This window comes from Arthrobacter sp. MDT2-3 (genome assembly GCF_059090465.1).
In genome coordinates this window covers 112,679-169,603 of record NZ_JBNHFS010000008.1, presented here as the reverse complement: position 1 = coordinate 169,603, position 56,925 = coordinate 112,679, and the positions used below count along the sequence as shown (strand labels likewise).

Below are 56,925 nucleotides of genomic sequence, written 5' to 3'. Positions count from 1 at the left end.
AAGCTGCCTTGTCCGTCGCCAATGGTGAGTTGGGCGCCGCGAAGGTGGCCGTCCACGATGCCGAAGCCGAACTGAAGCGCGCCGAGGCGGACGTGGAGCAGGTTGCCTCCCGGATCGAACGGGATGAGGCAAGGCTCAACAGCGGAACCGGGCTGTCCAAGGACCTGGTCGCCTTGCAGAAGGACATCGCTTCCCTGAACAAGCGGCGCTCGGACCTGGAAGACGTGGAACTCGAGGTCATGGAACGGCTCGATACGCTCCGGGCCAGGCAGGCCAAGCAGCAGGGGATCGTGGACGACATCCAGGGATCCTTCGGCAGCATCCGGGCGGAGCTGGACGCAGCCCTCGCCGAAGTTGAGGCAGAAGCCAGTGGGCTCCGGAGCCAGCGTGCAGAGTTTGCCGCCGCCCTCGACGCCGGAATGCTGGCCGTGTACGAAAAGACCCTGGCGAAGCGCGGGGTGGGCGCCGCGAGGCTGTTCCACGGAACGTCCGAGGCGTCGGGAATGAAGTTGAGCCCCGGCGACCTCGCCGAGATCAAGGCTGCGTCCGCGGACGACATCGTGTTTTGCCCGGACTCCGGCGCCATCCTGGTGCGCTCGGAGGAGTGGGCGTGACCTAACTGGGTAGCGTTAAGTGTCGTTTTGACGGGTCTTAGCGACACTTAGCGCTACTTGGTTGGGGGCTGGCGGGAAATCAGCCCGGCAGGATGATGTTCAGCGCGTGTGGCTTCCGTGCCGAACCCTCCACGAGTTCGGCCTCCCACTTTTCGCGGCTGGCCTTCAGCAGCTGCTCGGGCGACTCCGGTGTCTTTCCCCTCCGGGCCAGGAGATGCCGTGCCAGCTCACCGCGGGTGTGCTTTGCAAAGTGGCTGACGACCTTCCGGACGCCGTTGACTTCGGTGAAGACGTTGACGGTAACTGTTTGGGTGGCCGGCGGAGCCCACGCTGCCGCGTAGGTGCTGGACCGGCAGTCCACCAGCAGGTGCCCTGAAACGGCCCCGGCCAGCGCATCGGCGAGTTGCGGTTTCCAGAATGAGGCGAGGCGTCCGACGTCGGGCAGCGCCGTTCCCATGGATAGCCGGTAGGCAGGCACATTGTCGCCGAAGCGGATGGCGCCCCAGAGCGCCGAAATGACGAGTACCGACTCGTCCGCCTTGCGGCGTTGGCCGGCAGTAAGTGTTTTGTAGCCCAGTGCGTCGTACAGCACACCTGAGTAAATCTGGTGCGCCGGAGCCGCCGGTTCAGCATGCAGCCGGGTGTTGCGTTCGACGTCGTCCTTCAGCGATGCCCCGACCCCCAGCAAGGCGAGGGCGTCCTCGTGCGCGCTCACCGTCCCCAGCGCGTCCAGCACCTTGGCACGGTAGGAATTCAGCTGCGGGAAGCTCAGGGCGGGCCAGTCGACGGCGGATCCACGGACCGCGGGTGTCTTGCCTTCAGAGGGGGGAAGCAGAATCAGCACCGTCCGATCCTACCGGCGGCGGGAAAGCGGCACGGCGCCGGTAGACTGGATCCGGATGGGTTGACCAGGCGGCCGCGCGTCACGCAAGTGGCTCGAGGAACGTCCGGGCTCCGCAGAGCAGGGTGGTGGGTAACGCCCACTCGGGGTAACCCGCAGGCCAGTGCCACAGAAAACAGACCGCCTGGGTCGCGCCGGTTTTGAAAGCGGCACGAAACAGGTAAGGGTGAAACGGTGGTGTAAGAGACCACCAGCTTCCCGGGTGACTGGGAAGGCTAGGTAAACCCCACCCGGAGCAAGGCCAGACAGGGCACGTTTGAGGGCTGCTCGCCCGAGTGTCCGGGTAGGCCGCTGGAGGGCGCCGGCAACGGCGTTCGTAGATGGATGGCCGCTACTCCCGCACCGGCAACGGGGCGGGAGCACAGAACCCGGCGTATCGGTCAACCCATCCATTCAACCGGTTTGACCTTGGAAGCTCTGTTGGGGATGCTAAACCGTGCCCTCTAATACTGATGGACAACCCGGGACGGGAACGGCCCAGCCGCCGGTCCGTTCCCCGGGCAGGCAAGTTGTTGCGCTGCTTGGCTTCCTTGCCCTTTCGTATGCCGTCTGCATGCTCGCCTCCATCCCGATCATCCTCAATTCCAACGGCTGGTTTGCGGACTCGGTCAAGGCCCCCTGGATGCCGGCGGGATGGATGTTCCGCGCCGCCTGGCTTTCGCTGTATGCCGGAATCGCCGTGGCCGCCTGGCTGGTCTGGCGGAGGGGAGCCCTGGTCCGGCCGGTCGCACGCTTGTATGGTCTGCAACTGTTGCTCAACCTGGCCTGGCCCATAATCTTCTTTGGCATGTACCCCATGCTCGGCGCAGCGGCTTTATGGATCGCCCTCGCGGTGATCGGCGCATTGGCTGTTGTCCTGGTCCTCCTCATCCTGCGGTTCGGGCCCGTCAGCACGGCGGCCGGGCTGCTGGTTTTGCCCTACTTCTCCTGGGTGGTTTTCTCCGCGAGCCTCAACCTCTACTCCGCCATTCACAACTGAAGCCCTACCAGAGCCGCCGGAATCCTGGTGTGAGTGATTTCACGCGGCTCGAGCCACCCCCGGGCAGTCCGCCAAATTAGAATGGATAGCGGACGCAGGAGTTCTTCCGCCGGAATTGCGTTCGCACCCGGCGGTTTTCTTTTGCACACGATCCAGGCACCTGGGGGACAAACCCCGCAGGTGCCGGCGCCCCTGGACATCATCAGGTGGCCGACATCCGTGTACGAGGACGTACGCGGCTGAACCGAGGAAGGTATTTCTGTGAGCCAGACGTCTGATTCTTGTCTTGATACGTGGATGGGCCGGGAGGCCCTCGCCGAGGCCATGATTCCGGTTATCGGCCGGCTGTACCGCGAAAACAATGTGGTGACCAGCATCCACGGCCGGAGCCTGATCAACAAGTCCACCATGAACATCCTCAAGGCGCACCGCTTCGCGCGCAGGATGAGCAAGGATGAGCTGCTGCTGGAGGAGACCGCGCCGCTCCTGAACACCCTGGCGGGGCTGGAGCTCGGTGCGGCCGCGATCGACATCGCCCGGCTGAACCAGAAGTTCAAGGAAGAGGGCGGCGACGCCACCCTGGAGGAGTTCCTCCGCGAGGAACTCGCCGAGATCGTGGGCAAGCGCGGCGGCGACGACCGCACCAGCACCGACGTCGTGCTGTACGGCTTTGGCCGCATCGGCCGGCTCCTGGCCCGCCTCCTGATCGAAAAGGCAGGTGGCGGCCACGGCCTGCGGCTGCGCGCCATCGTTGTCCGCAGGGGCTCCGATAACGACCTGTCCAAGCGCGCCAGCCTGCTGCGCCGCGACTCGGTGCACGGCTCCTTCGAGGGCACCATCCGCGTTGACGAGGCAGCCAACACCATCACCGCCAACGGTGTCCAGGTGCAGGTTATTTACTCGGACAACCCCGCCACCATCGACTACACCGCCTACGGCATCAACAACGCGCTGGTGGTGGACAACACCGGCCGCTGGCGCGACGCCGAAGGCCTGTCCCAGCACCTGCAGAGCAAGGGTGTGGCACGGGTGCTGCTGACCGCCCCGGGCAAGGGCGAGCTAAAGAACATCGTCCACGGCATCAACCACCGCAGCATCGAGGACACCGACCAGATCGTGTCCGCGGCCTCCTGCACCACCAACGCCATCACACCCGTCCTGAAGGCCATCAACGACAAGTTCGGGGTAGTCCACGGGCATGTCGAGACGGTCCACTCGTTCACGAACGACCAGAACCTGATTGACAACTTCCACAAGGGCGACCGCCGCGGCCGTTCGGCAGCGCTGAACATGGTGATCACCGAAACGGGAGCAGCCAAAGCAGTGGCAAAGGCCCTGCCCGAACTTCTGGGCAAGCTCACCGGCAGCTCCATCCGCGTCCCCACCCCGGACGTCTCCCTGGCCATCCTGAACCTGAGCCTGGAAAACGGGACCACCAAGGATGAGGTCAACGAGTACCTGCGGGAGATGTCCCTGCACTCGGACCTGCGCAAGCAGATCGACTACATCGATTCACCCGAGGTGGTTTCCACGGACTTCGTCGGTTCCCGCCGTGCAGGCATCGTTGACGGACTCGCCACAATCTCGAACGAAAAGAACCTGGTGCTCTACGTCTGGTACGACAACGAGTTCGGTTACAGCTGCCAGGTTGTCCGCGTCATGGAGGAAATGGCCGGTGTGAACCCGCCGTCCTTCCCCGCCAAGGAATCGGCCGCAGCCCTGGCCGCAATTTCCGTCTGATCCAGCCCTCCGGCCAATCTCGATTTCCCGGCTGATTCGCTGGAATCAGCCGGGAAACGGGACCACACTTGTGCCATGGATAAAGATTCGACGCTCCAGCATGAAACTACCCTGGAACACGCACTCGATGTGGCAAAGGCCAACCACAAAGAGGCCGTCCGCCTGCTTGAAGGCGCCCGCGCCGGCCACGCAGCGGGCGACGTCAGCGAGGACCGGGTGCGGCAGCTTGAGGGACTCCTGGCCATCGCCGAGGAGGACCTTCGACGGGTGATGCGGGAGCAGTAGCTCCATCAGTCTGACCCTCACCCGCCCTCCACAGTGTGGATATCGGCAGGGATGATGCTCGGCTGTCCTACGCTCTTCTGGTGCATCAACAAACCGGAAGGGCAGGAACCCCATGACTGTGAGCTGGTCCGCCTACCGCCGTGCCCGGCGCCGTTCCCGGCAGGCGTGGGGAGTGCTCGCAGTTGCTGCCGTCTCGGCGCTGGGGGCTTTGTTCTGGTTCTTCACCGCTGGCCAGTTTGCCGTAACGGAGCCCGCCGCTTCCGGGCCCACAGAAGCTCCCGTCTTTGACCCCGGCTGGATGAAGCCGGTTGTGCCGGTCCATCCGGTGCCCCTGGGAACAGCCCTCTCGGTACTGGACGGACTTGTCGTGAAGGGACGCGCGGGGAAGGACAACTACAGCAGGGAGGCGTTCGGCCAGGCCTGGCAGGATGTTGACCGCAACGGCTGCGATACCCGCAACGACATCCTGCGGCGTGACCTTACGGACGTGGTCTTCATGGAAGGGTCCACGTGCCGCGTGGCCGCCGGGACCATCCATGAACCCTACCTCGGACAGTTTGTGGACTTCCGCCGGGGCTCAGAAAGCAGCCGGGCAGTCCAAATAGACCATGTCGTTGCCCTGGGTGACGCATGGCAGAAGGGCGCGCAACAGCTGACGGCAGGGGAGCGGCAGAGCCTCGCCAACGATCCCCTGAACCTCATCGCAGCGGACGGACCGGCCAACCAGCAGAAGAGTGCCGGCGATGCCGCCACCTGGCTTCCCGGGAACAAATCGATCCGCTGCCACTATGTAGCCCGCCAGATCTCCGTCAAGGCTGCTTACGGACTCTGGGTCACGGAGGCAGAAAAGGACGCCATGAAGCGGGTTCTAGGGTCCTGCCCGGACCAGCAGACCGTTTCAGCCCGCTGATCCCTGAACCCGGGCGATCCTGGCGCGTCGAGGCAGCCGGCCATCGTCCCGCTGTCGGGCCTAATGGCCGAAGGGGTCCGGGTCCACGCCGGGCATCCAGGTCAGTCCGGGAACGCCCCACCCGTTTTTCTTGGCCTGCTTCATGGCCTTGCGGGCGTAGCGGTCCATCAGGCGGTTGACGTAGAGCTTGCCGTCAAGGTGGTCGTACTCATGCTGCATCACTCGGGCGAACCAGCCGGTCGCCTCGAACTTGACCGGCTGCCCAAAGCCATCAAAGCCCTCCACGCGAGCCCACTCGGCGCGCTTCAGCGGGTACTGCCCGCTGGGGAAGGACAGGCAGCCTTCCTCTTCCTCGTCGGGGTCGGGGACAGCCCCGGAAATTTTGGACAGGGTGAGGACCGGGTTTACCAGCACGCCAGTGGGGGGAGCGCCGTCGTCGTTGGCGAATTTGTACACGAAGATCCTCTTGCCCACCCCAACCTGCGGGGCCGCAAGGCCCACGCCGTTGGCTGCATCGTTCGTTTCGAACATGTCCGCGATGAGGGACCGCAGTTCGTCGTCGAAAACTTCCACTTCGGTTGCCCTGCGGTGCAGCACGGGCTCTCCCCAAATGGTGATTGGCAGAACAGTCATCCCTCGGTCCTTCGGCGGTATCTTGTGCAAAAGAAAGGAGGCTGCACCGGATATCCGGTGCAGCCTCCTTTATGGACGGCTGTAATACCATCCCGTGAGGGTGAGCTACGGGGGTTGAACCCGCGACCTCCTGGACCACAACCAGGCGCTCTGCCAACTGAGCTAAGCCCACCATGCGCCCTGCAGATTTACCGGCGAACCGGCTCTCTTGAAAGGCAACTCAAATAGCTTACCTGCTCTTCAAGGGTGCTTTGTCCACTTTTGCCGATTTCACCGAAATTTCCCGCAAACGTGGTGCAGATTACGCTTCCGGCTGCTGGGTGTCGCCGGCGGCGGAGATGCGCTTCGCGATCCGCTGGGCCGTAGCGCTGTCGGGTCCGGGCGGCGGCACAAACACGGCTTCCCGGTAGTAGCGGAGTTCATCGATCGAATCCTTGATGTCCCCCAGTGCGCGGTGGCCGCCCTTCTTTGCCGGCGACTGGAAGTAGGCCCTGGCGAACCAGCGGCGGGAGAGCTCCTTGATGGTGCTGACGTCGATGACGCGGTAATGCAGGTGCTCCACCACGGAGGGCATGTCCCGCGAGAGGAAGACGCGGTCAGTGCCTACCGAGTTGCCGCCCAGGGGTGCCTTGCGCGGGTCCGGTACCCACTTTTCGATGTACTCCATAACGGCGGCTTCGGCTTCGGCCATGGTGGTGCCGTGGGGGAGTTCCTTGAGCAGCCCGGACTTGGTGTGCATGTCCCGGACGAAGTCGTTCATCTGGGCAAGGGCCGCATCATCAGGTTTGATCACTACGTCCACCCCGTCACCGAGGATGTTCAGTTCGGAGTCCGTGACCAGGGCTGCCACCTCGATCAAGGCGTCGTTCTTGATGTCCAGACCGGTCATTTCGCAGTCGATCCAGACGATTCGTTCGTTAGATATAGGCACCGGACCAGCCTACCGTTACACCTCCCGGCTGCCTGCCGGTGCTAGGATTTCGGGTACGCGGCGGGACCACTTGCTGTCGTTGTAACCCGCCTCGGCCGGCCGTGCAGCCCGCCGGGCAGAATCGCGCCAAGCCAAGAGCGCAAACCAAGAGATTGGACGATCCTGAGATGACGGCGCCTTTGCCTGCAGCGGGGGAGCTTGCGGCCGTTGACACTGCCGCAACTGTGGCCGACGTCGATAATCCCCGCTCACCGCTTCTGGCCGGATTCGTGGGCTCGATGTTTATGCTGATCGGTTCCTTGGGAGTGGGCTGGCTGGCTCCCGTCTCGGAACTCCGCCGGATGCCCCTGTTCATCTGGATGCGGGCAGAAGCAGGCGGCGTGGCCTTGTCCATCGTTCTGTTGGCGGTAGGCGGGATGCTTCTGGTGCGCGCCTGGCTTCGGTTGGGCCAGCGCGTTCATGTCTGGGGAGAAGAAGCCCGTAAGGCGACACTGATGGCAGTGGTCGCCTGGGGGCTGCCCATGATGTTCAGCGTGCCGCTGTTCAGCCGCGACGTCTACGCCTACATCGGCCAGGGCCGCCTGATGGTGGAGGGCTTCAACCCGTACGAGAACGGCATCTCGGCGCTCTCCAACTACTTCCAGCTGGGCGCGGACAAGATGTGGACCGAGGCGCCGGTTCCCTACGGGCAGTTGTTCCTGTGGATCGAGCAGTTTGTTGTGTGGGTCACCAACGTCCAGCCGGAGACCAGCGTGATGCTGTTCCGGCTGGTGGCCGTGGCCGGCGTGGTCCTCTGCGTGATCTATGTGCCGAAGCTTGCGGAGCTCCATGGGGTCAATCCCCACCGGGCCCTCTGGCTCACGGCCGCCAACCCACTCTTCCTCACCAACTTCATAGCCAGTGTCCACAATGACGCACTCATGATCGGATTGGCCCTGGCGGGCCTCTACTACTCAGCCACCCGCCGCGTGGTCAGGGGCATCGTCCTGGTGACACTCTCGATCGCCGTCAAACCCATCACCATTGTTTTCCTGCCCTTCATCGGGCTGCTGTGGGCAGGGAAAAACGCAGGCTGGCTCCGGAAGTTCGCCTTCTGGGGGCTGACCGCAGGATTGAGCCTGGGGATCCTGGTGCTAATGAGCCTGGTGAACGGGTTCGGCTTTGGCTGGATCAACGGGCTTTCCGCTCCGGGCAGCATTTACATCTGGTATGCGCCGGTGGGGCTGATCGGCATGGTGGTCGCCTCACTGGGTAACTCATTCGGGATGGACGGATGGCTCCTCGCCGATTGGGTGTTCGACGCCGGGAAGCTGCTGGCGGTGGGCATCGTTGCCTGGCTGATCTTCAGGGGTGAGCACGACCGCCTGATCCGCCGGCTGACTCTTGCGTTTGCGGGAATTGTCCTGCTGGCACCGATGATCCAGTCCTGGTACGTGGTGTGGCTAATTCCGTTGTTTGCCGTGACCGGCATCCGCAACGACTGGCAGGTCAAGGCCCTCTATTTTGTGGTCTCGTTCTTTATGATTTACGCCATTTCGGACCAGCTGGAGGTTTTCCCTTACCTGCAGACCGCGGACCTTGGGTTAGCGCTGGCATTGGCGCGTGTAGCCGCTGCCGTGACCGGCCTGCTGTTCGGCCTCTACCTGATCTTCTGGGATCCGAGCACGCGAAGCCTCTTCCGGAAGACTTCCGATCCTGTGGTGGAACGCCCCGTCATCTAGTCAGGTGCTTGAGCGCTTCCCGGCGTGACAGTGGGCTTATTCTCTCCCCGTGTCCAGCCACGAAATCCGACACCCAGCCCGGCGCGGTCTTGGCGTACTCCCGCAGGGCCCAGCCGATCGCTTTCCTGATGAAGAACTCGGGATCGGAAAGGTTCTCGCCTCGATAACACGGCGCAGGAGTTGGGGATCGGTGTCCCCTTTGGCCTTCAGCTGCGCGGTGATCGATGCACGCCTGATCCAGAGGTCCGGGTCGGTGCTCCACTCCAGAATTACCGCCGACACCTCGGTACGGTGGGCCTGCAGAAGCGAGCAGATCCGGCCTGCCACACCGTCGGCGAAGTCCCACCAGCCACCCTGGCGGATGATCTCCTCGTAGACCGGAAGCATCGTCAGGTCCTCGGCCACCAGCTTGCCGAGGGTCAGGTCGATGGCCGCATACCGCTCCTCGCGGAACTCCGCATCGCGCCATAGTTCCAGCACGGTGGCCCGCTGCACGGCTGCTGACTCGAAGGGATACCGGGCAACGGCAGCCGTGGTCAGCCGGCGTACATCCGGAACCCGCACACCCAGGAACGGCATGGGGGATTTCATGTACGCCTGCGCACCGGCAGCACGCACCGGGTCCGCCGCTTGCTGGAGCCGGATGCGGATGGCATCGAGCACATCCCGATTGACCATACGGGGATCAGGAGGGGTCGGTCCAGCCCGCCCGGCCCAGCCAGCCCGCACACAGCGAACTCCATTGATCAGGCCCGGGCTCGCCGTCGGCAAGGCCCAACCCATGGCGTCCGTGCGGAAAGACGTGCAGCTCAGCGGGCACGCCGGCGCTCAGCAGCGCACCTGCGTAGCCGAGGGTGTGGCTTACCGGTACGGCGGCGTCGTCGGCCGTGTGCCAAAGGAACGCGGGCGGCGTTTCGCCGGTTACCTGCTGTTCTGCTGACAGCTCCGCCAGGACGTCCGACGTCGGCGCCTCGCCAAGGAGGTTGTCCACCGACCCCTGGTGCACTTCCCGGGTGTAGGACACCACCGGGTAGCACAGGACGGTGAGGTCGGGGACAGCACCGGGAACGTCCAGGTCAGCGCTGCCGGTGGCCACCGCTGTGGAAAGCGTCGCCGCAAGGTGTCCGCCGGCGGAAAACCCGAGTACCCCCACGCGTTCCCGGTCAACAGCGAGGCCGTGCGTTCCGCCACGGATGTGGAGCATTGCCTGCTTTGCATCCTCAAGCGGCGCCGGGTGCCGGTCAGGGGCAACACGGTACCGCAGGACAAACGCGTGAATGCCCAGGCCGGCGAGCCAGTCGGCAACAGGCTCCGCTTCATGGTCCGCCTGCCGGGCGTAGCCGCCTCCGGGGAGGACCAGGACTGCGGGCCGGTCACCGGCGGCGCCGGTGCTGGACGGGACGGCTGTCAGGCGGGGCGCCACGTTCAGGCCGCCGTCTCGGTGCTGCGGCGGAGCGTGACTTCGCCGGTGATCGGATACGGCTGCACGACGGCGGCGCCTCCCTTTTCTGCACCGCCGGTTCCTGCGTCCCTGGATTCCCGGTCCGGCCCTGCGCCGGTCGCGAGGGCTCCCGGAGCTGTGGCACGGGTGGCAAGGCGCCCGATCTCTTCGAGCGGGAGGCGGACCGTGGAGAGTGCGGGGCGGAAATCGCGGAGTGTCTCGATGTCGTCGAAGCCGGCGATGATGGCGTCGCGCGGAATGCGGAGCCCCTGTGAACGGAGTGCAGCCGTAGCGCCGATGGCCATGACGTCGTTGACGGCAAAGATGCACAACTTCCTGCCGCCGGCCGCATCCCCGGATCCCGCCTGGCGTTCCTTGATCAGCCCGGCAAGCTTGAGTCCGGCCTCGTAGCCGCCCGCCCGGTTGAATGCGGTGCGCAGGATGTCCGCAGGCTCGCGCCCTGCCGCTGCCAGGCCCTCCTGGAAACCGCGCACCCGGTCGTCGGAGGTGAAGAGTCCCTCCGGGCCGCCGATGATCACAAAGTCACCGTCCCAGCCGGCGGCAAGTTTGAGCGCCAGCGCTGCGGCGAGTTCCTGGTTTGGCACGGCCAGCACGTGGTAGCCCTCCTCCGCCGTCGCACCAACTACCGGGTGGCCCACAACCGCTACCCGGCCGCCGTTGCGGCAATACCTGTCCAGTTCGGCAGCCAGTTCCGCATTGTCCTCCTGGTTCTCCGGCTGGGACGAGCGGGAACCTGCGATCACGATGGAGTCGGCGCGGCGGGCTGCGAAGGCTGCCACCGCTTCCTTCTCTTCTGCCGGAGCTCCGCCGGTGGTGGCCAGCAGGACCATTTTGCGCTGCTCACGTGCTGCTTCCTGGACGCCCCGGGCAATGGCGGCGAAGTAGGGGTCGGCGATGTCGTGGACGATCAGGCCTATCAAGCCGGAGCTGGACTTCGCCAGGCCCTGTGCCTGCGCATTGGGAATGTAGCCGAGGGAATCAGCGGCCTGCCGGACCCTGTCAGCGATGTCCTGGCCGGGCTTGCGCGCGGAACCGTTGAGGACGCGCGAGGCGGTGGCCGGCGACACGCCGGCGAGCCGCGCCACCTCGGTAAGGGTACTTGCAGCCACAGCAACTCCTGGAGGCTTTAGAGGAACAGTAAGCGTGCTCACATTATGGCAGTTTTACGCCCTTTCCGGAAAGCGCTTGCCAATACGTCTGCCCCGGTGCATCATGGATGTAGTGGGAATGCGCTTTCCCAATTAGCTTGAGTACTACTGCTCACTCACCGTGGAGGACACATGGGCTTCGAAACTAAGACGATCCGCATCGCCATGAACGGCATCACCGGCCGGATGGGCTACCGCCAGCACCTGCTGCGCTCCATCCTCCCCATCCGGGACGCCGGTGGCTTCACCCTGGAGGACGGCACCCGCATCCAGGTTGAGCCTATCCTGGTAGGCCGCAACGAAGCCAAGATCCGCGAACTCGCGGAAAAGCACAAGGTCTCCGAATGGAGCACCGACCTCGACGCCGTGATCAACGATCCCACCGTCGATATTGTTTTTGACGCCTCCATGACCAGCCTTCGTGCTGCCACGCTGAAGAAGGCCATGCTCGCCGGAAAGCACATCTTCACGGAGAAGCCCACGGCCGAGACCCTCGAAGAAGCCATCGACCTGGCCCGCATCGGCAAGGCGGCCGGCGTGACCGCGGGTGTTGTCCACGACAAGCTGTACCTGCCCGGCCTGGTCAAGCTCCGCCGCCTGGTGGACGAAGGCTTCTTCGGCCGCATCCTTTCCATCCGCGGCGAATTTGGCTACTGGGTCTTCGAAGGCGACGTCCAGGCTGCGCAGCGCCCGTCCTGGAACTACCGCAAGGAAGACGGCGGTGGAATGACCACGGACATGTTCTGCCACTGGAACTACGTCCTTGAAGGCATCATCGGCAAGGTCAAGAGCGTCAACGCCAAGACCGCCACCCACATCCCCAACCGCTGGGACGAAGCGGGCAAGGAGTACAAGGCCACCGCCGATGACGCCTCCTACGGCATCTTCGAACTCGAGACCCCGGCCGGCGACCCTGTCATCGGCCAGATCAACTCCTCCTGGGCCGTCCGCGTCTACCGGGACGAGCTCGTGGAATTCCAGATCGACGGCACCCATGGTTCCGCCGTGGCAGGCCTGAACAAGTGCGTTGCCCAGCAGCGTGCGCACACTCCGAAGCCGGTCTGGAACCCGGACCTGCCCGTCACGGAATCCTTCCGCGACCAGTGGCAGGAAGTGCCTGCCAACGCTGAGCTGGACAACGGCTTCAAGCTGCAGTGGGAAGAGTTCCTCCGCGACGTCGTTGCCGGCCGCGAACACCGCTTTGGCCTGCTGTCCGCCGCCCGCGGTGTCCAGCTCGCAGAGCTCGGCCTGCAGTCCAACGACGAACGCCGCACCCTCGACATCCCGGAGATCACGCTCTAATGACCTCGCTCATCCTTCCCTCCCACGACGGCGGTACCAGGGAATACCGGCTGCAGGGCGCTACGTCCTGGGCCCGTCCCACAGCCCCGCTGACCACCCGCCGCGCCTACGCCGCAGCACACGTCATCCCCGAGGTCCTGGCAGACAACACCCCCGGCGCCCCGGCCCGGCTCGACTGGGAAGCCACCATGGCCTACCGCCACGAGCTGTGGTCCTACGGCCTGGGCGTTGCCGATGCCATGGATACCGCCCAGCGCGGCATGGGCCTGGACTGGGCCGCCACGCAGCAGCTCATCAAGCGCACCGGCGTCGAGGCTGCCTCTGTGGTCTCGTCCGGCAACGCGGCCACGGCCGGCAAATCGGTCCGGGACCTCGTCTCCTGCGGCGCCGGCACCGACCAGCTGGACATCGACTCCCTGCCTGTTGGCGAAGCGGGACTCAAAGCCGTCCTCGAGGCGTACCGCGAGCAGATCGCCGTCATCACCGAGGCCGGGCCCAAGGTCATCATCATGGCCTCGCGGGCCCTCGCCAAAGTGGCCAGCGGCCCGGAGGACTACCTGAAGGTGTACTCCGCCCTGCTGCAGGAAGTGGACCAGCCGGTCATCCTGCACTGGCTCGGCACCATGTTCGATCCCGCCCTCGCCGGCTACTGGGGTTCGGATGATGTTGCGACAGCCACGGACACGTTCCTCGGGCTCATCAAGGACAACGCGGCGAAGGTGGACGGTGTCAAGGTCTCCCTGCTCGACGCCAGCCACGAGGTGGCCCTCCGCGCTGCGCTCCCCAAAGGCGTCCGCCTCTACACCGGTGACGACTTCAACTACCCCGAGCTGATCGACGGCGACGGCAGCCACCACTCCGACGCCCTCCTGGGCATCTTCGCCGCCATCTACCCGGCAGCTTCAGTAGCCCTGCAGAACTACGATGCCGGCAACGGCGCCAGGGCCCGGGAGATTCTGGATTCCACCCGCGAACTGGGCAAGCACATCTTCAGCGCCCCCACGTTCTACTACAAGACCGGGATCGCGTTTATGTCCTGGCTCAACGGCAAGCAGCAGGGCTTCCAGATGGTGGGCGGACTGCACTCGGGCCGGTCCGTATGCCACCTCGCCAAGACGTTCGAACTGGCAGACCAGGCCGGACTGCTCCGGGATCCGGCGCTCGCCGCTTTCCGGATGTCTGATTACCTGCGGATCAACGGAGTAGGAGTATGAGCGACTTCTCCCGCCTCGCCATCAACAGCGCCACCACCAAGAAGTGGACCCTCGCCCAGGTGGTGGAGGGCTGCGTCAACGCCGGGATCCCGTCCATCGGCCCTTGGCGGGATCGGGTGGAGGAAGCTGGTCTGGACAAAGCAGCGCGCCTGATCAAGGACGCCGGCCTGCGCGTCTCTTCCCTGTGCCGCGGCGGATTCCTGACCGCTGCTGACCCTGAGGGCCAGGCCGCCGCGCTGGCCGACAACCGCGCCGCCATCCTGGAAGCTGTGGCCCTGGGCACCAAGGAACTGTTCCTTGTTGTTGGCGGACTGGCGGCGGGCGAGAAGGATGTGGTGGCCGCACGCCGGCGCGTCGCGGACCGCCTCGCCGACCTCGCTCCCTTTGCGGAGGAAAACGGCGTCCGCCTGGTCCTTGAACCGCTGCACCCCATGTACGCGGCGGACCGTGCCCTGATCTCCACGCTGGGGCAGGCCCTCGACCTTGCGGCGCCCTTCGATGCCTCCACTGTGGGCGTCGCAGTTGATACCTTCCATGTCTGGTGGGATCCCGAGCTCAAAGGCCAGATCGACCGCGCCGGCCGGGAGAACCGCATTGCCTCCTACCAGGTGTGCGATTTCAACATGCCCATCGCCGCCGATCCGCTGCTGTCCCGTGGGTACATGGGCGACGGCGTAGTGGACTTTGCCACCATCGGCACCTGGGTTCGGGATGCCGGCTACACCGGTGACATCGAAGTGGAAATTTTCAATCAGGACATCTGGGACACGGATGGCAATACCGTCCTGGCCACAGTGAAGGAGCGCTACGCGGAGCTCGTCCTCCCGTACGCCTGACACGCTCTGGATGTCCTGTCCAGACCGCGGGCTCCTGCCACGCCTTTTCCCAACATGGCTGCCAGGAGCCTGCGCCCCACCCCAAAAAGACCCGGCCCGCCATCGGCGGTCCGGGTCCTTTTGTTGGTGAGGATACCTAGGCGTACAGCGAGGCGCATCTGCGGTAGCGGGCCAGCACCCCGCCGTCGTCCTGCCCTGCGGGGAGGTCGACGGCGTCGAGCGCCCACTGCGGAAACTGCCCCGTGAGTGCCGCGGCGGCCTGGCGCGCGGCGCCGTCGGCTACGTATTCCCCGGGACGCGGCACGGTGACCTCGATTCCCAGCAGCTGCGCTACGGCCTCCTGCACGGCCGCGGACTGTGCTCCGCCGCCCACCAGGATGATCCGCCTGGCCTCGACTCCCTGCTGCTGAAGGGCCGCCAGCCCGTCAGCCAGCGAACACACCACGCCTTCGACGGCGGCGCGTGCCAGATTGGCCGGGGTGTAATTGCGGCGGGTAATCCCATGCAGGGAACCTGTGGCGTCGGGCAGGTTTGGCGTCCGCTCGCCGTCGAAGTAGGGCACGAGGGTCAAGCCTCCGGCACCGCTTTCGGCGGAGAGCGCCAGCTCGGTGAACTCCGGCAGGCTGACATCCAGCAGGGCTGCGGTGGCATCAAAAACCCGGGTGGCGTTGAGCGTACACACCAGCGGCAGGTAATTCCCGGCGGCGTCCGCAAACCCTGCCACCAGCCCGGACGGATCGGCGGCGGCGGTACCGGACACGGCAAAGACCGTTCCGGACGTGCCCAGCGACATCACCACATCGCCGACGCCGGCACCAACACCCAGCGCTGCTGCGGCGTTGTCCCCGGCGCCGGCGGCCACGAGGGCGCCGGCGGGAGTCTTGCCTGCGACGTCCAGCGGGCCCAGCACTTCGGGCAGCAGCGGAACGTGCCCCAGTGAGGACTCCAGGACGTCCGGAAGGTACCGGCCCGCCGCCGTCGAATAATAGCCCGTACCGGAGGCGTCCGACCGGTCCGTGGTCAAGGCCTTAAGGCTTCCCGGTCCGCTGCCCTCGCCATAGCCCAGAAGCCGCCAGGTCAGCCAGTCGTGCGGCAGGCAGACCGCAGCAACCTTCGCCGCGTTCTCCGGCTCATTCCCGGTCAGCCAGTGCAGCTTCGTGAGCGTCAGCGACGCTACCGGGACGGTGCCCGTGGCGCCGGCCCAGTAGCTGGCGCCGGCGGCAGGGTCGCCGTCACCCGCGGTCCGGATCAGCTCCAGGGCCGCACCGGCACTGCGTGTGTCATTCCACAGGAGCGCAGGCCGGATCACCCGGCCGTCGCTGTCCAGGCAGACCATGCCGTGCTGCTGGCCGCCCACTGAAACCGCCGCTACGTCGTCCAGTCCGCCGGCCTTTGTGATTGCCTCCTGCAGGGCTGCCCACCAGTGGTCCGGGTGGACTTCGGTGCCCTCCGGATGGCTGGCCCTGCCTTCGCGGATCAGTGCTCCAGTGTCCGCATCACGGATCACCACTTTGCAGGACTGCGTGGAGCTGTCGATGCCTGCTACCAGTGCCATGGTCAGCGTGCGTTGAGGAGGTGTTCGATGGCGAGCTGGTTGAGGCGGACGAAGGCGAAGGAGCGTTCGGCTGCTTTGTCGGCGTCGAAGTCTTCGAACGCGGTGGTGTCGTTGAGCAGGTCGGTGGCGGTTTCGCCGGCGGTGAGGGTGGTTTCGCCGAGTTCGAAGACGCCGGAGGCGGCGAGGGCTTCCTGGACCTGGGGGTCGGCGCGGAACGCGGTGGCGCGTTCTTTCAGGAGCAGGTACATGGACATGTTGGCTTTGGCGGATTCCCAGACGCCGTCGTACCCATCGGTGCGGGAGGGCTTGTAGTCGAAGTGCCGCGGGCCCTCGTAGCGGGGGCCGCCGTTGGGGAAGCCGTTTTCGAGCAGGTCCACGGTGAAGAAGGCGCTGGTGAGGTCGCCGTGGCCGAAGACGAGGTCCTGGTCGTACTTGATGCCGCGCTGGCCGTTGAGGTCGATGTGGAACAGCTTGCCGGCCCACAGGGCCTGGGCGATGCCGTGGGTGAAGTTCAGCCCGGCCATCTGCTCGTGCCCGGTTTCGGGGTTCAAACCCACGATGTCGCCGTGTTCGAGCTGGGCGATGAACGCCAGGCCGTGCCCGACGGTGGGCAGGAAGATATCGCCGCGGGGTTCGTTGGGCTTGGGCTCCAGGGCGATCCGCAGGTTGTAGCCCTTGTCCTTGATGTACGCGGCGGCGGTGTCCACGCCCTCGCGCATCCGGTCCAGGGCCGCGGAGAGGTCCTTGGACCCGTCGTATTCGCTGCCCTCACGCCCGCCCCACATCACGAACGTCTCGGCGCCGAACTCCGCGGCGGAATCGATGTTCCGCAGGACCTTGGACAGGGCAAAGCGGCGGATGGAGCGGTCGTTGGAGGTGAACCCGCCGTCCTTAAATACCGGGTGGCTGAACAGGTTGGTGGTCACCATCGGGACCTTCAACCCGGTCTCGGCCAGGGCCGCCTTGAAGTTCTTCAGGATCAGCTCCCGCTCCGAGGCCGTGGCCTCAAACGGGACCAGGTCGTTGTCATGGAAGGTGATGCCGTAGGCGCCCAGCTCCGCGAGCCGGTGCACCGCCTCCACCGGATCCAGCGCCGCACGGGTCGCAACACCGAACGGGTCGGCGCCGGTCCAGCCAACAGTCCAAAGACCAAAAGTGAACTTCTCAGCGGGGGTCGGGGTAAGAGTCATGATGCGTCCTTGCACTAGTTGTTCCGCCGTCGGTCCGGCGGTTAGTTCATCGCTTGAACTATATAAGCGTGATTACGCTAAGGTCAATAGCAAAGGGAACGCAACCCACGGTCCCGCATCGAGTACGAGGAGGCCGGCCATGGCGAACACGGCAACGGCGACAGCGGCCGGCGCCGCCACGCCGGGGAGCATGGGCGACGTGCGCCGGAGTAACCTTGCCCTCGTCCTCGGCACGGTGGCACAGTCCCCGGCCGGATTCCACCTGACCCGGGCGCAGATTGCAGCAGCCACGGGACTGACCAAGGCCTCGGTGTCGAGCATTGTCCTCGACCTTCTCGAAGCGGGCATTCTGCATGAAATTGGCCTGAACCCCCAGGGCGAGCGCGGCCGGCCGGGCGTCGGACTGGAATTAAACCCTGCACGCGGTGTGATGGGTATGGAAATCAACGTCGACTACATCGCTGCCGGCGCTACCAGTCTTTCCGGGGCCGTGGTGGTGCAGGAGATTCGTGAACGGGACAACCGCGATACTGCAAGTGCGCCTGTGATGGCTGCCCTCGCTTCCTTGGCTGCCGAAGTCCGGGCGGCGGCCGCGGCCAAGGGCATGGAGGTGCTGGGCGGAGGACTGGCTGTTCCCGGACTCGTGGATGCCGGCAGTGCAACGGTCATCACTGCCCCCAACCTGGGGTGGGTGGACGTAAAACTGGACGTTGCCCAGCTGCTTCCCGGCTTACCGTTGGGTGTCACGCTGTTCAATGAGGCCAATGCTGCTGCCCTCGCTGAACTGGCCCACGGTCCCCACCGCAAGCAGGACTTCCTCTTCATCTCCGGCGAAGTGGGTGTTGGCGGCGGGCTGGTCATCAGGTCGGAGCTTTTCACCGGCCCGGATGGGCATGCGGGGGAAGTGGGCCATATTGTGGTCGACCCCGAAGGCAGGCCATGCTCGTGTGGTGGAACGGGCTGCCTGGAGACAATAGCCGGGCAGGATGCGATTCTTGCCGCCGCGGGAATTGAAGGAAAACGGCAGGCGAGGTCGGAAAGCATGTCCGCCCTGGTGGAGGCGCTTGCTGCGGAGAAGCCGGACGCAGTGCTGGCCGTGCAGCGTGCCGGGCGGTCCCTGGGCGTCGCGATTGCCTCCACGTCACGGGTTACCAACATCAGGGCCGTTGTGCTCGGCGGGCACTTCGCCGTCCTCGAGCATTGGCTGCGCCCGCCGTTGATCGAAAGCCTCAGCAAGTACGCACCCGGAAAAGTTCTCCCGGAAAACATCACCACGGCCGCTGTGGGGGAGGGCGGAGCCCTGCTGGGTGCCGCGGGAAGCGTGGTCCGTTCCCTCCTGGAGGCGCCGCACCGGCTCCACTCCTAGCGTCCTGCCGCGGCACTGGCGCGTATGGGAGCCGGGCGGACAATGGGAGCACTGTTCCTTCGGCTTCACCGGAGCCGAAGCCGCCCGCGTGGAAGTGATCTACTTCGTCGTCGTTGTTCCCGGGGTTCTGGCCACTGTGGCGATGGACCGCGGGGCCCGGCGCACGGCACCACGCCGTGCCACCGCGGTCGCCGCTTTCTCCCTCAAAAGGCGCCCCATGTAACGACGGAGGCCGCAGGCGCCGGGTAGAGGGCGTGCCCGTTCACAGCCAGCACTCACCGAAGGCCCTGTGCGGGACTGAAGCGGAGTCTTTCCACCGGGCCTGAGCCTGACGCAACAGCACCTGAGGCTGATAAGAAACCAGTAGTGGCCCGCGCCTGCGATACCGCAGGCGCGGGCCACTTCCATAAGTGCCCCAGGAGGGAATCGAACCCCCGACCGGCGGATTAGAAGGCCGCTGCTCTATCCCCTGAGCTACTGAGGCAATGGTTTCGGAGCTAAAATCCTGCGCCTCAAAAAGTTTACATTGCCGGAAGTGCCGGTGCTGTCACAGCTGCGCAACGGCGACCGTTCCTCCACAGGCAGCCGCGGAGGGCCGGTTGTGCACATACGCAAGGCGAAGGCTCCCGGGTGGACCCGCATGGGCGGGATGCTGGTCTTGCCTGCTAGGGCAACACCACATGAAGACAAGGACGTAAAGATGAGCGACACCATAACGATCCGGGGCTTCGTTGCCACCGAGATCAAAAGCTCCACCACGCCAGGGGGAGTGGCCACCGCTTCTTTCCGCATCGGATCCAACTCCCGCCGCTTCGATAAGCAATCCGGCACCTGGGCCGATGGCCACACGAACTGGTTCACGGTCCAGGGCTACCGCCACCTTGCGGGAAGCATGGGTTGCAGCATAAGGAAGGGCCAGCCGGTCATCGTGGTTGGCAAGTTGAAGATCCGCAGTTGGGAAAAGGACGGCCGGGTCTACTACTCACACGTCATAGATGCCGACTCCGTGGGCCATGACCTCACGTGGGGTACGGCCAACTTCATCCGGTCCTCCACCAAGCCAATCCTGTCGCTCGTGGAGCAGGAGGCTCCCATCGAAGCCGAACCCCGTTCCGGCGCGGACGGACCCTTCGACGAGCCGGAGGACAGCGAAGAAGACCTGGACGACGGCGGTGATCCTGCTGCCTTCGTCGAGGACAGCAATGGCGACCTTCTTGCCCTGGACCTGGAAACGGGGGAACTCGCCGAAACCGGAGTCTAATATTCCCTGTCTCAACGTCCCCCTTGGATCCCTTGGCGGGCAGGACCGCGGCACCCCCCGGCTGCGCCCTGCCCGCCCAGGTTATGAGCGGCCGCCGGACCACATGGCAGAATGACAGCATGCGGATCAGCCCTGACCACCGGCAATACAGTAGGGCCGGTGCATCCTCGGCCGCTTTTTCCGCTTCACGGCACGTTGCCGCACACCGAGTGCTGGCGGCCATCACTGGCGCCGCGTTGGTAGCTGTTTTGTCAGGCTGCGTGGGCGGGGTGCCGGGTGCCCAGCCTGGTGCAGCTGAACCGGCAACTGCGGCGTCACGCACTGCGGCCTCGTCCACCGGTCCCGGGTCCTCCGGAGCCCCGGCCGGGCCGCTGGCGGATACATCCGGAGGTCAACTGACTGACGGCCCGGCGGCCGCCACCGAAACGGTCAAGAAAACCGTCACGGACGCCCTGGGCCGGCTGGCGGCGGGATCTCCCAGGCCCGCTACCGCGCAGGTGACCGAGGCCCTGACCGGAGCGGGAGTGGACCCGGCGGCGTTGCAGGTCTCGCAGAGCCGGACCCCCACCGGCCTGGAAGCCGACGCCATTGAAGCCTCCGTGCTCCAAGGCAGCGACTGTGTCATCGGCCAGGTCCGCGACGGGGCCGTCACAGTGACGGTCCTGCCGGTACTCGCCAGCGGCAAGTGCTTCGTAGGCTCCTGATCCTGATTCCCCGAATGTGAGATATGCCCGCCAACCCACTAGATTTGGAACCATGGCGGAATTTATCTACACAATGACCAAGGCCCGCAAAGCCGTTGGCGAAAAACTCATTCTTGATGACGTAAGCATGTCCTTCTTTCCCGGCGCCAAGATCGGTGTTGTGGGCCCGAACGGTGCCGGTAAGTCCACCATCCTCAAGATCATGGCCGGGCTGGACACCCCCTCCAACGGTGAGGCCCGGCTCAGCCCCGGCTACAGCGTTGGCATCCTCCTTCAGGAACCACCCCTGAACGAAGAGAAAACCGTCCTGGGCAACGTCCAGGAAGGCGTCGGGGAGATCTACGGCAAGATCCAGCGCTTCAACGAAATCTCCGAGGAAATGGCCAGCCCCGACGCTGACTACGACACCCTCCTCGAAGAGATGGGACACCTGCAGGAAGCCATCGACGCCGCAGATGCCTGGGACCTGGACTCCCAGCTGGAGCAGGCCATGGACGCGCTCCGCTGCCCGCCTGCGGACGCCGACGTCACCAACCTTTCCGGTGGTGAGCGGCGCCGCGTGGCCCTGTGCAAGCTGCTCCTGCAGAAGCCGGACCTGCTGCTCCTGGACGAGCCCACCAACCACCTGGACGCAGAGAGCGTGCTGTGGCTCGAACAGCATCTGTCCACGTACGCAGGCGCAGTCCTGGCCGTCACCCACGACCGTTACTTCCTGGACCACGTGGCCGAATGGATCGCGGAAGTGGACCGCGGCCACCTGTACCCCTACGAGGGCAACTACTCCACGTACCTGGAGAAGAAGCGGGCCCGCCTGGAAATCCAGGGTAAAAAGGATGCCAAGCAGGCCAAGCGCCTCAGCGAGGAACTGGAATGGGTCCGGTCCAACGCCAAGGGCCGCCAGACCAAGTCCAAGGCCCGCCTCGCCCGCTACGAGGAAATGGCTGCAGAGGCCGACAGGACCCGCAAGCTGGACTTCGAAGAAATCCAGATCCCGCCGGGACCCCGCCTGGGTGGCCTGGTGCTGGAAGCCAAAAACCTGCAGAAGGGCTTCGAAGACCGGACCCTAATCGACGGACTGTCCTTCAGCCTGCCCCGCAACGGCATCGTCGGCGTCATCGGCCCCAACGGCGTCGGCAAAACCACGCTCTTCAAGACCATCGTCGGACTGGAGCCCCTCGACGGCGGCGACCTGAAGATCGGCGACTCCGTCAAGATCTCCTACGCGGACCAGAGCCGCGGTGGCATCGACCCCAACAAGACCCTGTGGGAGGTCGTCTCGGACGGCCTGGACTTCATCCAGGTTGGCCACGTGGAGATGCCGTCCCGCGCGTACGTTGCCGCCTTCGGGTTCAAGGGCCCGGACCAGCAGAAGAAGGCCGGTGTGCTCTCCGGTGGTGAGCGCAACCGCCTGAACCTTGCCTTGACCCTCAAGCAGGGCGGCAACCTGCTGCTCCTCGACGAGCCCACCAACGACCTCGATGTCGAAACCCTCAGCAGCCTCGAAAACGCGCTGCTGGAATTCCCCGGCTGCGCCGTGGTGGTCTCGCACGACCGCTGGTTCCTGGACCGGGTGGCCACCCACATCCTGGCCTACGAAGGCGACGAGGAAAACCCGTCCAAGTGGTACTGGTTCGAGGGCAACTTTGAATCGTATGAGGAGAACAAGGTGGAGCGCCTGGGTCCGGACGCGGCCAAGCCGCACCGGGTCACGCACCGCCGCCTCACCCGCGACTGAGCCAATCGGAGCTGAGCCAACCCACGCGGTATCAGGCGCTGGCGGGACACAACAATAAACAGGCCGGCACCCTCAGGGGTGCCGGCCTGTTTTGCATTGTCCGGGACAAAGCGCCGGAGGTTAGTCCCGGGAAGCCTTGCGGATCTGGTGCTCCATGACCTTGGACTGGAAGGCGCCCACCACCTTGTTCTTCAGGTCGGTGGGCACGCGGACCATCCCTTCCTGGGCTACCGACGCGACGTGCTGGCCGGCCTGGTTGAAGATCTTGCCCGTCGCCAGTCCGCGGGCGCCCTGTGCACTCGGTGATTCCTGGACATACAGCAGCCATTCATCCACCCGGGCCGGGCGGTGCCACCACATTGCGTGGTCCAGGCTCGCAACATTCATCCCGGGAGTGATCCAGCTCAGCCCATGGCGTCGCAGGATCGATTCCAGCAGGGTGTAGTCGCTGGCGTATGCCAGGGCGGCACGGTGCAGGTTGGGGTTGTCCGGCATGGGGCCGAAGGTTTTCATCCACACGGCATTGCGTGCTGCCCGCTCACCGTTCGCTGATACGTACAGCGGAGGATCAACGTGCCGGATGTCGAAAGGCCGTTCATAGGCCCAGTGCCGCGCTACCGGATGGTCGAACTTTCCCAGCAGGTCCGCTGTGCTGGGCAGGGACTCGGGGTCGGGAATTCCGCTGGGCATCACGGACTCGTGCTCGACGCCTTCGTCCTCGCCCTGGAAGGAGGCGATCATTGACAGGATGGGCACGCCTTCCTGGTACGCATGGACCCGGCGTGCCGAGAAGGACCGGCCATCGCGGAGGCGCTGCACACCAAAGGTGATGGGCTTGTTCGCGTCGCCCGGGCGAAGGAAGTAGCCGTGCATGGAATGGACAAAGCGGTTCGGATCCACCGTCCTGAATGAGGCAACAAGTGACTGCGCCAGCACCTGGCCGCCAAAGACCCGGTGATGGGGCTGCTGCTGCGACGGGCCCAGGAAGATGTCCTCGTCCGTCCGGGCCCCCTCCAGCTCACCAAGGTCAAGAAGGGAGATGAGCGATGAGGTGGGGTCTCCGCTGGGGAGCGCCAGGAGTCCGGCGTCGGCTTCAGTCATGGTTCGACTCTAGACGGCACCCCGGGACTGCTCAACAAAGGTACAGCCGGTAGTGTTCTTGGTGTGTCTGATCTACTCACCTCGTCCTTCCGTTTCGCCGATCCCCGGGATCTCGCCGACCTGAAGACCTTCGCCACACGCGCCAAATCCATTGACGACGGCGCCATCCGCCTTCAGGCCGCGGGTTCCGTTCTCGCCGCGTACGTCTGCGTGCTGCGGCCACGGGTGCTCGGCGAATCGACCCCCACGATCCTCGGACTGCGCACCATGGCCCTGGCCGAGCCGTCCGGGACTGACGTCACCGTCCCCCTCGCGGCAGTGCTTGACCGGCTCGCGCGGGCGGGGGAGGACGACGTCGAACTGCCGGTTCCGCCGTCCACCGTCACCGAGTCCTGGACCGGCGTCGGCGCGCCAAGGAGCGGGTGGGAGCTGCTGGGTTCACGCAGCGATGCAGAGTTGCGGCGGGCCGCAGAGGCGGGCATCGCCGAAGTGGCCGGAATCGTGCCGGACAGGCCCGGCGCGCTGATCGTCAACAACGCCCGGGCAGCCGTGTGGGGCAGGGAACTTGATGACTCCGGACTGCCGGCAGGCGCCGCCTTCGCAGCACTCGCCCTGGGCTTCCTCGCCGACGGCGACCAGAAGCTCTACCGCGCCGGCCGCTGGTTCCGGCTCACGGGTCCGCGCGGACACGTCCTCGCCCGGACGGGAAGCGGACTGCTCTAACGGTAGGCCGCGGCGACCGGATTGAGGGCGGCAACCACTGCTGATGCCGCAGGCGATTCGGTCACTGCCCGGCCGGGCTGTTCACCATGGACAAGGCTGCGCGCTCCATATAGTCCCAGAGGGTCCCCTCGTACAGGGGCGGGAGTTCCAGTGCGTCCACAGCTGTGCGCATGTGGAAGAGCCAGCGGTCCTTGGCCTCCGGCGTCACCTTGAAAGGCATGTGGCGCATGCGCAGCCGGGGATGGCCGCGCTCTTCCCCGTACGTGGTGGGCCCGCCCCAGTACTGCTCCAGGAACATCAGGAACCGGCGCTTTGCGGGTGCCAGGTCCTCTTCGGGGTACATCTGCCGCAACACCGGATCCGTCGCCACGCCGTCGTAAAAGACGTCAATCAGCTTGACGAAGGTTTCGTGGCCGCCCACAGCGTCATAAAAGTTGTCGGTGTAGCCGGGCTGGCTGAACGGATCGTTCTGCATCAGCTGGCGGGGCAGCTGCGGTTCGATGGGGATGGTCATTGCTAGTCTCCGGCCTTCTGGTCCGTCTTTTTGGGTTCGGCGTGATCTGTGCCCTGGTCCGTGGTCCCGTCCGGCGACTCGTGCAGCGGCACGTAATTGCCCTGCGAACGGTTGCCGACGCGGAGGATCTCGCCATTGCGGAGGTACCAGATGGCGCCGTCGTCGGACCGTACGCGTGTGATGCGCAGGCCCATGGACTCCACCACACCAACAACCTCGCTGGTTTCGATCACATCGCCGATTCCGTACTGGTCTTCAATGGTAATAAAAATCCCGGCCAGGAAGTCGCGGATCAGCTGCTGGGCACCAAAACCGATGGCCACACCCAGGATGCCCACGCTGGTGAGGAGGGGTGCGATGTTGATGTCCAGGTTCTGCAGGACGTACATGCTGGTGATAACCACCACCAGCACACCGACGATGCTGTTCAGCAGGGAACCGATGGTCTCAGCGCGCTGCACCCGCCGTTCATGGTCCAGTGCCCGCAGTGCGGGCGCCGCCCACTTGAACGTCGGCCTCTTGAAGAAATTGCTGCCCGCCGCCACCCGGGTGGTGATGCGGGAGATCACAAAAGTGGCAACCAGCCAAATGGCAACACCCACGCCGAGGCTGATCACGATGCCCGTGATGCTGATGCCGTCCGGCTCGGTGGTAGCGGAAGGAATGATTGACAACATACTGACCATAGGGGGGAAATACTCCTGGGGTTCCCCGGCGGCGCCGGGATGCGGGGCCCGGAGCGCCGGTTACGCCCGGCGCGGAAGGCTCTGTTCTCCTTCAACCCTAGCGCCGTAGCGTAGCCGCATGCGCATTCTTGTCCTGGGCGGAACCGCCTTCCTGTCCGCAGAAATCGTCCGCCAGGCAGTCGCCAGGGGGCATGCGGTAACGTGCCTGGCCCGCGGCTCGGCTGCTGATCCGCCAGAGGGAGCGGCGTGGCTGAAAGCCGACCGCTCGCTGGGCGCAAAAGCCTTCGACGGCGTTGAAGGGGAGTGGGACGAGGTCATCGACGTGGCCCGCGATCCGGTGCCCGCGTCAGCAGCGCTGGACGTCCTCGCAGCCCGGGCAGCCCACTGGACATTCGTCTCCAGCTGCTCCGTCTACGCCGATGCTGCGGTGCCCGGCGCAGCCGAGGACGCCGCCCTCCTCCCGGCCCTGACCCCGGGGACTTCTTCGACGCCGGAAAATTACGGAGAATCCAAAGCCGCCATCGAGGAGGCAACCCTCGCGGCGGCAGGCGGGAAGGCACACCTGTGCCGTGCAGGCCTGATCGGGGGACCAAGCGACGGCTCGGACCGCTACGGCTACTGGCCCGCCCGGTTTGCCAGGGACAGCAGCCCTGCCATCGTTCCGGCCATCGCTGGCCACGCAACACAGGTCATTGACGTACGGGACCTTGCCGCCTGGATCCTGCTTGCCGCTGAGCAGGGAAACACCGGGGCACTGAACGCCCTGGGGGACCAGGTCCCCTTCGGGGACTACATCAGCGCGTCCCGGGTGGCGGCGGGCCATGATGGAGAAGTGGTCCCCGCGCCTGAGGACTGGCTGGCGGCTCAAGGCGTCAGCTACTGGGCGGGGCCGGATTCGCTGCCGCTGTGGCTCCCGCCCGGGCACGAGGGCTTTATGGCCAGGAGCAACAAGGCCGCGGTGGACGCCGGCCTGCGGATCCGGCCGTGGCAGGAGACTCTGGTAGACACGCTGGCTGACGAACGCCGGCGCGGCCTGGACCGGCCCCGGAAAGCCGGCCTGACGCCGGAAACGGAAGCGCGGCTGGTCGGCATCCTGCGGAACCGGGTGTGAACTGCAGGCCCGGGAGCCAGGAAGAGCCCTGGTTAGCGCTGGCCGGCCACCGTGACGGGGGCATGCTCCACCGGGAAGTTCACACTGCGGGCGATAAAGCACAACTGGTTGGCCTCATGGTGCAGCTGCCCGGCCAGCTCCAGGTGGCGCCCGTCCGCCACCGTCACCTGCGGGCGCAGCGTCACACTCTCGAACTGGCCGCTGCCGTCGCGGTTCAGCTTCATCAGCCCGGTTGCCTCGTCGCGGTAGTCCGTCACCACAACGCCATGCTTCACCGCCACATGCAGGAAGGACAGCATGTGGCACTGGGCAAGGGCAGCCAGGAGCAGCTGCTCCGGGTTATAACGTTCCCTGTTGCCGTGGAACGTGGGGTCGGCTGAGCCCTTGAGCGCAGGCAGTCCCGGAATCAGTATGTCGTGGTCCCGGGAGTAGCCCCGGTAAGACGACGTTCCCCCGCCCAGGTTGCCTGTCCACTGGACGGTCAGTGCGTAGTGGTGCTCGCTGAGCGTCACAATGCCGGCCCTGCCTCACCAGGAAGGACGTCAGCGGCGCGTGCGCGCAATGCCCGGGCAACGCCGTCGCGGTTTTCCAGCATCATCCGCCGGAGGGCGGCGCTCTGCGGCGGGAGCGCGGCGAGGAAGCCGTCGGTGCGGTCAACGGTGGCCTGGGTGGTCAGCAACGCCGGGTAGAGCCCGACGACGATCTGCTGCGCCAGTGCGTGGGTCCGGGTTTCCACGATCCCCGGCACCGCCGCGAAATACTTCTCCGCGTACGGCTCCAACAGGGACCGGTCCAGGACCCGCATGAAGCCGGTCACCGCCGACCCTTGAAGGGCGTTGGAGAGTTCGCCTTTGACCACAATCGAGTGCCAGGCTGCGGCCTTCGCCTCGGGCGTGGGGATGGCCGCCTTTGCCTGGGCTGCCGCGTTCTGGCCGCTGGAGGTGTTGTCCCGCTGCAGTTCGGCATCGATGCCGTCCTGCGCCAGCCGGCCGCCCACCACCAGTGCAGTCACCAGCTCCCAGCGGAGGTCCTGGTCAACAGTCAGCCCGTCCAGAACCAGCGAGCCGTCAAGGAGGCCCGCCACTGTGTCCAGCTGGCTTCCACTGCGCGCCAGCAGGGCGAAGGATTTCACGAACTGCAGCTGGGCGTCCGAGCCGCCGGGCACCTCAGACGCCAGCTCCCATAGCCGGTCCGTTGCAGCCACGGCCGTGGCCTCGCGGTGCTCCTCGGCGACGTAGAAGTTCAGGGTGGTGGCCAGTTGGCGGAGCTGGACCAGGATCACCGACGAATCGCTCTCCGCGGCCACATTGGCAAGGATCAGTTCCGCGTAGCGCCGCGCGGGCGTTTCGCCGTCCCGGGCAGCATCCCAGGCGGAGTTCCACACCAGTGTCCGCGGCAGGCTTTGGCTGAAGTCCTTCAGGTGGGCGGTGGCGGTGGCAAGAGACTTCTCATCCAGCCGGACCTTGGCGTAGGCGAGGTCGTCGTCATTCACCAGGATCAGGTCCGGCTGCGCCATGCCAACCAGTTCCGGAACTTCGGTGCGCTCGCCGTCCACGTCAAGTTCCTCGCGGTGCACCCGCTCGAGCTTCCCGGCGTCGTCCAGGTTGTAGAAGCCCACCGCGAGCCGGTGCGGACGGATGGTGGGCCACTCCTCGACGGCGGACTGCAAAATCGCAAAGGAAGTCAGCCGGCCGTCGCTGTCCACTGCCAGTTCAGGCTTGAGGGTGTTCACGCCGGCCGTCTCCAGCCATTGCCGCCCCCATTCGTCCAGGTCGCGGCCGCTGGCTTTCTCCAGCTCCACCAGGAGGTCGCTCAGTTCCGTGTTCTGCCAGGAGTGCTTGGCGAAATACTCCCGGACGCCGGCCATAAACTGCTCCGGTCCCACCCACGCCACCAGCTGGCGCAGGACAGAGGCGCCTTTCGCGTACGTGATGCCGTCAAAGTTCACCTCAACGTCCTGGAGGTCGTTGATCTCGGCGAAGATCGGATGGGTAGTGGGCAGCTGGTCCTGGCGGTACGCCCATGACTTTTCCACCGAGGCGAAGGTGGTCCAGGCGCTCGTGAAGGAGGTGGCCTCCACGGCCGCGAGGTGCGACATGTACTCGGCGAAGGACTCGTTGAGCCACAAATCGTTCCACCAGCGCATGGTCACCAGGTCGCCGAACCACATGTGTGCGAGCTCGTGCAGGACGGTGATGGCCCGGCGTTCGATCTGGGCGCCGGTTACCTTGCTGCGGAAGACGTAGCCCTCAAGGATGGTCACGGCCCCGGCGTTCTCCATGGCGCCGGCATTGAACTCCGGAACGAAGAGCTGGTCGTACTTCTCGAAGGGGTAGGGGCAGCCGAACTGCGCCTCGAAGAATTCAAAGCCCTGCCGGGTCAGCTCGAAAATGTTCTCCGCATCGAGGTACTGCATCAGCGACTTCCGGGCGAAGACGCCCAGCGGGATGACCCTGCCGTCAGAGCTCGCCACCTCGCTGCGCACCGACTGGTACGGCCCGGCGATCAGGGCCGTGACATAGGAGGACAGCCGCGGGGTGGGGGAGAAGGACCAAACGGAGCGGGCACCGCCGTCGTCCCCCGGGGTGGTTTCCACTGGCACAGGGGTGGGGGAGTTGGAGATGACATCCCAGTGCGAAGGTGCGGTGACCGTGAAGGTGAAGGCTGCCTTCAGGTCCGGCTGCTCGAACACCGCAAACATCCTGCGCGAATCGGGAACCTCGAACTGCGTGTAGAGGTAGACCTCGTTGTCCACCGGGTCCACGAACCGGTGCAGGCCTTCGCCGGTATTCATGTACGGAGCATCCGCCACGATGGTGAGCTCGTTGTTCTCCGCGAGGTCCGGCAGCTGGATCCTGACTCCGTCCGAAACGGCGACCGGATCGAGGCTGCGGCCGTTGAGCATCACACTGTGGACGGCGGCGGTGACGGCGTCAATGAAAGTCGAGGATCCCGGCCTGGCGCTGAACTTCACCGTGGTGGTGCTGCCAAAAACCTTCCCGCCGCGGGTCAGGTCCAGGCTGACATCGTAGGACTCGACGTAAATCAGTTCGGCACGCGCGCTGGCTTCAGCGCGCGTCAGATTCATACCTGGCAAAGTGGGGCCTCCAGAATAAGTGCGTCAGCCGGCTGGCGATGCCCAGCGGCGGCACTGATCATTCTTGCATTCCTTCACCGCCGAACAAGTAGCGCCGCTCACAGTGGGTATGGAGGGTGGTGGGAAGCCATTGGCCGGCGGCGGGAGTAGCGTTAAAACATGGGGAAGTTCATGGAGTCGGTGGACACCAAGGCCCTGCGCTTCGTGGCGGGGTTCCCGGTGGTGGTTGGAGCCGCTTTCGTGGCCTGTGCTTTTATGCTTCGGCCGGACCTTCCTGAGCCGCTTGCCATTCGGTGGAATGACGACGGCGGCGCCGCCTTCGCGCCCTTCGCCGCCTATGTCACGGTGGGCGCCCTGATGATTGTGGCCGCTGGCTGGCTGGTCCTCTTCCAGGCGCTGCCGGTCAGCAGGCCGGTTCCCATGCGCCGGATCATGATGGGCGCCGGATTGTTCCTGTGCCTCTTCGTTGCCACCGCCCTGGCTGCCGGACTCGTTGGCCAGACCGGCCTGGCAGACGCCCGCGAGTCCCGCGTGGACCTCACTGTCCTCGCACTGGGAAGCGGGGCTGCCGTGTCCCTCGGCGTCATTATCGCCCTCGTCTACAAGGCGGACCAGCAATGGTCCGCCGACGACGACAAGGCCCTCCAGCTTGCCATCGCCAGGGAGCTGGACCCTGACCTGTCGCGGGACACTATCCGGCTCTGGGTCCATGCCCGCAGCTCTGTCTTTGTCATGATCGGCATAGCCTCGCTGTTTCCTGCCGCGTTGATTGCCATCGCCGTGCCTTGGCTCGGAGTCTTGCTGGTGGTCCTGGCCGTCGTCGGCGCGGCTTTCCTCTGTGCCCGGATCAAGGCGGACCGGCGCGGGCTGAAAGTCCTGCTGGCCGGCGTCGTGCCTGTTATGGATGTCCCCGCAGGCGCCATTTCGGCGGCGGACGCGGCAGATGTCCGCGCCGCCGACTATGGCGGCTGGGGCTACCGGCACCACAGCGGAACCGCCGCCATGCTGGTCAGCAGCGGCCCCGCCGTCGTGGTGAAAAAGACCGATGGGCAAAGCCTTGCGGTGAGCGGCGGGAGCCAGGCCTCGGCGGCGCGGCTGGCCGAGGTCCTCACGCGCGTGGCGGCACGGGCCCGTGGCGGCAGCGGCCCGTCCGCGGCCGGTCAGCCGGAGTCCTAGTATTCTTGTCCGTGTTGTTCACCCCGGCCTGCACCCTTCATGCAGGCCGCCAGCGCCCACACCGAACGGATTCTGCTCGTGACTTCTTCCCCTGCCTTCCCGCGGGTACACATTGCCACCGACCACGCCGGCATGGAACTTAGCGCCCACCTGGTAACCCACCTGACGGCCAAAGGCTATGAGGTGGTGGACCACGGTCCGAAGGTCTACGACGCCCAGGACGACTACCCTTCGTTCTGTATCAATGCAGCCCTGGCCGTGGTCGCTGACCAGCAGGCCGGTGTCCACGCGTTGGGCATCGTGTTGGGCGGATCAGGAAACGGGGAACAGATTGCAGCCAACAAAGTGAAGGGTGTCAGGGCAGCACTGGCGTGGAACCACTCCACCGCCACCCTCGCCCGCGAGCACAACGACGCCAACGTGGTGGCTGTGGGCGGCCGCCAGCACACCGTAGAGGAAGCAACGGAGCTGATCGAAGCGTTCCTGGCAGAGCCCTTCAGCAATGATGAGCGCCACGTCCGCAGGATCGGCAAAATCGCTGCCTATGAATCTACCGGCGAGGTCATCGAGTAGTGCCGGAAGGGCATACACTCCGGCGCCTGGCGCGGCAGTTCGGGGACGTTTTCGGCGGCCAGCGGCTCGCTGTGTCCAGCCCGCAGGGCCGGTTCACCGGGGGAGCCGCGCTGCTGGACGGGCACACCCTTCTTGCTGCCGAGGCCCATGGAAAACACCTGTTCCTGCACTTCGATCACTCGCTGGTGCTGCACGTCCACCTGGGCCTCTACGGGGCGTGGACCTTCGGCGGAGACAGCACTTTCGCTGGGTCCTCCAGCATCGGCGCTCCCCGCCGCGTGGGGGAGCAGGAAACCTTCGGTGGCGACGGCGATGACTCCGGTGTGTACACCGGCCCGCCGGAGCCAGTGGGGGCTGTGCGTGTCCGGATCGTGGGCAGCAACGGCTGGGCGGACCTGCGCGGGGCGACGACCTGCGAAACCATCACCATTGCCGAGGCCGACGCCGTGCTGGCCCGGCTGGGCCCGGATCCACTGGTCAACCGCCGCGGGGACGCCGGCCGGTTCGCCGCGAATCTCCACAGCCGCAAAACCCCGCTGGCTGCGCTGCTGATGGACCAGAAGATCATTGCCGGAGTGGGAAACGTGTACCGTGCGGAAGTCCTTTTCCGGCGGCGGCTGGACCCGTGGCTGCCGGGCAGCGACGTTCCGGACACCGAGGCACGCAAGCTGTGGCGCGACGTCGTCTCCGTGATGGGCGACGGCGTCTCGGACGGCAGGATCATCACCACCACGCCCAGGTACTGGTCCGGAAACGGCAAGACGGCCAAGGCTGCGGCTGACGCAACTGCGCTCAAGAGCGAGAGCTTCCCGGCCAGGGAGAATGCCCACTTCGTCTATAAACGCAACGGGCTGCCGTGCCGGGTGTGCGGTACCACGGTGCTGATGGCCGAACTGGTGGCGCGCAAGCTCTACTGGTGCCCGTACTGCCAGCAGTCCTAGCAACACCAAAGACACGACGTTCCGAACGAGTGCCCACCACAAACAAAAAAGGCCCCTCGCTGAGGGGCCTTTTGATCTGTGGAGGGGACGACGGGAATCGAACCCGCGTAATCAGTTTGGAAGACTGAGGCTTTACCATTAAGCTACGTCCCCGAAAGAAGGTCCGACTGTTAGGCCGTGAGGCGCTGGCGATCTGACAACTTCGGGCTGGCTGTTGAAGCCGGATATAACTAAACCTAATTCATGGGGTACGTGTCAAATGTGCAAACTTGGCGCGTATGACCGTAGACTTGCCTGTGCACTTACGGGGTGTAGCTCAGCTTGGCTAGAGCGCCTGCTTTGGGAGCAGGAAGTCGCAGGTTCAAATCCTGTCACCCCGACTCTGCGGCCCGGACCTGTCGGCCTGGACAAAACATTGCGTTTGCAGAAACCCATCCCACAAACCCAGGAGTACTTAGACCGTGAAGAGCGCTGTCGAGAACCTCACCCCCACGCGGGTCAAGCTCAATGTTGAGGTCCCCTTTGAGGAATTGAAGCCCAGCATCGACTCGGCCTACAAGACCGTTGCTTCGCAGATCCAGGTCCCTGGCTTCCGTAAGGGCAAGGTCCCCGCAAAGCTGATCGACCAGCGCGTCGGCCGCGGCTACGTCCTGGAGACGGCCATCAACGAAGGCCTCAACGGCTGGTACCAGGCTGCTGTGCAGGAATCCGGCATCCGTCCCCTGAGCCGTCCCGAGGTGGAGATCACAGAGGTTCCTGATCCCTCCGCCACGGATGGCGGCCTGAAGTTCGCCGCCGAGGTGGACGTCCGCCCCGAAATCGAGCTGCCTGACTACGCCGGCATCCAGGTTGAGGTTGCTGCTGCCCAGTCCTCGGACGAAGACGTTGACAAAGCCCTCGATGAACTGCGCGGCCGCTTTGGCACGCTGAAGTCCGTGGAGCGTCCGGCTGCCGACGGCGACTTCCTCACCATCGACATCACCGCCACCATTGAGGGCGAAGAGGTGGACTCCGCTGCCGGCCTGTCCTACCAGGTTGGCTCGGGCACCATGCTCGAAGGCCTCGATGAAGCCGTGACCGGCCTCAGCATCGACGAGGACGCCATCTTCAACACCACCCTGGTGGGCGGCGACCACGCCGGTGAAGAAGCACAGGTCAAGGTGGTTGTGAAGGCCGTCAAGGAACGCGAGCTTCCTGAAGCGAACGACGACTTCGCCCAGCTGGCTTCCGAATTCGACACCCTTGCCGAGCTCCGCGAAGACCTGGCTAAGCAGGCGGCAGACTCCAAGGTCGTAGAGCAGGGCGTCGAAGCCCGCGACAAGGTCCTGGACAAGCTCGTTGAGCTGGTAGAGGTTCCCGTTCCGGATTCAGTGGTGGAAGAGCAGCTCGAAGCCCACTTCAAGGAGGGCAACGGCCACGGCGAAGGCGAGCATGACACCGAGGAGCACCGTGAAGAGGTCCGGGCCAACACCGCCCGCGCTTTCCAGAACGAGATCATCCTGGACGCCATCGCGGAAAAGGAAGAAGTCAACGTCAGCCAGAACGAGCTGATCGACTACATCGTCACCACTGCGAGCCAGTACGGCATGGACCCCAACCAGTTCGCCCAAATCATTGATCAGAGCGGCCAGGTCCCCATGATGGTTTCCGAGGTCCGCCGCCGCAAGGCACTGGCAGTTGTCCTCGGCCAGGCCACGGTGACGGACACCGAGGGCAACGCCGTTGACCTCAGCGACTTCGTCCGTCCCGGCGGCGAAGAGGAAGCTCCCGCCGTGGAGACCGAAGAAGATGCAGTAACCGAAGCACCTGAGGCTGCTGCTGAGGAAGACAAGGCAGAGGCCAAGGCCTAGGACCTCGCTGTAAGCGCAGTACTTAGCTGTAAAGCACTGTGAACGGCCCCCGGATCAGGCGATCCGGGGGCCTTTTGCATTGGTTCAGGCCATGTCCCCGCAAGGGGCCTGCCGATCGTGCGCCGTCAGCGAACAGCCCATGGTGCGCGAACAAAACGTCGGTGAAACCGGTTAGTGTCCAAGTAGTGATTTTCAGTGATGTCACCGTCACCAGCGAGAGGTAAGTACACATGTCACAGCACGCAGAGGCCCCCCGGATGGCTACTGTCGATCCTGCAGCCCAGGACAACTACATCTACAACCGCCTCCTGAAGGAACGGATCATCTGGCTGGGCTCAGAGGTGCGTGACGAGAACGCCAACGCCATCTGCTCGCAGTTGCTCCTCCTGTCCGCGGAGAACCCGGACAAGGACATCTACCTTTACATCAACTCCCCGGGCGGATCCGTCACGGCAGGCATGGCCATCTACGACACCATGCAGTTCATCCCGAACGACGTCGTCACCGTCGCCACCGGCCTTGCCGCTTCCATGGGGCAGTTCCTGCTTTCCTCCGGCACGAAGGGTAAGCGGTACGCGACGCCGAACGCACGCGTGCTGATGCACCAGCCCTCCGGCGGCATCGGCGGCACGGCCTCGGACATCAAGATCCAGGCCGAACTCATCCTTCACATGAAGAAGGTCATGGCAGAACTGACGGCAGAGCAGACCGGCCAGACCGTCGACACCATCCTCAAGGACAACGACCGCGACAAGTGGTTCACCGCTACGGAAGCGCTCGAATACGGTTTCTTCGACAAAATCGCCGCCCACGCAGGCTCTGTTGCCGGCGGTGGCGGCACGTCGTCGAACGGTACCTCAGGCGAATCAGCCTCCGAGAAGTAAACCGGCACAAGAACACTCAGATCAGGAGCAAAGAAATGAACTACAACTTCGGGTGGTCCGCCGGTAATCTTCCGTCCAGCCGCTACGTCCTGCCCCAGTTCGAGGAGCGCACGCCTTACGGCTTCAAGCGCCAGGACCCGTACACCAAGCTCTTCGAGGACCGCATCATCTTCCTCGGCGTACAGGTGGACGACGCCTCCGCAGACGACATCATGGCGCAGCTGCTGGTCCTGGAATCCACGGACCCGGACCGCGACATCACGCTCTACATCAATTCGCCGGGCGGATCCTTCACCGCCATGACGGCCATTTACGACACCATGCAGTACATCCGCCCTGAGATCCAGACCGTGTGCCTGGGCCAGGCGGCCAGCGCCGCTGCTGTCCTGCTGGCGGCCGGCACGCCGGGCAAGCGCCTGGCACTGCCGAACGCGCGCGTCCTGATCCACCAACCGGCACTGTCCGGCGGCCAGGGCGGCCAGGCCTCCGACCTTGAGATCCAGGCCGCCGAGGTCATGCGCATGCGTTCCTGGCTTGAGGACACGCTGGCGCACCACTCGGGCCGGACGTCGGAGCAGGTCAACAACGATATTGAGCGCGACAAGATCCTGACCGCGGAAGAAGCGCAGGTCTATGGCCTGATCGACCAGGTCCTGGATTCGCGCAAGATCAAACCGCAGGCCATCACCAGGTAGCGGTAAAGTAAAGCGCCGGTGGCGCCAATCATTTGGCTCCACCGGCCTTTTCCTTCCACCCTCGGGAGCGAATGTGACCTAGAGTGGATGTTGTCACAACCGGTCCACGCAGGCTGGTGGAGATTCCAGCAACGGTGCAAGGCTGCCTGGCAGCAAGATACTAAGGGGTTCACATATGGCTCGGATTGGCGAGAGCACGGATCTGCTGAAGTGCTCTTTCTGTGGAAAGAGCCAGAAGCAGGTGCGCAAGCTCATTGCCGGGCCCGGTGTCTACATCTGTGATGAATGCATTGAGCTTTGCAACGAAATCATCGAAGAGGAACTGGCGGAGGTTGCCGACCTTGGCAGCTTCGAGCTTCCCAAGCCGCGCGAAATCTTCGACTTCCTGCAGGAATACGTCATCGGCCAGGAGCCTGCGAAACGCTCTCTCGCTGTCGCCGTCTACAACCACTACAAGCGGATCCAGGCCGGCCACGCGCCGAAGTCGGGAAGCCTGGCCGAAGGCGGCCACCACGACGACGTCGAGATCGCCAAGTCCAATATCCTCCTGATCGGCCCCACCGGCTGCGGCAAGACCTACCTGGCTCAGACCCTGGCCCGCCGCCTGAACGTGCCTTTCGCCGTAGCTGATGCCACGGCCCTGACCGAAGCCGGTTACGTGGGCGAGGACGTGGAGAACATCCTCCTCAAGCTCATCCAGGCCGCGGACTACGACGTCAAAAAGGCTGAACAGGGCATCATCTACATCGATGAGATCGACAAGATTTCCCGCAAGAGCGAGAACCCCTCCATCACCCGCGATGTTTCAGGTGAAGGCGTCCAGCAAGCGCTGCTGAAGATCCTGGAAGGCACCGTTGCATCGGTGCCTCCGCAGGGCGGACGGAAACACCCGCACCAGGAATTCATCCAGATCGACACCACCAACGTCCTGTTCATCGTTGCCGGTGCCTTTGCCGGCCTCGAGGAGATCATCGGCTCCAGGTCCGGACGCAAGGGGATCGGCTTCGGCGCACCGCTCAATGACGCCAGCAAGAAGATCGACTCCTATGGTGAAGTGATGCCGGAGGACCTGCTGAAGTTCGGCCTCATTCCCGAATTCATCGGCCGGCTCCCCGTGATCACTACCGTGTCCAACCTGGACCGTGACGCCTTGATCCAGATCCTCTCCACGCCCAAGAACGCCCTGGTGAAGCAGTACCAGAAGATGTTCCAGATCGACGGCGTGGAACTGGTGTTTGATGACACTGCCCTGGATGCCATCGCGGAGCAGGCGCTGGAGCGCGGTACCGGTGCCCGCGGCCTGCGGGCCATCATGGAGGAAGTGCTGCTTCCCGTGATGTTCGACCTGCCCAGCCGGGAGGACGTAGCCAGCGTGGTCATCACGGAGGACGTCGTCCTGAAGGGCGCGGAGCCAACCATGATCCCGCACGTCACCAAACGCCGGAAGTCTGCCTGATTACCTTGCGCAGCACGCCGTCAGATGCGGCTGCCCCCTGCGCGGCCGCCTGCCCCTGAAGGAGTAACCCCTATGACTGAAACTGCACGGAACAAGGCCGATTTCTGGTTCGACCCGCTGTGTCCCTTCGCCTGGATCACCTCGCGCTGGATCGGCGAAGTGGAGGGCGTCCGCGATATCGAAACCGTCTGGCATGTCATGAGCCTCGCCGTCCTGAACGAGGGCCGCGACCTGGAACCCGCGTACCGCGAATCCATGGACAACGCCTGGGGCCCGGTGCGCGTCATCATCGCCGCGCAGCAGGAGCACGGCCAGGAAGCGGTCAAGGCGTTGTATGACGCCATGGGTTCGCTGATCCACGAGCGCGGCGAGAAGGACCGCTTCGTTGTCATCACCAAGGCGCTGGCCGAATGCGGTCTTCCCGCCGAACTGGCATCCGCCGCCACCACTGACGCCTTCGATGGCCAGTTGCGCGCCAGCCACGAGGAAGGCATCTCGCTGGTAGGCCAGGACGTCGGAACGCCTGTGGTGGCCTTCAACGGAACCGCGTTCTTCGGACCGGTCCTCACCCGCATCCCGCGCGGCGAAGAGGCCGGCAAGCTGTGGGACGCCACCACCGCCCTCGCCTCGTACCCGCACTTCTTCGAACTGAAGCGCAGCCGCACCGAGCGGCCCGAATTCAGCTAGGACTGCTCCACGCGCCTCCGGCAGCACAGAGAGAGCCCCGGTAGAACTACTCGTTTGTAGTTCTACCGGGGCTCTTGCGCTTGCAGATGGGCAGGACAAGAATGGTCTTTACCCGCTTCGAAAGAAGTGGGACGCAGAAACCAAAGATTCAGTGATATGTCTTCGACGCAGCCATCGGCAAAGTCAGAAGCAAGCTACCAGTGACGAGGTAGGAAGACCTGAAGATCCGAGGATTCTGCCAGACCATCAAAGACGTCACCGGGATGGCCGAAAAGTCGAAGCCCCACCAACGGCAAAACGCTGATGGGGCTTCCCCTTTGCCCTAAAATGGGCGGCAATACAGTCAGGCCTGGGCGGGCTCCTCCGTGGTGGCCAGGGCGACGTCGCTGACAGCCAGGTCCCCGTCTCCGACCAGCAGCGTGATCTCCCGGGCATTCGATGCGGCCTTGAGGTCGGCGAGCCCCGCCTTCAGCTGCGTGGTGAGCGCCTCGGACGCCGTGATGGTCGCCGAGAGGACCTCGGTCCGCTGCTTGACCTTCGCTTCGGACTTCGCCTTGCGGACGCCGCTGAGGGCAACACCAACGGTGGCAAGCATCGTGGTGTCACCGCCCGGAACGTCCAGTTGTGCGGGCCACTGGGCGCGATGGACAGAACCGGTGCGCCACCAGCCCCAGACCTCTTCGGTGGCAAAGGGCAGGAACGGCGCGAACAGGCGCAGCAGGGTATCCAGGGTGGTGGCCAGTGCTGCGAGGACGGAAGCCTGTTCCGCGTCGCCCGCGGCGCCGTAGGCCCGGTCCTTGATGAGCTCGACGTAGTCGTCCGTGAACTGCCAGAAGAAGCTTTCGGTGATCTGCAGTGCGCGCGCATAATCGTAGTTCTCGAACGCCTTGGTGGACTGGGCCACGACCTCCGCGAGCTGGGCAAGGACGGCCCGGTCCAGCTGGTTGGTCAGGACCGACAGGTCACCGGACAGCACCGACGCCTCCGTGGCGCCGAGGTTCAGCACAAACTTCGAAGCGTTCAACAGTTTGATCGCAAGACGGCGGCCGATCTTCATCTGCGCAATCTCGTAGGCGGTGTCTGCCCCGAGTTTGGCTGAGGCCGCCCAGTAGCGGACGGCGTCGGAGCCGTATTCCTCCAGCACGTCGGTAGGTACAACCACGTTGCCCTTGGACTTGGACATCTTTTTGCGGTCGGGGTCCAGGATCCAGCCGGAGATGGCAGCGTGCTTCCACGGCGCACTGTTCTCCAGGGCGTCGGCACGCACCACGGAGGAGAAGAGCCAGGTCCGGATGATGTCGTGGCCCTGGGGCCGGACGTCAAAGGGGAACACTTTGGCAAATAGGTCCTCGTCGCGCTTCCAGCCGCCCACGATCTTGGGCGTCAGCGAGGACGTGGCCCAGGTGTCCAGGATGTCGGCGTCGCCGGTAAAGCCGCCGGGAACATCGCGCTGGGCTTCGTCGAACCCGGGCGCGGCGTCGGCGGCGGGGTCTACGGGCAGCTGCTCATCGGACGGAACGATGGGGGCGTCGTAGTCCGGGTTACCGTCGGAATCCAGGGGGTACCAGACGGGGATGGGCACGCCGAAGAAGCGCTGGCGGGACACCAGCCAGTCACCGTTCAGCCCGGAAATCCAGTTCTCGTACCGGGAACGCATGAAGGCGGGGTGGAAGTCGATTTCCTGCCCGCGGGCGATAAGCCGCTCCCGCCGGTCCTCGTCGCGGCCGCCGTTCCGGATGTACCACTGGCGGGACGTGACAACTTCAAGGGGCTTGTCGCCCTTTTCGTAGAAGTTCACGGGGTGCATGATCTTCTTCGGCTCGCCCTCCAGCAGGTCGGCGGCGGTGAGGAGTTTCACCACCTCTTCCTTCGCGCTGAAGACAGTCTTGCCCGCAATCGCGGCGAAGGCTTCACGGCCAATGTCCGTGGTGATCCACTCGGGAGCCTCGCTGACGATCCGGCCGTCCCGGCCCACGATGGCGCGGGTTGGAAGCTGCAGTTCGCGCCACCAGGTGACATCGGTCAGGTCGCCGAAGGTACACACCATCGCGATACCCGAGCCCTTGTCCGCTTTGGCCAGCGGGTGCGCCTTGACCTCTACCTCAACGCCGAACACGGGGGACGTGACTTTCTTGCCGAACAGCGGCTGGTACCGTTCGTCGTCGGGATTGGCCACCAGCGCGGCACAGGCGGCGAGCAGTTCGGGACGGGTGGTTTCGATGTAGATCCTCTCCCCGTCTTCGGTGAAGAACGGGTAGCGGTAGTACGCCCCGGGCACCTCGCGGTCCTCCAGTTCGGCCTGCGCCACTGCCGTACGGAACGTCACGTCCCACAGCGTCGGCGCTTCGGCCATGTAGGCGTCGCCGGCGGCGAGGTTGGCCAGGAAGGCGCGCTGCGATACGGCCCGCGAGTTGTCGTCGATGGTGCGGTATGTGAGTTCCCAGTCCACGGACAGGCCAAGGGTCTGGAACAGGTTTTCGAAGACCTTCTCGTCCTCGACGGCAAGCTCTTCACACAGCTCGATGAAGTTGCGGCGGGAGACGACATCGAAGTCCCGCTGGTTCTTCGCAGGCTGCGCCGGCGGCTGGTAGCCGGGGTTGTACGGGATGGAGGGATCGCAGCGGACGCCGTAATAGTTCTGTACGCGGCGTTCGGTGGGCAGGCCGTTGTCGTCCCAGCCCATCGGATAAAAGACGTTCTTGCCGGTCATGCGCTGGTAGCGCGCCAGTACGTCGGTCTGCGTGTAGGAGAACATGTGCCCCACGTGCAGCGATCCGGACGCGGTGGGAGGGGGAGTGTCGATCGAGTAGACCTGTTCCCGGGTGGTCTCCCGATCGAACTTGTAGGTCCCATCGGCCAGCCAGCGCTGCGTGAGGGCAGCTTCGAGGCCCTCGAGGGCGGGTTTGTCCGGAACGTTGATGGGGGCGGTGGTGGGCGTGTCTGTACCCTGCGTGTGTTCAGCCATCCGACAATTGTTTCATGGACGGGCCCTTCCGCCGGTCCGCTGCCGCTCCCGTGCAGCCAGGGTCCCTGTGGGTCATGGGGCGGCGTGCTGCGGGTGCCTGCCGCTAGTGTGGTGCCATGACTCGGGACTTGCAGAAAAAGGCAGCTTTGGTAACCGGCGCGAGCAGCGGAATCGGGGAGGCAACAGTCCGCGCCCTGGCAGCGCAGGGGTGGGCCGTGTTTGCCGTGGCCCGCCGCGCAGAACGTCTCGCCGCCCTCGAAGCCCAGACGGGCGCCGTCGGAATTCCTGCCGACATATCCGAGGACGACGACGTGTCCCGGCTGCTTGCCCGGGTGACTGAAGCCGGGGGAATAGACACCCTGATCAACGTTGCCGGCGGCGCGCGGGGAGCGGACGCCATTGGCGCCGCAAGCACTGAGGACTGGGAGTGGATGTACCGGGTCAACGTGCTGGGCACCATGAAGCTCACCCGGGCATTTCTGCCGATGCTGCGCGCCAACGGCGAAGGCACGGTCCTGAACCTGACGTCCACGGCCGGCCTGGCAGCATACGAGGGTGGAGGCGGCTACAACGCGGCGAAGTTCGCCCAGCATGCCATGACCGGGGCGCTGCGGCTCGAGGAGGCGGAAAACAACCTGCGGGTCATCGAAGTAGCGCCCGGGCTGGTGTACACCGAGGAATTCGCCTTGAACCGGCTCGGGAACCGGCAGGCAGCCGAAAAGGTGTACCAGGGCGTGGAGAAGCCGCTCACGGCAGAAGATGTGGCGGAAGTGGTCCGGTACGCCGTCACTGCCCCGCACCACGTCAACCTGGACCAGATCGTGATCCGCCCTGTGGCGCAGGCCGCAAACCACAAACTGATCCGAAAGGGCTAGGAAACCCTGAGATCAAGGGTTGCCACCACTGCCGCATGGTCGGTCCCACGGATCTGATGGACCGAGTAGTCCCGCCCCGCAAGATCCGGGCTGGTGACCAGGTGGTCCAGCGTGACGCCGGGAAGCAGATACCCCCGCGTTGGCCACGTGGGGACCAAGCGGCTTCCCAGCGCTGACGCCACATCCACCAGCTTGCGCCGGCCGGTGGTGCCGTCCAGCAGGCTGCGGAACTCCCAGTGGTCATAGGTCGCATTGAAATCGCCGGCCAGCAGCAGGGGTCCGGAACCGGTACTGATCCCCGCAAGTTCCCGGAGGTCACTGCGCCACTTCTCCACTCCGTCGCCCACCGGTGCTACAGCATGTACGGCCACCACCCGCAGGGCTGCACCATCCCGGCCGTCGCCGAGGTCAAGGCTGGCAACCGGCATGGTGAACTGGGTATCCGGCAGCACGCCGGTCTCCGTCAATCCGAAGGAGGAATAGATAGCGCTCCCGCCGGCCCCGTCTTTGGGATGGGAAACCCGGTGCGGAAGCAGTCCGTCCAGCCCGGCGGCGGACAGCCTGGCTGCCAGTTCCGGGGTGTACTCCTCCACCACCAGCAGATCCACGTGCCGGTCGCGGACCAGGGCAACGATGTCGTTTGCGTGGGCACCACCCACCTCCGCATTGATGGTCATGGCAACGAACGTAGTCGTGGTTCCAGCAGCTTCGGCGGCAGGTTGCCGGATGTCCAGCGGGAAGAGCCAGAATGACTGGCATCCGATCAGGACCAGTACCAGCACACCCTGCCAGCGGCTCCGTCCCAGGAAAGCCAGGACCAGTGCTGCTGTTGCCGGCACCGCAAGCCACGGCGTAAAGGCCAGCAGCTGCACCACGAGGACAGGCCACTCCGCCGGCACAGCACGGAAGACCGACATCACCGCCACCGGCAGGGCGGCGGGAAGGAACAGCCACCTGGACACAGCGGCTGTGCGCGTCCCCCGGGCGGGGCGGGCGGAAGCTGTCATGAGGTGAGTCTAGGCAACGGCCTTCCCTGCGTCAGCCCCGCCGTCGGGAACTGCAGGAACTGGTCAGAACATGGTCAATACCCAAGCGGCGGCACCGGGAGGTTTCCGGGCGGGGGAGCGCGCCACAGGCATGTTCCCCTGCCGGGAATGGCAATGGGCGCCGCGGAAATAGTAGACTCGAAAGTGGCTATGACCCGGCTATCACCGGTGAGCTTCCGGAAGAACGCGCGAAACCGCCTCCCAGGCGGCGAGCGTCAGTAGAACCGGACGGGTAAGCCCGTCACAGCAGTAATGAGAGGCCGGAGCAGTCACGTTCCCAAGGAACTGGCAGCGCCGGTAAGTGAGGTGGTACCGCGGTGAGCGTGGAGTCCTGAGGACATCACGGCAGCCGTCCTCGCATCCTGAACGGAACTGTCAGGCGCAAACCGGCAGTTCGCCAAGCTCAACCCAGGATGTCGAGAATGACGTATTACCCCAAGGCCTCAGCCTCCACCAGTGGCACCTCTTCCAGCCGCAACGCGGGTGTGTCCGCCTCCGTGAAGTTCCCGGAAGTCGAAGAGCGCATCCTCAAATACTGGGACCAGGACGGCACTTTCCAGGCCAGCATCGACCAGCGCAGCGCGGACGCCCCCGGCGGTGAACCCGGCAGCAACGAATTCGTGTTCTACGACGGCCCGCCGTTCGCCAACGGCCTGCCGCACTACGGCCACCTGCTGACCGGTTACGCCAAGGACCTCGTGGGCCGCTACCAGACCCAGCGCGGCAAGCGCGTGGAGCGGCGCTTCGGCTGGGACACCCATGGGCTGCCGGCAGAGCTGGAAGCCATGAAGCAGCTGGGCATGACGGACAAAACCCAGATCGAAGCCATGGGCATCGACAAGTTCAATGACGCCTGCCGCGCCTCCGTGATGAAGTACGCGGACGAATGGCGCAGCTACGTCACCCGGCAGGCACGCTGGGTGGACTTTGACAACGACTACAAGACCCTCAATGTCGAGTACATGGAGTCGGTCCTCTGGGCGTTCAAGCAGCTCCATGAAAAGGGCCTGACCTATAACGGCTACCGTGTACTGCCGTACTGCTGGAAAGACGAAACCCCCCTTTCCAACCATGAACTACGCATGGATGACGACGTCTACAAGAACCGCCAGGACCAGACCGTCACCGTGACCTTCCCCATCACCGCAGGGGAGTCCGAACTGTCCCGGCAGCTCGACGGCGTCCAGGCGCTCGCCTGGACCACCACGCCCTGGACCCTTCCCACCAACGCCGCGCTCGCCGTCGGCCCTTCCATCACCTACGCCGTACTGCCCGCGGGCCCGAACGGCATCAAGGCCGCCTCCGCCGACGCACCCGTCACCGGCAGCTTCCTGCTGGCTGCGGACCTGCTGGCCAGCTACGCCAAGGACCTGGGCTACGACGATTTCGAGGCAGCACAGGCCGCCGTCGTGTCCACCCACACGGGTGCGGAGCTGGAAGGCCTGGCATACCGGCCGCTGTGGCAGGACTTCGCCGACAACGAAAAATACGGCATGGAGAACGCCTGGCGGATCCTGGTGGCCGATTACGTGACCACCACGGACGGCACGGGCATCGTCCACCAGGCACCCGCCTACGGCGAGGATGACCAAAAGGTCTGCGAAGAGGCCGGCATCCCGGTGATCCTTTCGGTCGACGAGGGCGCCAAATTCCTCCCGCTCTTCAAGCACGGCGACCTGCACGACATCGTGGGACTGCAGGTCTTTGAAGCCAACAAGCCGATCACCCAGGTGCTGCGCGCCCAGGGCCGCCTGGTCCGCCAGGCCAGCTACGAGCACAGCTACCCGCACTGCTGGCGGTGCCGCAACCCGCTGATCTACCGGGCCGTGTCCTCCTGGTACGTTGAGGTCACCAAGTTCAAGGACCGGATGTCCGAGCTGAACCAGGAGATCAACTGGATCCCCGGCAACGTCAAGGACGGCCAGTTCGGCAAGTGGCTGGAGAACGCCCGCGACTGGTCCATCAGCCGCAACCGCTACTGGGGCAGCCCCATCCCTGTGTGGCAGTCCAGCGACCCCGAATACCCCCGCACGGACGTGTACGGTTCACTCGCCGAGATCGAGGCGGACTTTGGCCGGCTCCCGCTGAACAAGGACGGCCAGGTTGACCTGCACCGGCCGTTCATCGACGAACTGACCCGGCCAAACCCGGACGATCCCCGCACGCCCGAAGAGGGCCAGTCGGTGATGCGCCGCGTGGAGGACGTGCTGGACGTCTGGTTCGACTCCGGCTCCATGCCGTACGGCCAGGTGCACTACCCGTTCCAGAACGAAGCCTGGTTTGATACCCACAACCCTGCCGACTTCATCGTGGAGTACATCGGCCAGACCCGCGGCTGGTTCTACATGCTGCACATCCTTTCCACGGCCCTGTTCGACCGGCCGGCCTTCCGCAACGTCATCAGCCACGGCATCGTGCTGGGCTCGGACGGGCAGAAGATGTCCAAGAGCCTGCGCAACTACCCGGACGTTTCCGAGGTGCTGGACCGCGACGGCTCGGACGCCATGCGGTGGTTCCTGATGTCCAGCCCCATCCTCCGGGGCGGCAACCTGGTGGTCACCGAACAGGGAATCCGCGACGGCGTCCGCCAGGTGATCTTGCCGCTGTGGAACGTGTACAGCTTCTTCACGCTCTACACCAACGCCTCCAACGGCGGGGCAGGCTACGATGCGAAGCTCCGCTACGACGGCTATGCCGACACGCTGGACCAGTACCTGCTGGCCAACACCGGTGACCTGGTGCAGAACATGACCGCCCAGCTGGACAGCTACGACATCTCCGGGGCCTGCGATGAACTGCGCACCTACCTGGACATGCTCACCAACTGGTACGTCCGCCGCAGCCGCCAGCGGTTCTTCGACGAGGACCAGGACGCCTTCGACGCCCTGTTCACCGCACTGGAAACTGTTACCCGCGTAGCGGCGTCCCTCCTGCCGCTGGTCTCCGAGGAAATCTGGCGCGGGCTCACGGGCGGCCGCTCTGTGCACCTGGCCGACTGGCCGGATGCGGACCTGTTCCCGGCCAACCCGGACTTGGTGCAGGCCATGGACAAGGTCCAGCAGATTTGCTCCACCGGTTCCTCGCTCCGCAAGGCAGCGAACCTCCGCGTCCGCCTGCCGCTGCAGGAACTCACGGTAGTGGCACCCGGTGCTGACGCGCTGGGCGGTTTCGCCGCCGTCGTGGCCGATGAGCTGAACCTCCGCTCGGTCCGCCTGCTGGACGCAGCCACGGCCTCCCCGGAGGAGTTCGGGATCCAGCAGAAGCTGGTGGTCAATGCCCGCGCTGCCGGTCCGCGCCTGGGCAAAAACGTCCAGGCAGCCATCAAGGGCGCCAAGTCAGGTGACTGGTCAGTGGATGATGACGGCGTGGTCACCGCAGGCGGGCTCCATCTGGAACCGCAGGAGTACACACTGGAGACAGTAGTGGCAGAGTCTGAGGGCGGCAGCGCCACTGCATCGTCTGCTGTCGCAGTATTGCCCGGCGGCGGGTTCGTGGTCCTCAACACCGAGGTCACCCCGGAGCTGGAGGCCGAAGGCCTGGCCCGTGACATGGTCCGCTCCATCCAGCAGGCCCGCAAGGATGCCGGACTGAATGTGAGCGACCGGATCCGGACCAGCATCACGGCTGCGCAGGATGTTGTGGACGCCTTGAAAGCCCATGAAAGCCTCATTGTCAGCGAAACCCTCACCGTGGAGCTCGGTTTGCATTCCAGCGGCGATGGCACGGAGCTGCAGATCGCCGTCGAAAAAGTAGAGGCATAATCCATGACTGACGAATTTTCCGTAGAGAGCGTCTACGCCGAACTGCTGGGACGGGCGCCGGAAAACAAGATGGAACCGCGGCTTGCCCCGCTGTTCCGGGCGATGGACGTGCTGGGGGAGCCGAACAAGGCCTTCCCGATCATCCACGTCACCGGAACCAACGGCAAGACGTCCACCGCCCGCATGATCGAATCGGTCCTGCGGGCCCACGGCCTGAGCACCGGGCGGTACACCAGCCCGCACCTGTCCAAGGTCACCGAACGGATCAGCATCGACGGGCGCCCGGTATCGGATGAGACGTTCGTCCGGATCTGGGACGAAATCCGCCCGTACCTGCAGATTGTGGACTCCGAGCTGGAGGCCGACGGGCAGCCACGCCTGACGTACTTCGAATGCCTCACCATCCTGGGCTTTGCCATCTTCGCCGACCAGCCCGTCAACGTGGCAGTCATTGAAGTGGGCCTGGGCGGCATCACGGATGCCACGAACGTGGGGGACGGGCAGGTCTCGGTGGTCACCCCCATCTCCCTGGACCACACTGACCTCCTCGGTGACACCACCGAGGACATCGCCTACGAAAAAGCCGGCATCATCAAGCCCGGCGGCTACCTCATCAGTGCCGCCCAGCCGCTTGACGCGGCTCAGGTCCTGCTGGAGAAGGCTAAGGACGTCGGCGTGCCCTTCAAGTTCGAGGGAGTTGAGTTCGCCGTCGAATCGCGGACCGTGGCGGTTGGCGGCCAGATGGTCACCATCCAGGGCATTGCGGGACGTTACCCGGATCTGCTCGTGCCGCTTCACGGCGCCCACCAGGCGCAGAATGCGGCAGTGGCAGTGGCTGCGCTCGAAGCGTTCTTCGGCGGTGAAAAGGAACTCGGATTCGACGTGCTGCAGGAAGGCTTCGCCGAGGTCACCTCCCCGGGACGGCTTGAGGTGGTGCGCACCGCACCCACCATTGTGGTTGACGCTGCACACAACCCCGACGGCGTCAAAGTGTCCGCGGCTGCCCTCCAGGAGGCCTTCACCTTCACCAGGCTGGTCCCGGTGGTGGGAATCCTGAAGGAGAAGGACGCCGAGGAGATCCTCCGCCAGCTCAAGGAATCCTTGGGCGGCATGGCTGAGGAGTACTGCTTCACCCAGTCGAACTCCCCGCGCGCCGTCCCGGCAGCCGAACTCGCCGAACTTGCCATCGACCTCGGTTTCGGCGAGGACAACGTGCACGTCGCGGAGAAACTCGACGACGCCCTCGAATGGGCAGTTGAACGCGCCGAAGCAAACGATGACCTTTCCGGCGGCGTGCTTGTAACCGGCTCCATCACCCTGGTGGCCGAGGCACGCATCCTGCTGGGCAAGACGGAGGCCTAGGCGATGGCCAAACTGACCAAAGCCCAGCGCGAATGGCGGCCGGGCATGCCCAAGAAGCGGCGTTCCACCAAGGTGATGTTCGCTTCCACGGTGCTGCTCCTGGAAGCCTTCGTGATGTTTTTCGCCACCCTTGCGGTGTTCGGCCTGCGCCGCGGAGAGTTCCCGCCGGCGTTGATCCTCGGCGTGGGCATCGCCCTGAGCGTCGTGATGATCGTGGCCTGCGCCTTCCTCACCAAGCCCTGGGGCATCGGGCTCGGGTGGATCCTGCAGCTCGTCCTGATCCTCACCGGCATTTTCGAGCCCGCCATGTTCCTGGTGGGCGGCCTGTTCGCACTGGCCTGGTGGTACGGAATCCGCACCGGAATCCGGTTGGACCGGGAAGCCGGCGAGCGGGCCCGCGAGCAGGCCAAGTGGGAAGCAGCCCATCCGGACCAGGCTGCCGGGCCGGGCCAGCAGCCGCAGTCCCCGTAGACTTGATCCGAAATCCGTTACCAACGCATTGGAGCAGTTGTGACTACTGAGCGCACACTCGTCCTGATCAAGCCCGACGGCGTCGCCCGCAACCTTACCGGGGCAATCCTGGCCCGGATCGAAGCCAAGGGCTACACCCTGGCCGAGCTGAAGAAGGTCGACGCGTCCCGTGAGCTGCTGGAGCAGCACTACGAGGAGCACGTCGGCAAGCCCTTCTACGAGCCCCTGGTGGAATTTATGCTCTCCGGGCCGGTAGTGGCAGCCATTTTCGAAGGCCACCGCGTCATTGAAGGCTTCCGTTCCCTGGCAGGAACCACCGACCCCACCACGGCAGCCCCAGGCACCATCCGCGGCGACTTTGGCCGCGACTGGGGCGTGAAGGTCCAGCAGAACCTGGTCCACGGCTCCGACTCCACCGATTCCGCCGACCGCGAGATCAAAATCTGGTTCCAGGCGTAGCTTCACCTGCACGACAGATAAGGCCGATGTTCTTCACGAACATCGGCCTTATCTGTCACTTCACGGGAGGCGGCTTTAGAAGCCCGAGGTTCCGGCGAAAACCTGGATGAATGCGAAGAAGATGGTGGCGATGACGGCCACGTAAAGCAACGCGGTGATGATCCAGCCCGAGTCGCCCAGCATGCGGGCGGCGTTTTCCGGCATGGGGATCACCCCTGCCGTGACGTTCCGGAGGGTCACCCAGACGAACAGGGGAATCATGGCCGCCCAGACAATCATGCAGAACGGGCAGAGGATGCGGATGTCGTAGAGGGCCTGCGACCACAGCCACACCACGAAGGCGAAACCAAGGGTGACCCCCGCCTGCAGGCCCAGCCAGTACCAGCGGGCAAAGGTTGCTCCGGCGAGTAGTGCCATACCAACGGTGATGACGACGGCAAAGGCCACGATGCCGATAAACATGTTCGGGAAGCCGAACAGCGAGCTCTGCCACGTTTTCATCACGTCACCACAGGAAATCCAAGGATTCACGTCGCACACGGTGGTGTGGTTGGGATCCTGGAGCACCGCGAGCTTTTCCAGCACCAGGGTTCCGGAGGCGAGCCAGCCGATGGCGCCCGTGATCACCAGCAGCCAGCCGAAGGGCCGGTTACGGGTCATCGCCGGGACGGTTCCGGCTGTCCTGCCGGCCGGGTCGCTGTCCTGGTTCAGGCTCCGTTCCTGGGCAGGGGTGCCGCTGAGGGGGGAGATGCTGGGCATTGGTGTGGCGTCCTTTTCATCCGGTGCTCCTTGCCTGATTGTAACGCCGGAGGCTGAAAGGACCGTCCAGACGAGGGGAAGGGGCCAGCGCGTTTGGTGCTGCCTCCGCCGTGATTTAGTCCGGGTATGAGAGAATGAACGTGGCTGGAAGACGATCCACATTCGGACTCCGGTCCGGTGGCTTGTTCCCAAGACCGCCAATGACGAGCAGGGCAGGCATCGGTCTCACCGACGCAGTCTCCCGCGACTCCATTGAGCGGCACCTGGTTGTGGCACGTAGAACAACGGGTTTCAGAACATCCCGCCGGCCCCCACGGGCTGCCGCACCCCACTGCCGGTGCGAACCTGGGGGTATCCACTTGACTTCTGTCAACGCCTGCGGGTTTTGACAATATGTGCCCCAATGGGTGCCGGATGTGGCGGTACGTCAGGGGCAGGAGTGTTGCCACATATGGATAATGAACAAGTTTCAGCCGTTAACAGCGAAGCAGCGGCCGCAGAGGCAGACGCTGCACCCAAAAAAGCCACGAGGACGCGCCGGAAGGCTGTGCCCAAGGCCGACGCCCTGATCCCGGAGGCAGACGTCACCGGCGCCGGCACTTCGGAAGGCGCCCCGGCCAGCGTCGATGCTTCGGAAGCCACCGCTGCCGCTGCTGCCGATCCCGGCGCCGCGGAGGCCAAGGCTCCAGTCCGGCGAACCCGCGCCCGGAAGAAGGCGGACACCGCCGAACCGCTCCCGGCTTTCGCCCCAGAGCTAGGATCCCCAGAGGCAGAATCCGCAGTGGCAGAACCGGAAGCAGAATCCGGCGTCGAGGCCACTGCCGGTGCAGGCGCAGACACTCCTGAGGTACCGGCCGTGGAGCCCGCCGTCGGGGCCGCCGAAACGAAGCCCGTCCGCCGCCGTCGGGTCGCCACCCGGAAGACCTCCGCACCTGCCGCCGAAGCGGAACCGGCGGATCAGGCAGCCGAAGTCCAGCCTGCCGAAGTGGTCAGCGTGCTTCCGGCCGGGATGCCCGAAGCGGTTGACGCTGCTGCCGTCCCGGCAGCAGCAGGTACTGCTGAGGTACCAGCAGCCGATGCGGCTTCACCGGTGGAAACCACCGAAGAAGAGGCCACTGAAGAAGAGGCTTCCGAAGAACCAGCGTCGGCCGGGCAGGCGCAAGCGGCTCCTTCCAGCCCCTTCGGCACCCTGTTCATGGAACCGGCGTCTCCCACCTCCGTGCTGTTCCAGGCACCGGACCTGAGCACCGTGGTGCGTCCGGTTCCCGCCGCTGTTGAAGAAGCAGGCGAGGACGACGCCGATGAGATCGATTCGGAGGACGCGGGCCGCCGCAGGCGCCGGGGCCGCGGACGCCGCGGACGCAGCCGCGCCGGTGAGCGTGAAGCTGACGCCGAGCTTGAAGGCGGCGAAAGTGCCGACGTTGATGCCTCCGACGACGCCGACGAGGAGTCTGCGGGGCAGGTGGAAGAAGGCGTGACGTCCCGTCGTCGCCGCCGCCGCCGCCGCGGGGACCAGGACCTTGAGCTGACCGGCGGCGGGGATGACGATCCGCCCAACACCGTCACCCGCGTCCGCGCTCCGAGGCCGGTCACCGAACCCGCCGTCAACAACCGCGTGACCAGCGTGAAGGGCTCCACCCGCCTGGAGGCGAAGAAGCAGCGCCGGCGCGAGTCCCGCGACACCGGCCGCCGCCGCACCGTCATCACCGAAGCCGAGTTCCTGGCACGCCGTGAGTCCGTTGACCGGCAGATGATCGTGCGCCAGCGCGACGACAGAATCCAGATCGCCGTCCTCGAAGACGGTGTCCTGGCCGAGCACTTCGTATCAAAGACCCAGCAGGATTCCCTGATTGGCAACGTGTACCTGGGCAAGGTCCAGAACGTGCTGCCCTCCATGGAAGCTGCCTTCGTGGACATCGGACGCGGCCGCAACGCTGTCCTGTACGCCGGCGAGGTGAACTGGGAAGCGGTGAACCTCGAGGGCAAGCAGCGGCGCATCGAAAACGCCCTCAAGTCCGGCGACACCGTCCTGGTCCAGGTGACTAAGGACCCCGTGGGACACAAGGGCGCACGCCTGACCAGCCAGATCTCGCTGCCTGGCCGCTACCTGGTGTACGTGCCCGGCGGTTCCATGACCGGCATTTCGCGCAAGCTGCCCGACGTCGAACGCAACCGCCTCAAGCGCATCCTCAAGGACCGCCTCCCGGAGCAAGCCGGCGTCATCGTCCGCACCGCGGCCGAAGGCGCTTCCGAGGAAGAGCTGACGCACGACATCAACCGGCTGCGCGCGCAGTGGGAGGGCATCGAGAGCCAGTCGAAGTCCACGAAGATCCTTGCCCCTGAATTGCTCTACGGCGAACCGGACCTCACCATCAAGGTGGTCCGCGACGTCTTCAACGAGGACTTCTCCAAGCTGATCGTCTCGGGCGAGGAAGCCTGGGACACCATCGAGGCCTACGTTACGTACGTAGCGCCGGACCTGGTGGGCCGCCTTGAGAAGTGGACCAAGGACCAGGACATCTTCGCTGCCTGGCGCATCGACGAGCAGATCCACAAGGCGCTCGAACGCAAGGTCTTCCTGCCCTCCGGCGGTTCGCTGGTGATTGACCGCACCGAGGCCATGACCGTAGTGGACGTCAACACCGGCAAGTTCACGGGCAGCGGCGGCAACCTCGAAGAGACGGTGACCAAAAACAACCTTGAGGCTGCGGAAGAAGTCGTCCGCCAGCTCCGCCTCCGCGATATCGGCGGCATTATCGTCATCGACTTCATCGACATGGTCCTGGAATCCAACCGCGACCTCGTGCTCCGCCGCATGGTGGAATGCCTGGGACGCGACCGGACCAAGCACCAGGTTGCGGAAGTTACGTCACTTGGCCTCGTGCAGATGACGCGCAAGCGGATGGGTACCGGGCTCCTCGAAGTCTTCGGCGAGCAGTGCGAAGCGTGCGCGGGCCGCGGCGTGGTAACCCACGACGACCCCGTGGAGCACCGGCGGGCCAACATTGTGGCCGCCGAGCACCACATCCAGCGGACGGACAGCAGGCCGGAGGCCCGCAGCGAAGGCCACCGCAACGACGCCCAGCGCGTCGACAACAACCAGCCCGGCGCGCGCCCGGACCGCAAACGCCGGCGGGGCCGCGGTGGCCAGCAGCCGGAGGTTGCCCCGGCAGCAGCAGCCGTGCACGTCCACACGGTGCACCCTGACCCCTCGGACGCTGAACGGCATGCCAAGGCGGAGGCCACAAGGCTGGCCCTTGCCAACATCGCCGCCGCCGCGCATGCAGCCCACCTGCACGACGACGAAGTGGCGGCAGCCAAGCAGGCGGCCGCCGACCAGCCCGCCGCTGCCTCCGCAGCGGAGGCTGCGAAGCGCGACGACGAAGCGCGTCAGGCTGCCGTGCTGACCTTCGGCGGCGAGAAGGTGGTGCTGCCGTTCGTTGAGCACGCTGAAGAGCCGCAGCAGAAGCCTGCCCTGACCCTGGACCGGCTTGCGGAGGCCTTCGCCCACCTTGGCCAGCCGGCACCTGCCGAAGACCAGCCCGAGCAGGCAGAACCGGAGCAGAAACCGGTGGAGCCCGTGCAATCGACAGCGCCGGTACAGGCGCCCGCTGCTGCAGCACCGGCGAAGGACTACAGCGACCACACGCTGGAGCAGTCCCGGCAGCGCCGGCCGCGGCGCAACCGCAGTGCCAGCCGTGCCCAAGGAGCTGCAAACGAAACCACTGTGCAGCATCACGAAAACGTGGCGGCAGCCGGCACAGGGCATACCCACGAGGCAAAGGCCCCCGAACCGGCCGGTGCCGGCGGCTCCAGTGACGGCAATGCCGGCACCAGGAAGCCGGCCGAGGCGCCCATCATCCTGGGCGTCGGAGTTCCGGCCTCGGAGCTCTAAGCGTTACCGGTAAGTAGATGCCCGGCCAGCCACAACAGTGGCCGGCCGGGCATTTTCGTGTGTAGCGCCAGCCATGCGGCGACAGGTCGGCATTTCAGTGCACGGCGCCCGGTCGCAATGTGTCACCTTCGGCCTGGGCCAGGCAAAAAAGCTAGGCTGGGGAACCGACACGGGGTGCCGCGCAGAGAGCCGGCTGAGATTCACACCCGTTGAACCTGTCCGGCTAGCACCGGCGAAGGGATGTCTCTTGTCTACGACTCTTGTAATGCCCACTGCCTCCTCGGCAATATTCACTGCTGCACCAACACGCCCAGGCAGGCCCGTACCCCGGGTCCTTTCCATAGCAGGTTCCGACCCTTCCGGCGGCGCCGGTATACAAGCCGACCTGAAGAGCATCGCCGCGCTCGGCGGTTACGGGATGGCTGCCATCACTGCCCTGACCGCCCAGAACACCCGCGGAGTCCGATCCGTCCATGTGCCGCCCGCAAAGTTCCTGAGCCAGCAGCTGGAGGCGGTCAGTGACGACATCGGCATCGACGCCGTGAAAATTGGAATGCTGGGCAGTGCCGAGGTGATCGAGGCAGTGGTGGCATGGATCCGGAAGGTGCGCCCCGCCGTCGTGGTCCTGGACCCGGTGATGGTGGCCACCAGCGGCGACCGGCTCCTGCAGGAATCTGCCGAAGCGGCACTGCGCGGGCTCCTTCCGCTGGCGCACCTCATCACCCCAAACCTGGCAGAGCTCGCCATGCTCGTTGGGGGCCAACTGCAGGACACCTGGACCGGGGCCCTGGAACAAGGCCGCGCCCTCGCTGCTGCCACCGGCGCCACTGTGCTGGTCAAGGGCGGCCACCTGATCGGTGACGAGTGCCCCGACGCGTTGGTCAACACCTCAGGCCTTCTGTCCGACGAAGTGGTGGTGGTGCCGGGGGAGCGGGTGGCAACGCGGAACAGCCATGGCACTGGCTGTTCACTGTCCTCTGCCATGGCAACGGCGCAGGCACGGCTGGGGGACTGGGAGGTTTCCCTCCGTGAAGTCAAACCCTGGCTGGCCGGCGCGCTGGAGGCATCCGGAACACTGGAGGTGGGAACAGGCAACGGGCCGGTGCACCACTTCCACCACCAGCAGCCGCTGCTTTCCGAAGGGAGCTTCGCCGCCATACTCTGGCGTGAGGCGCAGCAGGACCTGGACGACATCCATGCCCTGGACTTCATCCGCAACCTGGCCTCGGGCAGCCTGGGCGAGAAGGAGTTCGCGTACTACCTCGCCCAGGATGCCATCTACCTCAACGGCTATTCGCGCGTGCTGGCCAGGGCCAGTGCACTGGCACCCACCGAGGCGGAGCAGCTCTTCTGGGCGGCCTCTGCCCGGCAGTGCCTGGAAGTCGAGTCGGAGCTGCACCGCTCCTGGCTGAGCACGCGAACCGTGCAGCCCGGGCTTGGCCCTGTTACGAAGTCCTACGTGGACCACCTGACGGCGGCATCGGCGTCGGGCAGTTATGCGGTCGTGGCGGCGGCCGTTTTGCCCTGCTTCTGGCTCTACGCCGAGGTGGGAGCAGCGCTTTACGCCCGGTTCGTTGCCGCCGGTGAACCGCCGGCGCACCCGTACGCGGACTGGCTGCGCACCTACGCGGACGAAGACTTCGCAGCTGCCACCCGCAGGGCCATTGCGATCGTGGACGAAGCGGCACGCTTGGCCTCGGCCGCGGACCGCGCCGCCATGGTCACGGCGTTTAAGCAGTCCTGCCGCCTGGAAGTGGACTTCTTCGACGCGCCGCGCCTGTACTCCTGACGCACTGCCCGTTGCCTTGCCGGTACTATGGTGGGGCACGGTGCGGACGCCGGAGTTGAGCTGTGGCACCTATCACAGTCCACCCGCCGGAACCAGCCTCATTTGCGGCCGAAGGCAAAATTAGCGTATTCTAGATCTTCGGTGCTTACGCCAACACTTGGGTTATGACCCCACGGCGTTGAGGCACAGCGAGAAACCAGGCTTTTACAGGTCGGTTCCGCACGCAAATTTAGTAATAAACGTCGAGAGAAGTGAGTTCCCAAGTGGTGTACGCGATTGTCCGCGCAGGCGGCCGCCAAGAGAAGGTTTCCGTTGGAGACTTCGTTACCCTGAACCGCGTCGCCGGTGGAGCTGGCAGCACCATTCAGCTGCCCGCACTGCTCCTGGTTGACGGTGACAAGGTCACCTCTGCCGCTGCTGACCTGGCCAAGGTAACTGTTACGGCTGAGATCCTGAACGACCTCCGTGGTCCGAAGATTGTGATCCAGAAGTTCAAGAACAAGACCGGTTACAAGAAGCGCCAGGGTCACCGCCAGGAACTGACCAAGGTCAAGATCACTGGTATCCAGTAACCTTCGTTACTGTTCAGGTTTTTCAGCAGATCCCCAGAATTTAGAGGCAGGCATTTCAAATGGCACATAAAAAGGGCGCGAGCTCCACTCGCAACGGTCGTGATTCCAACGCTCAGTACCTCGGCGTAAAGCGCTTCGGCGGCCAGGTTGTTTCCGCCGGCGAGATCATCGTCCGCCAGCGCGGCACCCACTTCCACCCGGGCGCCGGTGTTGGCCGTGGCGGCGACGACACCCTGTTCGCACTGACCCCGGGAGCTGTCGAGTTCGGCACCCGCCGCGGTCGTCGCGTCGTCAACATCGTTGCTGCTGCAGCTGCAGAGTAACAAATAGTTCTGAAGCGGTGGAGCGGGCCAGTTGGTCCGCTCCACTGTTCTTTTAACCGCATTACAATCGTCTTGGCGCCCCGCGGCGTCCAGGAAACAGCACTGAGGAGATCCACGTGGCCAGCTTTGTAGACCGGGTAGTACTGCACGTATCCGGCGGTAGCGGCGGCCATGGGTGCGTCTCTGTCCACCGCGAGAAGTTCAAGCCGCTGGGCGGTCCCGACGGCGGCAACGGCGGCAACGGCGGCGACGTGATCCTTCGCGTGGACCACCAGACCACCACCCTCCTGGACTACCACCACGCACCCCACCGCCACGCCAGCAACGGCGGCCCGGGCATGGGCGACTGGCGCGGCGGAAAGAACGGCGAGACGCTCATCCTCCCCGTCCCGGACGGCACCGTGGTCAAGTCCAAGGACGGCACCGTCCTCGCGGACCTGATCGGAGAAGGTGCCGAGTACGTAGCCGCAGCAGGCGGCATCGGCGGCCTGGGCAACGCTGCCCTTTCATCGCAGAAACGCCGCGCTCCGGGATTCGCCCTGCTCGGCATCGAAGGCGAAGCCAGCGATATTGTCCTGGAACTCAAGTCGATCGCCGACATCGCCCTGGTGGGCTTCCCGTCTGCCGGCAAGTCCAGCCTCATCGCCGCCATGTCTGCAGCCAGGCC

The 56,925-nt window shown here is 65.0% G+C and carries 48 protein-coding genes, 4 tRNA genes, 1 other RNA gene, 1 pseudogene and 1 riboswitch (2 of these 55 only partly in view); of the genes and pseudogenes, 35 read left to right on the top strand and 19 right to left on the bottom strand.

Translation table 11 applies throughout. The annotated features are described in order from the left end of the window. On the top strand, positions 1–614 hold the 3' portion of the coding sequence (locus AC5RUQ_RS19695) for a zinc ribbon domain-containing protein (RefSeq protein WP_493948957.1). Its footprint begins 124 nt before the window's first position; only the last 614 of its 738 coding nucleotides appear in the window; its start codon lies beyond the left edge, outside the window; it ends in the stop codon at positions 612–614. Between the two features lie 79 nt (positions 615–693). Here the strand turns inward: AC5RUQ_RS19695 and AC5RUQ_RS19690 are convergent, their stop codons facing one another. After that, complete coding sequence (locus tag AC5RUQ_RS19690; RefSeq protein WP_493948956.1) at positions 694–1,458, bottom strand: YaaA family protein; 765 nt, start codon at positions 1,456–1,458, stop codon at positions 694–696. 56 nt (positions 1,459–1,514) lie between these two features. Here AC5RUQ_RS19690 and rnpB point away from each other — a divergent pair. The 5 genes from rnpB (at position 1,515) to AC5RUQ_RS19665 (ending at position 5,429) form a co-directional block, all read left to right on the top strand. Next, positions 1,515–1,907, top strand: an RNA gene (gene rnpB / locus AC5RUQ_RS19685) — RNase P RNA component class A. 44 nt (positions 1,908–1,951) lie between these two features. After that, entirely contained in the window at positions 1,952–2,494 is a 543-nt protein-coding gene (locus tag AC5RUQ_RS19680) for a TspO/MBR family protein (RefSeq protein WP_493948955.1), read from the top strand. A 261-nt stretch (positions 2,495–2,755) separates the two neighbouring features. Continuing rightward, positions 2,756–4,234 (top strand): glyceraldehyde-3-phosphate dehydrogenase, encoded by a 1,479-nt coding sequence (locus tag AC5RUQ_RS19675; RefSeq protein WP_430225597.1) that lies wholly within the window; start codon positions 2,756–2,758, stop codon positions 4,232–4,234. A gap of 75 nt (positions 4,235–4,309) precedes the next feature. Next, positions 4,310–4,519, top strand: coding sequence for a hypothetical protein (locus tag AC5RUQ_RS19670; RefSeq protein WP_493948954.1), 210 nt, complete (start codon positions 4,310–4,312; stop codon positions 4,517–4,519). Between the two features lie 112 nt (positions 4,520–4,631). Next, positions 4,632–5,429 carry an HNH endonuclease family protein gene (locus AC5RUQ_RS19665; protein ID WP_493948953.1) on the top strand — a complete coding sequence of 266 codons (798 nt, stop codon included), beginning with the start codon at positions 4,632–4,634 and terminating at the stop codon, positions 5,427–5,429. A gap of 60 nt (positions 5,430–5,489) precedes the next feature. On the opposite strand, the gene def is transcribed toward AC5RUQ_RS19665, so the two are convergent. The 3 genes from def to orn form a co-directional block, all read right to left on the bottom strand. Then, positions 5,490–6,062 carry a peptide deformylase gene (def, locus tag AC5RUQ_RS19660; protein ID WP_493948952.1) on the bottom strand — a complete coding sequence of 191 codons (573 nt, stop codon included), beginning with the start codon at positions 6,060–6,062 and terminating at the stop codon, positions 5,490–5,492. A gap of 99 nt (positions 6,063–6,161) precedes the next feature. Further along, a tRNA-His gene (locus AC5RUQ_RS19655) sits at positions 6,162–6,234 on the bottom strand. Between the two features lie 129 nt (positions 6,235–6,363). Next, on the bottom strand, positions 6,364–6,993 hold the full coding sequence (gene orn / locus AC5RUQ_RS19650) for an oligoribonuclease (protein WP_493948951.1): 630 nt from the start codon (positions 6,991–6,993) through the stop codon (positions 6,364–6,366). Between the two features lie 167 nt (positions 6,994–7,160). On the opposite strand from orn, the gene mptB reads away from it, so the two are divergent. Continuing rightward, positions 7,161–8,714 carry a polyprenol phosphomannose-dependent alpha 1,6 mannosyltransferase MptB gene (gene mptB, locus AC5RUQ_RS19645; protein ID WP_493948950.1) on the top strand — a complete coding sequence of 518 codons (1,554 nt, stop codon included), beginning with the start codon at positions 7,161–7,163 and terminating at the stop codon, positions 8,712–8,714. Here mptB and AC5RUQ_RS19640 read toward each other — a convergent pair. From AC5RUQ_RS19640 to AC5RUQ_RS19630, 3 genes and pseudogenes are all read right to left on the bottom strand, one after another. After that, positions 8,707–9,392: pseudogene (locus AC5RUQ_RS19640) on the bottom strand (DNA alkylation repair protein). The gene mptB and the pseudogene AC5RUQ_RS19640 sit on opposite strands and share 8 nt — an antisense overlap. A 7-nt stretch (positions 9,393–9,399) precedes the next feature. Next, the gene (locus tag AC5RUQ_RS19635; RefSeq protein ID WP_493948949.1) at positions 9,400–10,137 is read right to left on the bottom strand and encodes an alpha/beta hydrolase; all 738 of its coding nucleotides are present in this window, start codon (positions 10,135–10,137) and stop codon (positions 9,400–9,402) included. A 2-nt stretch (positions 10,138–10,139) separates the two neighbouring features. Continuing rightward, the gene (locus AC5RUQ_RS19630; protein WP_493948948.1) at positions 10,140–11,285 is read right to left on the bottom strand and encodes a LacI family DNA-binding transcriptional regulator; all 1,146 of its coding nucleotides are present in this window, start codon (positions 11,283–11,285) and stop codon (positions 10,140–10,142) included. A gap of 171 nt (positions 11,286–11,456) precedes the next feature. Here AC5RUQ_RS19630 and AC5RUQ_RS19625 point away from each other — a divergent pair, with 171 nt between their 5' ends. From AC5RUQ_RS19625 to AC5RUQ_RS19615, 3 genes are read left to right on the top strand one after another with little or no spacing between them, the layout of a single operon-like run. Continuing rightward, positions 11,457–12,626, top strand: coding sequence for a Gfo/Idh/MocA family protein (locus tag AC5RUQ_RS19625; RefSeq protein WP_493948947.1), 1,170 nt, complete (start codon positions 11,457–11,459; stop codon positions 12,624–12,626). Then, positions 12,626–13,840, top strand: coding sequence for a dihydrodipicolinate synthase family protein (locus AC5RUQ_RS19620; protein WP_493948946.1), 1,215 nt, complete (start codon positions 12,626–12,628; stop codon positions 13,838–13,840). The genes AC5RUQ_RS19625 and AC5RUQ_RS19620 overlap by 1 nt, the downstream gene beginning before the upstream one ends. Next, positions 13,837–14,676, top strand: coding sequence for a sugar phosphate isomerase/epimerase family protein (locus tag AC5RUQ_RS19615; RefSeq protein WP_493948945.1), 840 nt, complete (start codon positions 13,837–13,839; stop codon positions 14,674–14,676). The genes AC5RUQ_RS19620 and AC5RUQ_RS19615 overlap by 4 nt, the downstream gene beginning before the upstream one ends. Positions 14,677–14,812: 136 nt before the next feature. On the opposite strand, the gene xylB is transcribed toward AC5RUQ_RS19615, so the two are convergent. Both xylB and xylA read right to left on the bottom strand, forming a co-directional pair. Next, complete coding sequence (gene xylB / locus AC5RUQ_RS19610) at positions 14,813–16,231, bottom strand: xylulokinase (protein ID WP_493948944.1); 1,419 nt, start codon at positions 16,229–16,231, stop codon at positions 14,813–14,815. A gap of 2 nt (positions 16,232–16,233) precedes the next feature. Further along, entirely contained in the window at positions 16,234–17,421 is a 1,188-nt protein-coding gene (xylA, locus tag AC5RUQ_RS19605; protein ID WP_493945667.1) for a xylose isomerase, read from the bottom strand. A 139-nt stretch (positions 17,422–17,560) separates the two neighbouring features. On the opposite strand from xylA, the gene AC5RUQ_RS19600 reads away from it, so the two are divergent. Then, complete coding sequence (locus AC5RUQ_RS19600; RefSeq protein ID WP_493948943.1) at positions 17,561–18,787, top strand: ROK family protein; 1,227 nt, start codon at positions 17,561–17,563, stop codon at positions 18,785–18,787. Positions 18,788–19,198: 411 nt separating this feature from the next. Here AC5RUQ_RS19600 and AC5RUQ_RS19595 read toward each other — a convergent pair. Next, positions 19,199–19,271: transfer RNA gene (locus tag AC5RUQ_RS19595), tRNA-Arg, on the bottom strand. A gap of 216 nt (positions 19,272–19,487) precedes the next feature. On the opposite strand from AC5RUQ_RS19595, the gene AC5RUQ_RS19590 reads away from it, so the two are divergent. From AC5RUQ_RS19590 to ettA, 3 genes are all read left to right on the top strand, one after another. Then, complete coding sequence (locus tag AC5RUQ_RS19590; RefSeq protein ID WP_493948942.1) at positions 19,488–20,048, top strand: single-stranded DNA-binding protein; 561 nt, start codon at positions 19,488–19,490, stop codon at positions 20,046–20,048. Positions 20,049–20,167: 119 nt separating this feature from the next. After that, positions 20,168–20,752 carry a DUF6993 domain-containing protein gene (locus tag AC5RUQ_RS19585; protein ID WP_493948941.1) on the top strand — a complete coding sequence of 195 codons (585 nt, stop codon included), beginning with the start codon at positions 20,168–20,170 and terminating at the stop codon, positions 20,750–20,752. A gap of 52 nt (positions 20,753–20,804) precedes the next feature. Then, complete coding sequence (gene ettA / locus AC5RUQ_RS19580; RefSeq protein WP_163164096.1) at positions 20,805–22,487, top strand: energy-dependent translational throttle protein EttA; 1,683 nt, start codon at positions 20,805–20,807, stop codon at positions 22,485–22,487. A gap of 120 nt (positions 22,488–22,607) precedes the next feature. Here ettA and AC5RUQ_RS19575 read toward each other — a convergent pair whose 3' ends face one another. Further along, positions 22,608–23,588 (bottom strand): acyl-CoA thioesterase, encoded by a 981-nt coding sequence (locus tag AC5RUQ_RS19575; protein WP_493948940.1) that lies wholly within the window; start codon positions 23,586–23,588, stop codon positions 22,608–22,610. A gap of 63 nt (positions 23,589–23,651) precedes the next feature. Here AC5RUQ_RS19575 and AC5RUQ_RS19570 point away from each other — a divergent pair, with 63 nt between their 5' ends. After that, positions 23,652–24,311 (top strand): DUF8185 domain-containing protein, encoded by a 660-nt coding sequence (locus AC5RUQ_RS19570; protein WP_493948939.1) that lies wholly within the window; start codon positions 23,652–23,654, stop codon positions 24,309–24,311. 61 nt (positions 24,312–24,372) lie between these two features. Here the strand turns inward: AC5RUQ_RS19570 and AC5RUQ_RS19565 are convergent, their stop codons facing one another. Next, positions 24,373–24,825 carry a globin gene (locus AC5RUQ_RS19565; RefSeq protein ID WP_493948938.1) on the bottom strand — a complete coding sequence of 151 codons (453 nt, stop codon included), beginning with the start codon at positions 24,823–24,825 and terminating at the stop codon, positions 24,373–24,375. Positions 24,826–24,827: 2 nt separating this feature from the next. Further along, on the bottom strand, positions 24,828–25,511 hold the full coding sequence (locus AC5RUQ_RS19560; RefSeq protein WP_430225580.1) for a mechanosensitive ion channel family protein: 684 nt from the start codon (positions 25,509–25,511) through the stop codon (positions 24,828–24,830). A 118-nt stretch (positions 25,512–25,629) separates the two neighbouring features. Here AC5RUQ_RS19560 and AC5RUQ_RS19555 point away from each other — a divergent pair, with 118 nt between their 5' ends. Beyond that, positions 25,630–26,622: a Rossmann-fold NAD(P)-binding domain-containing protein gene (locus AC5RUQ_RS19555; protein WP_493948937.1), complete on the top strand. Its 993-nt coding sequence runs from the start codon at positions 25,630–25,632 to the stop codon at positions 26,620–26,622. Positions 26,623–26,654: 32 nt separating this feature from the next. Here the strand turns inward: AC5RUQ_RS19555 and AC5RUQ_RS19550 are convergent, their stop codons facing one another. Further along, positions 26,655–27,134 (bottom strand): OsmC family protein, encoded by a 480-nt coding sequence (locus AC5RUQ_RS19550; RefSeq protein ID WP_493948936.1) that lies wholly within the window; start codon positions 27,132–27,134, stop codon positions 26,655–26,657. After that, positions 27,131–29,710: an aminopeptidase N gene (pepN, locus tag AC5RUQ_RS19545; protein ID WP_493948935.1), complete on the bottom strand. Its 2,580-nt coding sequence runs from the start codon at positions 29,708–29,710 to the stop codon at positions 27,131–27,133. Before pepN ends, AC5RUQ_RS19550 begins: the two co-directional genes overlap by 4 nt. 168 nt (positions 29,711–29,878) lie before the next feature. On the opposite strand from pepN, the gene AC5RUQ_RS19540 reads away from it, so the two are divergent. From AC5RUQ_RS19540 to AC5RUQ_RS19530, 3 genes are all read left to right on the top strand, one after another. Next, positions 29,879–30,895, top strand: coding sequence for a hypothetical protein (locus AC5RUQ_RS19540; RefSeq protein ID WP_493948934.1), 1,017 nt, complete (start codon positions 29,879–29,881; stop codon positions 30,893–30,895). Positions 30,896–30,973: 78 nt separating this feature from the next. Beyond that, positions 30,974–31,468, top strand: a complete 495-nt coding sequence (locus tag AC5RUQ_RS19535) for a ribose-5-phosphate isomerase (protein ID WP_493948933.1) — start codon at positions 30,974–30,976, stop codon at positions 31,466–31,468. Further along, on the top strand, positions 31,468–32,409 hold the full coding sequence (locus tag AC5RUQ_RS19530; protein ID WP_493948932.1) for an Fpg/Nei family DNA glycosylase: 942 nt from the start codon (positions 31,468–31,470) through the stop codon (positions 32,407–32,409). The genes AC5RUQ_RS19535 and AC5RUQ_RS19530 overlap by 1 nt, the downstream gene beginning before the upstream one ends. Before the next feature lie 79 nt (positions 32,410–32,488). On the opposite strand, the gene AC5RUQ_RS19525 is transcribed toward AC5RUQ_RS19530, so the two are convergent. Then, positions 32,489–32,562, bottom strand: a tRNA-Gly gene (locus AC5RUQ_RS19525). A 152-nt stretch (positions 32,563–32,714) separates the two neighbouring features. On the opposite strand from AC5RUQ_RS19525, the gene AC5RUQ_RS19520 reads away from it, so the two are divergent. The 6 genes from AC5RUQ_RS19520 to AC5RUQ_RS19495 all read left to right on the top strand — a co-directional run bounded on the left by AC5RUQ_RS19520 (position 32,715) and on the right by AC5RUQ_RS19495 (position 37,981). Continuing rightward, positions 32,715–32,789 (top strand) — tRNA-Pro (locus tag AC5RUQ_RS19520). Between the two features lie 81 nt (positions 32,790–32,870). Next, positions 32,871–34,259, top strand: a complete 1,389-nt coding sequence (gene tig / locus AC5RUQ_RS19515; RefSeq protein WP_493948931.1) for a trigger factor — start codon at positions 32,871–32,873, stop codon at positions 34,257–34,259. Positions 34,260–34,516: 257 nt separating this feature from the next. Beyond that, positions 34,517–35,143, top strand: coding sequence for an ATP-dependent Clp protease proteolytic subunit (locus AC5RUQ_RS19510; RefSeq protein ID WP_163164168.1), 627 nt, complete (start codon positions 34,517–34,519; stop codon positions 35,141–35,143). A gap of 35 nt (positions 35,144–35,178) precedes the next feature. Next, on the top strand, positions 35,179–35,838 hold the full coding sequence (locus AC5RUQ_RS19505; RefSeq protein WP_013601337.1) for an ATP-dependent Clp protease proteolytic subunit: 660 nt from the start codon (positions 35,179–35,181) through the stop codon (positions 35,836–35,838). A 175-nt stretch (positions 35,839–36,013) separates the two neighbouring features. Next, positions 36,014–37,294: an ATP-dependent Clp protease ATP-binding subunit ClpX gene (gene clpX, locus AC5RUQ_RS19500; protein WP_461171615.1), complete on the top strand. Its 1,281-nt coding sequence runs from the start codon at positions 36,014–36,016 to the stop codon at positions 37,292–37,294. 72 nt (positions 37,295–37,366) lie between these two features. Then, complete coding sequence (locus tag AC5RUQ_RS19495; RefSeq protein ID WP_493948930.1) at positions 37,367–37,981, top strand: mycothiol-dependent nitroreductase Rv2466c family protein; 615 nt, start codon at positions 37,367–37,369, stop codon at positions 37,979–37,981. A 343-nt stretch (positions 37,982–38,324) separates the two neighbouring features. Here the strand turns inward: AC5RUQ_RS19495 and valS are convergent, their stop codons facing one another. Then, on the bottom strand, positions 38,325–40,946 hold the full coding sequence (gene valS / locus AC5RUQ_RS19490) for a valine--tRNA ligase (protein ID WP_493948929.1): 2,622 nt from the start codon (positions 40,944–40,946) through the stop codon (positions 38,325–38,327). 116 nt (positions 40,947–41,062) lie between these two features. On the opposite strand from valS, the gene AC5RUQ_RS19485 reads away from it, so the two are divergent. Continuing rightward, positions 41,063–41,821 (top strand): SDR family oxidoreductase, encoded by a 759-nt coding sequence (locus AC5RUQ_RS19485; protein ID WP_493948928.1) that lies wholly within the window; start codon positions 41,063–41,065, stop codon positions 41,819–41,821. Here the strand turns inward: AC5RUQ_RS19485 and AC5RUQ_RS19480 are convergent. Next, on the bottom strand, positions 41,818–42,828 hold the full coding sequence (locus AC5RUQ_RS19480) for an endonuclease/exonuclease/phosphatase family protein (protein WP_493948927.1): 1,011 nt from the start codon (positions 42,826–42,828) through the stop codon (positions 41,818–41,820). The genes AC5RUQ_RS19485 and AC5RUQ_RS19480 overlap by 4 nt on opposite strands. 461 nt (positions 42,829–43,289) lie before the next feature. On the opposite strand from AC5RUQ_RS19480, the gene ileS reads away from it, so the two are divergent. Genes ileS through ndk form a run of 4 tightly spaced genes read left to right on the top strand, consistent with a single transcriptional unit; the run spans position 43,290 to position 48,920 of the window. Continuing rightward, on the top strand, positions 43,290–46,628 hold the full coding sequence (ileS, locus tag AC5RUQ_RS19475) for an isoleucine--tRNA ligase (protein ID WP_493948926.1): 3,339 nt from the start codon (positions 43,290–43,292) through the stop codon (positions 46,626–46,628). Between the two features lie 3 nt (positions 46,629–46,631). Next, complete coding sequence (locus AC5RUQ_RS19470; RefSeq protein ID WP_493948925.1) at positions 46,632–47,990, top strand: bifunctional folylpolyglutamate synthase/dihydrofolate synthase; 1,359 nt, start codon at positions 46,632–46,634, stop codon at positions 47,988–47,990. A gap of 3 nt (positions 47,991–47,993) precedes the next feature. Beyond that, the gene (locus AC5RUQ_RS19465) at positions 47,994–48,461 is read left to right on the top strand and encodes a DUF4233 domain-containing protein (RefSeq protein ID WP_461171607.1); all 468 of its coding nucleotides are present in this window, start codon (positions 47,994–47,996) and stop codon (positions 48,459–48,461) included. 39 nt (positions 48,462–48,500) lie between these two features. Continuing rightward, complete coding sequence (ndk, locus tag AC5RUQ_RS19460; protein WP_493948924.1) at positions 48,501–48,920, top strand: nucleoside-diphosphate kinase; 420 nt, start codon at positions 48,501–48,503, stop codon at positions 48,918–48,920. A 75-nt stretch (positions 48,921–48,995) separates the two neighbouring features. Here the strand turns inward: ndk and AC5RUQ_RS19455 are convergent, their stop codons facing one another. Continuing rightward, the gene (locus tag AC5RUQ_RS19455) at positions 48,996–49,679 is read right to left on the bottom strand and encodes a vitamin K epoxide reductase family protein (protein ID WP_493948923.1); all 684 of its coding nucleotides are present in this window, start codon (positions 49,677–49,679) and stop codon (positions 48,996–48,998) included. A 451-nt stretch (positions 49,680–50,130) separates the two neighbouring features. Here AC5RUQ_RS19455 and AC5RUQ_RS19450 point away from each other — a divergent pair, with 451 nt between their 5' ends. The 5 genes from AC5RUQ_RS19450 to obgE all read left to right on the top strand — a co-directional run. Continuing rightward, the gene (locus AC5RUQ_RS19450; RefSeq protein WP_493948922.1) at positions 50,131–53,574 is read left to right on the top strand and encodes an Rne/Rng family ribonuclease; all 3,444 of its coding nucleotides are present in this window, start codon (positions 50,131–50,133) and stop codon (positions 53,572–53,574) included. Positions 53,575–53,734: 160 nt separating this feature from the next. Next, positions 53,735–53,832, top strand: a riboswitch (TPP riboswitch). Between the two features lie 7 nt (positions 53,833–53,839). Further along, positions 53,840–55,363: a bifunctional hydroxymethylpyrimidine kinase/phosphomethylpyrimidine kinase gene (locus tag AC5RUQ_RS19445; protein WP_493948921.1), complete on the top strand. Its 1,524-nt coding sequence runs from the start codon at positions 53,840–53,842 to the stop codon at positions 55,361–55,363. 263 nt (positions 55,364–55,626) lie between these two features. Further along, on the top strand, positions 55,627–55,935 hold the full coding sequence (rplU, locus tag AC5RUQ_RS19440; protein WP_142045052.1) for a 50S ribosomal protein L21: 309 nt from the start codon (positions 55,627–55,629) through the stop codon (positions 55,933–55,935). 59 nt (positions 55,936–55,994) lie between these two features. Beyond that, positions 55,995–56,258: a 50S ribosomal protein L27 gene (gene rpmA / locus AC5RUQ_RS19435; protein WP_009372867.1), complete on the top strand. Its 264-nt coding sequence runs from the start codon at positions 55,995–55,997 to the stop codon at positions 56,256–56,258. 116 nt (positions 56,259–56,374) lie between these two features. Then, positions 56,375–56,925: the start of a GTPase ObgE gene (gene obgE / locus AC5RUQ_RS19430; protein WP_493948920.1), read on the top strand. Its footprint extends 1,039 nt past the window's final position; 551 of the gene's 1,590 nt are visible here — the first part of the coding sequence; its start codon is at positions 56,375–56,377; the stop codon falls past the right edge of the window.

Bases quoted from the DNA above. Each gene is read 5' to 3' on its own strand.
- AC5RUQ_RS19670 (WP_493948954.1), top strand. From the start codon at position 4,310: ATGGATAAAGATTCGACGCTCCAGCATGAAACTACCCTGGAACACGCA.
- AC5RUQ_RS19665 (WP_493948953.1), top strand. From the start codon at position 4,632: ATGACTGTGAGCTGGTCCGCCTACCGCCGTGCCCGGCGCCGTTCCCGG.
- def (WP_493948952.1), bottom strand. From the start codon at position 6,062: ATGACTGTTCTGCCAATCACCATTTGGGGAGAGCCCGTGCTGCACCGC.
- mptB (WP_493948950.1), top strand. From the start codon at position 7,161: ATGACGGCGCCTTTGCCTGCAGCGGGGGAGCTTGCGGCCGTTGACACT.
- AC5RUQ_RS19625 (WP_493948947.1), top strand. From the start codon at position 11,457: ATGGGCTTCGAAACTAAGACGATCCGCATCGCCATGAACGGCATCACC.
- AC5RUQ_RS19620 (WP_493948946.1), top strand. From the start codon at position 12,626: ATGACCTCGCTCATCCTTCCCTCCCACGACGGCGGTACCAGGGAATAC.
- AC5RUQ_RS19615 (WP_493948945.1), top strand. From the start codon at position 13,837: ATGAGCGACTTCTCCCGCCTCGCCATCAACAGCGCCACCACCAAGAAG.
- xylB (WP_493948944.1), bottom strand. From the start codon at position 16,231: ATGGCACTGGTAGCAGGCATCGACAGCTCCACGCAGTCCTGCAAAGTG.
- xylA (WP_493945667.1), bottom strand. From the start codon at position 17,421: ATGACTCTTACCCCGACCCCCGCTGAGAAGTTCACTTTTGGTCTTTGG.
- AC5RUQ_RS19600 (WP_493948943.1), top strand. From the start codon at position 17,561: ATGGCGAACACGGCAACGGCGACAGCGGCCGGCGCCGCCACGCCGGGG.
- AC5RUQ_RS19590 (WP_493948942.1), top strand. From the start codon at position 19,488: ATGAGCGACACCATAACGATCCGGGGCTTCGTTGCCACCGAGATCAAA.
- AC5RUQ_RS19585 (WP_493948941.1), top strand. From the start codon at position 20,168: ATGCGGATCAGCCCTGACCACCGGCAATACAGTAGGGCCGGTGCATCC.
- ettA (WP_163164096.1), top strand. From the start codon at position 20,805: ATGGCGGAATTTATCTACACAATGACCAAGGCCCGCAAAGCCGTTGGC.
- AC5RUQ_RS19575 (WP_493948940.1), bottom strand. From the start codon at position 23,588: ATGACTGAAGCCGACGCCGGACTCCTGGCGCTCCCCAGCGGAGACCCC.
- AC5RUQ_RS19565 (WP_493948938.1), bottom strand. From the start codon at position 24,825: ATGACCATCCCCATCGAACCGCAGCTGCCCCGCCAGCTGATGCAGAAC.
- AC5RUQ_RS19560 (WP_430225580.1), bottom strand. From the start codon at position 25,511: ATGGTCAGTATGTTGTCAATCATTCCTTCCGCTACCACCGAGCCGGAC.
- AC5RUQ_RS19555 (WP_493948937.1), top strand. From the start codon at position 25,630: ATGCGCATTCTTGTCCTGGGCGGAACCGCCTTCCTGTCCGCAGAAATC.
- pepN (WP_493948935.1), bottom strand. From the start codon at position 29,710: ATGAATCTGACGCGCGCTGAAGCCAGCGCGCGTGCCGAACTGATTTAC.
- AC5RUQ_RS19540 (WP_493948934.1), top strand. From the start codon at position 29,879: ATGGGGAAGTTCATGGAGTCGGTGGACACCAAGGCCCTGCGCTTCGTG.
- AC5RUQ_RS19510 (WP_163164168.1), top strand. From the start codon at position 34,517: ATGGCTACTGTCGATCCTGCAGCCCAGGACAACTACATCTACAACCGC.
- AC5RUQ_RS19505 (WP_013601337.1), top strand. From the start codon at position 35,179: ATGAACTACAACTTCGGGTGGTCCGCCGGTAATCTTCCGTCCAGCCGC.
- clpX (WP_461171615.1), top strand. From the start codon at position 36,014: ATGGCTCGGATTGGCGAGAGCACGGATCTGCTGAAGTGCTCTTTCTGT.
- AC5RUQ_RS19495 (WP_493948930.1), top strand. From the start codon at position 37,367: ATGACTGAAACTGCACGGAACAAGGCCGATTTCTGGTTCGACCCGCTG.
- valS (WP_493948929.1), bottom strand. From the start codon at position 40,946: ATGGCTGAACACACGCAGGGTACAGACACGCCCACCACCGCCCCCATC.
- AC5RUQ_RS19485 (WP_493948928.1), top strand. From the start codon at position 41,063: ATGACTCGGGACTTGCAGAAAAAGGCAGCTTTGGTAACCGGCGCGAGC.
- AC5RUQ_RS19480 (WP_493948927.1), bottom strand. From the start codon at position 42,828: ATGACAGCTTCCGCCCGCCCCGCCCGGGGGACGCGCACAGCCGCTGTG.
- ileS (WP_493948926.1), top strand. From the start codon at position 43,290: ATGACGTATTACCCCAAGGCCTCAGCCTCCACCAGTGGCACCTCTTCC.
- AC5RUQ_RS19470 (WP_493948925.1), top strand. From the start codon at position 46,632: ATGACTGACGAATTTTCCGTAGAGAGCGTCTACGCCGAACTGCTGGGA.
- AC5RUQ_RS19465 (WP_461171607.1), top strand. From the start codon at position 47,994: ATGGCCAAACTGACCAAAGCCCAGCGCGAATGGCGGCCGGGCATGCCC.
- AC5RUQ_RS19455 (WP_493948923.1), bottom strand. From the start codon at position 49,679: ATGCCCAGCATCTCCCCCCTCAGCGGCACCCCTGCCCAGGAACGGAGC.
- AC5RUQ_RS19450 (WP_493948922.1), top strand. From the start codon at position 50,131: ATGGATAATGAACAAGTTTCAGCCGTTAACAGCGAAGCAGCGGCCGCA.
- AC5RUQ_RS19445 (WP_493948921.1), top strand. From the start codon at position 53,840: ATGCCCACTGCCTCCTCGGCAATATTCACTGCTGCACCAACACGCCCA.
- rpmA (WP_009372867.1), top strand. From the start codon at position 55,995: ATGGCACATAAAAAGGGCGCGAGCTCCACTCGCAACGGTCGTGATTCC.